Raw genomic sequence first — 57,671 nt, 5'->3', positions numbered from 1 at the left:
TTGTCGCTACAGAATTAGGTCTTGAATTGGCAAGACGTGGTCACGAAATCCATTTTATAACTATAGTCAACCAGTGTGTTTGGCTCTTTTAAATGCGGTGAGAATTCAGAGAATGAAGTTTTAAATTAAAATTTATTTAACGAAAGTTTCTTTGGAAAAGCAAAGCGTAATGCGGATTCATAGCACTATAAGTTTGAATTAACCGTTTGCCTTTTCCTTCATATAAACAGTTGTGCCAATTTTGATTACGTAACCTTCTCCCTGTTTTTCAATTTTTAACTTTGATGGAAGCTTCCCGTCTTTCCATTGAATGGCTAAGGTATTTGTTTTTTCATCCAGGGTAAAAACTCCTGTATTATGAAATTTTGGCTTCCCATTGATGGTAGTATGATAAATAATGGTTCGGTCATTGTTTATTTTCAGATAGATATCTTGTCCGGAAGTAAACTTGTTAACTATAGGATCATTGCTATAGATCTTATACGAACCATAAACTGAAGAAGGCTCCCTTTTATTGAAAAATAATACAACAGCAATAAGGGTAAGCAATATTAAGAAAGATGCTGCTGTAAAGATTTTTTTCCTCTTTAATGGAGCAGTTTCTTTGTTGAGGAGGGTACTAGAGGTGTTGTGGATAGTATTCATAAGTAAATTTGAGTTAAAAATAAAAGCTATTTGAGATATATGCAACAGGTTTAAGCAATTCAAAAAAGTCTCTGCATAAAAGCAGAGACTTTCTGTGTTTCTGATAATAATCCTTCTGATTTAGTTAGCAGGTTCAGGATCATTCCATACAGGCGTTCCAACACCAGGATAGAATCTTAGTTGAGCTATTTTCAAGCCTGAATTATCAAAGTACCAGTAGTAGGTGTCTAATGGATCGCTGAAGAGTTCTGTTCTGTCTAAATCTCCGTCACCATCAATATCTGCCCATACATACAGCAATTGGTTGGTAACGTTTTGGAATTTATTGTTATTTCCGTGTGCAGAAATATCTAAGATATATTCTCCTGAGCTGCAGTATTCCAACGCTAATTGTTGATCCCAATAGCAGGATTTCATCTGTGCACTGCCCCCTGGCTTGCCCAAGCCACGAACGTAAACAGAATAATCTGTTACTCCATCGTTTGTTGCATCGGGTTCAGGCAGTTGGAATGTGGCTTCACCATCGGTGCCGTTGGCATCCAATACCGCAAAGTCGCCTTTCGCTAACAAGATTTTTGTTCTGGCTACTCCTCCTGCAGATCCCAGTGGAACAAAGATTCTGTGCCCGTTACCACCACTGAAATCAGGATTTTTCCCTTTAGATACACCAATGATGTTCAGATTGTAATGTGCTCCACTTGGGGCGCCATTTCCTCCTCGTGCGGTTAAACTGCCCGGAGAATTGTTTTTTGCATTTGCAGTTTCGAATACACTATTTGCAGTTGCGACTTCATTTTCTGCTGCTGAAGATTGTAAATCCTCTTTAGAGCAACTTACTCCTAATAAAATTGTTAAAATTAACACCGACAATAATTTAAAATTTCTCATAATATTTAAAGATTTAGTTAATAAAAATTCAGATTAAAATTCTACACATAACTTTGATAAAAATACTACAGGGATACAGTCGCTCTAAAAATGAAAAATCCCTAAAAGAGGTAAAATAAACTAAATGATAGAAATGCAATAAAGGGTATTTTTTATTACATAATCATTGGATTTAAATTCTAGAACGAATCTACTTTTTTTAAATATATTGATAAAATATATTCGGCACAAAGCATAAAGATCTGTTAAATAACTCATTTTCATTAATTTAAAAGAAAAGTAAATGTTAAAAATGTTAAAAAAAAACCAATAAATCATTATTTACAAAAATGAAAATTTTTATAAAACTTGAATTCAGCAAACAAAAAAGATTAGAGTCATCTAGAATTTTAACCTTTCAATAATACTTTATATTTACAAATCCTGTGTGTTTACAATTAATTCTGCAATATCCATGATTTTTACTTTCACCTCTGCTGGCGAAAGCATCTTTTGGGCTAGCGTGAGTTTCTAACTATAAGAATTATTTATCTTAAATTTTTAAACAGTCTCTTAGTTAAATGCTCAGTAAGAATACAATGAATGAAATTTTATTTTTTTATAGTATTTAACTTAAATTTCCATAAAAGGCATTCCTATTTTTCTTAAATTCGTTTCATTAAAACACATAGATGAAAATTGCAATAGTTTGTTATCCTACCTTTGGAGGAAGTGGTGTTGTCGCTACAGAATTAGGTCTTGAATTGGCAAGACGTGGTCACGAAATTCATTTTATAACGTATAGCCAACCCGTTCGTTTGGCGCTTTTAAATGCAAATGTGCATTACCACGAAGTGAATGTTCCTGAATATCCATTGTTTCATTATCAACCTTACGAATTGGCCTTGTCAAGCAAATTAGTTGACATGGTAAAGTTATATAAAATCGAATTGCTTCATGTGCATTATGCTATTCCACATGCTTATGCGGGGTATATGGCAAAACAAATGCTGAAAGATGAAGGAATTAATATCCCAATGGTGACTACACTTCACGGAACTGATATTACATTAGTAGGGAATCATCCATTCTATAAACCAGCAGTGACTTTTAGCATTAACAAATCGGATTTTGTTACTTCGGTTTCCCAAAGTTTGAAAGATGATACCCATAAATTATTTAATATAAAAAACGAAATTGAGGTGATTCCTAATTTTATAGAATTAGATAAAAACGTCAATGATCCGACTATTGCTTGTCATCGTTCCGTAATGGCAAAGGAAAATGAGCGAATCATTACTCATATCAGTAACTTCAGAAAAGTAAAACGAATTCCGGATATAATTAAAATTTTCTATACTATTCAAAAAGAGATTCCTGCTAAATTGATGATGGTAGGGGATGGTCCTGAAAAAGAAAAAGCAGAATATTTATGTCAGGAATTAGGAATTCAGGACAAAGTCATCTTTTTTGGAAACAGTAATGAAATCGATAAAATTTTGAGTTATACTGATTTATTCCTGTTGCCATCTGAAACCGAAAGTTTTGGACTTGCCGCTCTAGAAGCCATGGCTTGGAGTGTTCCTGTAATTTCGAGTAATTCGGGAGGCTTACCAGAAGTGAATTTTGACGGTATTTCCGGATATTTGAGTGATGTGGGGAACACGGATGAAATGGCACAAAACGCTTTGAAAATTTTAAAAGACGATGCTACTCTTCAGAAATTTAAAGAAAATGCACTGTCAGTTGCAAAACAATTCGACATCAAAAACATCTTACCACTTTATGAAGAATTATATAAAAAAGCCATAAAAAAATACGCATAGATTTTACATTTTTCTATAATAGAAGCAAGTAACGTTTTTTTAATTTAATCTATTAATCAATAAAATTCTGCAATGAAAAAAATATTATTATCACTAGTGGCTGTAACTTTAGTTTCCTGTGGTGCAACATCTACAAAAAGTTCCGATAAAAATTCTTTATATGAAGTCTTGACCCAACAGACGAATGGCGGTGCAAGTATTCGTTTTTTTGAGATTCTTTCGGAGCCAAATGAAATTGCAATGCTACAGAATGATGAAAATTTAAAAAATAAAATTAGTCCGAATGATATTCAGACTTCTAATTTTATAGTTTTGAATATGGGTGAAAAAACTTCGGGAGGTTATAGTATAGGAATTGATACTGTAGTTGAAACCGATAAAAATATAGTTATCACCATAAAAGAAACGAGCCCTGAGCCCGGGAGCATGGTCACACAAGCTTTTACAAATCCTTTTTGTGTAGTCAAAATAAATTCTAAGAAAGAGATTATTTTTAAATAAAAAAACGCCACTATTTCTAGTGGCGTTTTTAATATGTTTTCTAAAAATATTAGAATTGGTATCTAAGTCCTAGTGCAATATCAGAACCGTAATTGTTTTCGTAATATCCATTTCCTCCAAACTCAGGTCTGAAATCTAATGAAATTAACAAAGGAATGTCAAAATTGTATTCAATACCAATATCTCCAGCAGCAAATACAAACGTTTCATTAAATGAATTGTTGTCTCTGTCATCATAGCTGTAGCTTCCTACACCACCACCTACACCAGCATACCAGTTGAAACCACCATCAATGTTCCATACCCATTGGTACAAAGCTGCTAATTTTACTGCATTGTCATCAAAACCATTATTGTTATAGTTACTTCTGTTTCTCCAACCTAAATCAAGTTCAAGTCTATTGTTGCTTCCTAATGCTCTTTGGTAAGAAAGTTCTCCACCAAAACCATTATTACCACCTAAACGTAATCCCAATGCGTTTTTCGAAATGTCTTGTGCTTGTGCGGTAAATGCTAAACTAATTAACATTATTGCCGCTAAAATAATTTTTTTCATAAGTAAGTTTTTATAGATACAAATGTATAATTTAGCAGGATATGAAGTTTATAAAATTTTATATAAAAGTTATATAATTTACGTTTTTTTAGAATTTTGATACTTTTTTATATTGGCATTACATTAGGATATTTTGTTTAGTGAAAAGCGCTGAAGCCACTATTTGATTGCTTAAAATATCTTCCATTTCAAAAAGATTTTCTTCTTCAACATAGTTTGTTTCGGAATAGCTGTATAATTTCCAACGTTTTTTATTATATTCCAATGCGGTCAAGTTCTCCACCCAATCTCCTGAATTCAAATATAAAGTTGATCCGTTTTTGTTTTCTTTATGAATCATTTTCGGCTCATGGATATGCCCACAAATAACATAGTCATAGTTGTTTTCGATAGCTAATTCGGTGGCTGTTTTCTCAAAATCAGAAATGTGTTTTACTGCTTTTTTGACGCTTGCTTTTATTTTTTTAGAAAAAGAATACGGTTCTCTCCCTAATTTGGATAAACACCAATTGACAAAACGGTTTGAAAGTATTAAATAATCATATCCTAAACCGCCAAGTTTGGCAATCCATTTTGAATGTTGTACAGAAGCATCAAAAACATCACCATGAAATATCCAAGCTTTTTTGTCATCGAGATCTAAAACTAACTTGTCAACCAATGCGAAATTACCCATATTCATGTCGCTAAATTTCCGGAGCATTTCGTCATGATTTCCTGTAATATAGTAAACCTTAGTTCCTTTGGATGCAAAACTTATAATTTTTTGTATGACTTTTAAATGTGCTTTTGGAAAATAGGATTTTCGGAATTGCCATACATCTATAATATCGCCATTTAAGACTAACGTTTTAGGTTTTATAGAAGATAAATAATTATAAAGTTCTTTAGCATGACTACCAAAAGTTCCAAGGTGCACATCTGAAATCACCACTAACTCGACTTTTCTTTTTTTCAATGTATTTGAATTTGAAGTTTACCAAATTAATAGAATTATTAGCAATAGAAATGAAATTAAAGGTTAAGAAATCTAAGACAAGATTAAATTAATATCAATAAATGTGAAATGTTTCTTAAAACTTTATCCCGAAATCTCGGGATAAGCTTTTAAACTTTAAACTAAAATGGTACTTTTGTTCAAAACTAATTATAATGGCAGGAAATAGCTACGGAACACTATTTAGAATAACAACTTTTGGAGAATCACATGGTGAAGCATTAGGCGGTATAATAGATGGTTGCCCTCCTGGAATAACTATAGATTTAGATGCGATTCAATTTGAAATGTCAAGAAGAAAGCCGGGTCAATCGGCTATAGTTACCCAACGTAAAGAGCCGGATGATGTACAATTTCTTTCCGGAATATTTGAAGGTAAAACAACTGGAACGCCCATAGGTTTCATTATCCCGAATACCAATCAAAAATCAGACGATTACTCTCATATAAAAGATAATTACAGACCCAGTCATGCCGATTATGTGTATGAAAAAAAATATGGTGTTCGTGATTACCGTGGTGGTGGACGAAGTTCTGCACGTGAAACCGCCAGCAGAGTGGTGGCTGGAGCGGTAGCCAAACAAATGTTGCCAGAAATAAAAATCAATGCTTACGTTTCTTCAGTAGGTCCTATTTTTTTAGAAAAACCATACCAAGAATTAGATTTTTCAAAAACTGAAAATAATCCTGTTCGTTGTCCTGATGAAGCATCAGCGGTAATTATGGAGGAATATATTCGTGATATTCGCAAACAAGGGGACACTGTTGGTGGAACCGTAACTTGTGTGATTCAAAATGTGCCTATTGGTTTAGGAGAACCGGTGTTTGACAAACTTCATGCTGAATTGGGCAAAGCCATGCTTTCAATCAATGCAGTAAAAGGATTTGAATTTGGAAGCGGTTTTTGCGGAGCTAAGATGAAAGGAAGCGAGCACAATGATTTATACAATCCTGACGGTACTACTAAGACAAATCTTTCGGGAGGAATCCAAGGCGGAATTAGTAATGGGATGGATATTTATTTCCGTGTGGCTTTCAAGCCTGTAGCTACAATTATGCAAAAACAAGAATCATTGGATAACAAAGGTAATATTACCGAGATGACTGGAAAAGGACGTCATGATCCTTGTGTAGTGCCACGCGCAGTGCCTATAGTTGAGGCAATGGCAGCCATTGTACTTGCTGATTTTTATTTGATAAACAAAACCTATTAATACTAATTTTTGAAGCTTTTCCTGCTTTAATCTTTCCCTTGCTTGGCAGCAAACAAGAAAAACATATTGTTGTAAAGAAAATTTACTCAACACTTATGAAAATAGAAGAAAAATAATCAGGGCTAAGACTAAAACCTAACAATCAATTTAATGAATACCAAAACAACTAAAAAACCATCTTTTTTTTCAGGATTAACGGGACAAATATTAATAGCTATGGTTTTGGGTGCCATTCTAGGTATTATAATTCATAATTCAATTTCTGCGGAAGCAGCCCAAGGATTTAGTGCAAAAATTAAAATCCTCGCAACAGTTTTCATTAGATTAGTCCAAATGATTATCTCACCATTAGTTTTTACAACACTTGTTGTAGGAATTGCAAAACTGGGTGATATTAAAGCAGTAGGAAGAATAGGCGGTAAAGCAATGGGTTGGTTTTTTACGGCTTCATTCGTATCGTTATTATTGGGAATGTTTTTTGTAAACATACTTGAACCAGGAGTTGGGCTTAATCTATCAAACGTTGATTTAGCTTCAGCATCAGAAGTTACAGCAAAAACACAAAGTTTATCTTTTGAAAATTTTATAGAGCATATTGTTCCAAAAAGTATTTTTGAAGCAATGGCTACCAATGAGATTTTACAAATTGTAATTTTTTCTATTTTCTTTGGTTTAGCGGCAGCAGCATTGGGAGATTATGTAAAGCCTGTTACAAATGCTTTAGATAAAACTTCTCATATTGTTCTTAAAATGGTAAACTACGTAATGAAGTTTGCTCCAATAGGTGTTTTTGGTGCGATTGCCGGAGTATTCGCCGTAAGAGATTTTCAGGAATTAGCAATTACATATTTCAAATTTTTTGGTTCATTCTTAGTGGGGATTTCATCACTTTGGCTGGTATTAATTGTGGTAGGTTATATTTTTCTAAAAAGCAGGATGACTGTTTTGCTTAAAAGAATTGTGAGTCCTTTGATTATTGCTTTTGGAACAACCAGTAGCGAAGCAGTTTTTCCAAAATTAACGGAAGAATTAGAACGTTTTGGAGTAAAAGACAGAATCGTTTCTTTCATGTTACCACTTGGGTATTCTTTCAACTTGGATGGAAGTATGATGTACATGACTTTTGCCAGTATTTTTATTGCTCAAGCCTACGGTATAGATTTAGATTTAGGAACACAAATGACCATGCTTTTAGTTTTAATGCTTACCAGCAAAGGTATTGCAGGTGTTCCAAGAGCAAGTTTAGTAGTAGTGGCTGCAACCTGCGGTATGTTTGATATTCCAATTGAAGGAATCGCATTAATTTTACCAATAGATCATTTTTGCGATATGTTTCGTAGTGCAACAAATGTTTTAGGGAATGCCTTGGCTACATCCGTTGTTGGGCAATGGGAAGGTGATGATGAAAATGAAAATGAAGCTGTAATTTCAGAATAGTTGTAATTTTAAGTTTTTCCTGTAAATATATATTTAACCTGCTCAATTAGTTGAGCAGGTTTTTTTATGTTTAAAAATTAAATTGAAAACATTTTTTAATTTTACGGCTAGCAATCCTCTTTTTTGAATATCTATTTATTCTGTTTATTTTAATATATAATGTGTGTGTATCACTCCTTTTTTTATTAAAAAATGTATATTTGATAAACTCTAATTGTTTATGTATCATTTACGGATTGTTTTATTACTATTGTTTGTATTAAATTATTTTGGTGGTAATTCAATTGCACAGACAAGAATATATTCAAAGAAAGAAATCACTAAATTAACGGATCAAGCGTCCCAATACTTAAAGGATGCTAATTTTGAAAAATCTTTGGATATTTCTAAAGTAGCACTTCGTTCCGCTATTGACGCTAATGATTTATATGCTATTGCTATTTCCAATATTACAATTGCAGCGAATTATGCTGAGATGGCTGAATTTGATAAAGCCATATTTTTCTATAACAAGAGTCTATCCTATGCTGATAAGACGAATAATGACATTTTAAGAAAAAGGATAAATAACAATTTAGGTAATATCTATTGTTTTGAGAAAAAACAATATGTAGAAGGAATAAAATTTTATGAAAACTCCCTTAAGTACAGTCAAAAATTAGCAGACACTAATCAGGTTTTTATGACCAAACTTAATATTGCCTGGGCTTATTTTGATATTGGTCGTTTTGAAAAAGGTTTACCAAGTTTGGAATTCATCAATAAATACAATAAAAAATATGGTGATGAAACAACCATTGTAGCTTTAAATATGCTAAATGGAATGTATTATGCATACAAAGAAAACCATAATAAAGCGACATCATTTTTTTTAAATGCTATAAAATTTGGAAAAGCAGGAAATGAAAAGTCAGATTTGTCCTTTGCGCATCTAGAATACTCTAAATATTTACTGAAAAAAGGAGATCATAAAAAAGCATATGAAAATCTCGAACGTTATAATGTAATTACTGATGAACTCTACAATAAAGAAAAACTTAATAAAGCAAATGTAGCAGGAATAAATTTAGAATTAGACGAGTATAAAAGGGAAATAGATAAAATTGAAATTGAAAAAAAGGCTCAACTTCAAAGTTTAGAAAAATCTAAAACTATAGTACTGCTATTTATTATTATATTTTTAGTATTGTTGCTATTGCTCTATTCTTTATTCAAAAATAATAATTATAAGAAGAAAACGAATGTTGAGCTTTCTGAAACAAATAGGGAATTAATAATTGCCAAAGAAAAAGCAGAAGAAGCATCAATACTAAAATCACAATTTGTCTCTACAATCAGTCATGAATTAAGGACTCCTTTATATGGAGTGGTAGGAATTACAAATATGTTGTTAGATGAGCATAAAGAATTAGCTGATAGTCCGCATTTGAGTTCTCTTAAATTTTCAGCCAGATATTTATTGTCACTCGTTAATGATGTTCTTCAAATTAATAAAATTGAAGAGAACAGAATTATTCTTGAAAATTCGACTTTTAATTTATCTGATGAAATTCACATGATAAAAAATTCATTATCATTTATTGCAAAAAATAATAATAATTTTGTCATCGTTAAGATAGACCCTACGATTCCGGAATATTTAATTGGAGATAAATTAAGACTTTCTCAAATAATTATTAATTTAGTGAGTAATGCCTTGAAATTCACTAAAAACGGAGAAGTATTTATTACTATAAATTTAGTAAAAGTTGTAAATAAATCACATTCTCTGGAGTTTAAAATAAAGGACAATGGGATTGGTATAGCAGTTGAAGACCAAGATAAGGTTTTTGAAAAATTTGTGCAAGTTGGAAGAAAAGAAGAAGATTATCAAGGTACAGGTTTAGGTTTGTCTATTGTAAAGCGTTTGTTAGAATTATTTGGAAGCGATATTTCATTGGAGAGTACTTTGGGTCTAGGAACTGAATTTACATTTACGATAGCATTTGAATGTAATACTGATAAAACAAATGATATAATAAATAATATTCAGGTTGATTTATCTTCAAATAAACTATTGAAGATATTAGTAGTGGAAGACAATAAGATTAACCAAATTGTTACTGAAAAAATTCTCCTAAAAAATAATTATTCTTGTACTCTCGCTGATGATGGATTCCAAGCTATAAAACTATTAGAAGAAAAGGATTTTGATATTATATTGATGGATATTAATATGCCTTTGATTAATGGTTTTGAAACCTCTAGAAGAATTCGTCTCAAAGGCATAGAAACCCCCATTGTTGCATTAACGGCTTTTCATAAAGAAGAGATTATAGAAGAAGCTCTTTCAGTAGGAATGAATGATATTATCGTAAAACCTTTCGACCCAACAAAATTATTTGAAATTATCAATATCCTTATTTCGGAAACTAAAAACACGATTGAAGTGTAGTGTTTTTTTAGTTTTGATTAGAGTCCTATCAGCGTTTTTTATGTTATTAACAACAAAAAGTGTTTTAGGAATAATGTTAAAATCGTTAAACCATAAAAAAAACCTTATATCAGGATCTAAATGGTTTAACGATTTTAATATAAATACATCAAAAGTTTTTTTTATTTAATGGCAATAGTTTTATGCGCTTTTTTCATGCTGCCCTCTTTTTTTGCAATGGTAACATGTAGAATACCATCTTTGTAACTTGCCTCTACTTTGTTTTCATCTATGTATTCAGGAAGACTGAAAGATCTGCAAAAAGATTGATAATTAAACTCTCTTCTATAATAATTATCTTTTTTTCTTGTTTCCTCTTTTTCCTCTTTTCTCTCTGAAGATATCATAAGCATGTTGTTGTCAATTTCAACTTTGAAATCTTCTTTTTTCATGCCTGGGGCAGCCAGATCAACTTCTAATTTATTATCTGTTTCTTTTAAGTTTACTGAAGGTAAGTTACTGCCTATAGTAGAAAAATTTTTATCAGACCAATCAAATACATCCTTTGAAAAAAAATCATCAAAAAGGGTATTCACTGTTGGAAATGAGCTGTTTCTTTTAACTAAAGTTCCCATGATTTTGTATTTTTAAATTATTTAGAATAATGATATCAAGTGATATAAAATAAATGATAACAAATTTAATAAAATCTTTATTTGCTTAAAAACAACTAACATATAATTAACTCAAAATAAGGCTTTTATGTATTAAAAATGCCTTTTGTTTTATTGACAAAAGGCATTTCTTACAGATAAAAATTAAAGAGTGGTACCTAATTAATACCAGCGTTTTTTATTTTGTTTGGAAACTTCTGATTTTCTCGATTTGTGAGCTCCACCACTACGGTTTGAATTTTTTTGTTGAGATCCAGGAGCCGTTTCCGGGCTTCCGGAATGCCAAGGATAAGGATGGTCATTTACGGTTTTTACATCCACTTTTATTAGTTTTTGGATGTCTTTCCAATAGGTATGTTCGTCTTTACTGCAAAAAGAAATTGCAATACCTCCATTTCCCGCACGACCGGTTCTACCAATACGGTGAACATAGGTTTCAGGAATATTGGGTAAATCAAAATTAATTACAAAAGGCAATTGGTCAATATCAATTCCTCTGGCTGCAATATCAGTAGCTACAAGAACACCAATTTCTTTGTTTTTGAAAGCGTCCAAAACGCGTTGTCTTGCATTTTGTGATTTGTCACCGTGAATGGCTTCTGCGGCAATATTATTTTTTCGTAATGCTTTTACAACATTATCAGCGCCGTGCTTGGTTCTTGAAAAAACCAAAACATCGGATAGATTTTCATTTTTAATTAAATGATAGAGTAAATTTCTTTTTTCTGTTTTTTCAACAAAATAAACACGTTGTTCTACATTTTCGGCTGTAGACGAAACTGGCGATACGGTTACTGTTGCTGGATCAGTTAGAAACATTTCGGCTAATTCCCGGATAGCCATTGGCATTGTAGCTGAGAAAAATAGTGTTTGTCTGTTTTTTGGCGTAAGCTTTACAATTTTCTTTACATCATTTACAAATCCCATATCAAGCATTTGATCTGCTTCGTCAAGAACCAAAGTGTGCAAGTGATCTAAATCAATAAAACCCTGTTTGTGTAAATCAAGCAATCTTCCCGGTGTCGCTACCAAAATATCCACACCATTTCTTAAGGTATCCACTTGCGGATTTTGTGAAACGCCTCCAAAAATAGTAAGTTGAGTCAGATTTGTGTACTTACCGTATGTATCAAAACTTTGCCCAATTTGGACTGCTAATTCTCGGGTTGGAGTAACTACTAAAGCACGAATTTGTTTGGCTTTTTTTGAAGAACCCACAATTCGGTGTAATTGATGTATGATTGGAATAGCAAACGCAGCTGTTTTTCCAGTTCCGGTTTGTGCGCAACCTATTAAATCTCTTCCCGCTAATACAATAGGGATAGATTGTTCTTGAATAGGAGTGGGGTTAAGGTAGCCTTGTTCAAATACGGCTTTTTGTATACTTTTTGAGAGCGATAAATCTTCGAATAACATATTTTTGGTATTAAATATCTTGTATTAAGTACATAGATAGTGTCGCAAAGATAGTATTATTATTTTTGATGAATGTTTATATGGTATTCTAGGATTAGAATTTGCGGAATTTAAATCCAGAAATTCATCAATAAAACAGGCTACATCGTATTAGATTTAATAAAATCAGTTACTAAATACCCAATAAGCTTTCCTACTAAATGGTTGTTTTTTTCTTCGCCTAAATCAGGTGCGCCTTCGCAAATATGTAAATACCCTGCATTTTTATTTTTTGCAAAAAAGGATATAAACTGGCGAAGTTGTTCGACTGAGAAACCACTCAATGTCATGGCACTGCTGGCAATGTTTGGAATTGAATCTAAATCAATCTCGATTCCGAAAAAATCATCATTTACAAACTCTAAGGCTAGATCCATTTCTTGATTAAACTCTTTTTCTTTTCTAATGTTTAAGCTATCATAGGTATTGTAGCGTACGCGATCTTCTATTTTTTTAATGATGTCCAAAACACTCTTGGAAGTGTAATTTTCGTGTAAACCAAAAATAAAATATTTTTTTAAAAAACCTTCCTCATAAGCATATGAAAAACCATTACCGCTGTGACGTCCTTCTAAAATTCTAAAATCAGAATGGGCATCAAAATTTATAGCATTAATAGGTTTGCCTTTTGCGAGTGCAGATCCTTTTATGTTTCCGTAAGAATTATTATGGCCACCACCTATAACTATAGGAATTTTGCCCAACTTTACAATGTTGAAGATTATATGGGAAACTTCTTTGTCAATTTTTTCTACTAACTGACTTAATTTGGATCGATCATCAATATCATTAAAATCCAAATGTTCTACTTCTCTCATTTCGGCACTAACATTCAACTGGCCTAATACAATAAGTTGGCTTCCTTTACAAAACCGATTATGCTGAATATTAGCGATACTTTTAATGGCGCTATCCCAAGCAGATGCGGCGCCAGGCCTGCCAAAATTAGCCCTTATACCTATGTCTTCCGGAATTCCAAACAAGACATATTTTGCCTCGCAAGTTTTTAGAAAATCAACAGGATCGGTCTCTTTTGGAACGGTTATCATTTTTTCTCCAAATTTTATTTCGCCACTTCTGTGGTTCGTAATTTTTGCAAGATCTTTAATAGTAAATGGGATGATTTTTTCCATCAAAAAAAATATTTTTTTCCCAAAAATAATATAATTACGTTAACTTACGTTATTACGTGGTTATATATTGTTAAATTTGTAAAATAAATTAAATTAAATTAGAAAGATGGAAAATCAAAAAAGCAGTTCAAGTCTTAAAGCGGTTGTAGCAGTATTAGCTATTTTATTAGTGGGAAGTTTAGTTTATATTTTTAAAATGACTTCTGACACAGAGATCGTAAAAACAGAATTGAAAACCACAATGACTGAAAAAGAATCAGTTATGAAAGACTTACAAGAATTAAAGTCAACGTATGATGCTGCAATTGCAGAAAACACATCAATGTCTGATGAATTGATTCAGGAAAGAGATAAAGTGGTAAACTTAATGTCTGATTTGAGTAAATCTAAAGGCGATGTAGCTTCATTGTCAAAATACAAAAACCAATTCAATGCTTTGCAAGGAAACATGAAGGTTTTAATGGCTGAAAATGATGGGTTGAAAAAGGCAAATACAACACTTACTACGCAACGTGATAGTACGGTTGTGGTATTAGGAGAGACTAAAAAGAATGTAGAAGCATTAACTGGTCAAAATGAAGAATTGGCAAAAGCGGTTGAAATTGGTTCAAAATTGACGGTTTTAAACACTAGAGGATCTGCTTTTAAATTAAGAAGTTCTGGTAAACAAATCGAAACTGATAAAGCGAGCAGAGCTGACGTTCTTAGAGTTAATTTTACAATTGCTGAAAATCAAATTGCTAAATCTGGTGATAAAACATATTATGTTCAAGTAATTGACAGTAAAAACAATGTTTTAGGCGATAAAAAAACGGAGACTTTTGGAGAAAATACTTTAACATACAGTTTTTTAACGAATGTTAAATATGAAAACAAAACAATTCAAGTTTCTGAGGATTTAAAAGGAAAAGATTTTGCTAAAGGAACGTATTTTATCAATATTTTTGATAGAGATATATTGGTTTCTAAAACAAGTTTTGTTTTAAGATAAGAGCAGGCAATAGTACAAAATAAAAAAGAGGAACGTAATGTTCCTCTTTTTTTATGCAAAAATTTCACCTTCGATCAATACAGTGTCAATTAGATTACTGCCAAAAGCATACGGTAATTGATAGTAGGATGGAATAGGTTTTGTTAGTATTAGATTTGCTTTTTTGCCAACAGTTATGCTTCCGTGGGTTTCTGAAATTCCCATTGCGTAGGCTCCGTTTATAGTGGCGGCATTTATGGCTTCTTCGGGAGTCATTTTCATTTTGATGCAAGCGGTTGCCACTACAAAATTCATGTTTCCCGATGGAGTAGAACCAGGATTGTAATCGGTTGCGAGAGCGAGAGGAAGTCCGGCCGCTATCATTTCTCGTGCTGGTGTATACGGAATACTTAAAAAATAGGAACACGAAGGCAAAGCGACAGGCATTGTTTCGGTGTTTTTTAAAGCTTCAATATCTTCCGGTTTCATAACTTCTAAATGGTCTACAGAAAGGGCATTGTATTTTACTCCAGCTTGAATTCCTCCAATGGAGTTGAACTGATTGACATGGATTTTTGGCTTTAAGCCAAATTTAATTCCAGCTTCCATGATTTGTTGGGTTTCATCAACAGTAAAATAACCGGTTTCACAAAATGCATCGATGAAGTCTGCCAGTTTATGTTTTGCAATTTCAGGAAGCATTTCGTTGATGATTAAATCTATATAACCTTTGTGGTTTGTTGCATATTCCAATGGAAAAGCATGAGCTCCAAGAAAGGTTGCTTTTATAGTTATTGGATAGTTTTGAGCTAATCGTTGAATCACGCGAAGCATTTTTAGTTCTCCTTCTATTGTCAATCCATATCCCGATTTGATTTCAACGGCTCCGGTTCCTAAACGCATGACTTCTTCGAGTCTAGCTTTGGATTGGTTGTAGATTTCTTCTTCAGTCGTTTCATTCAATTTTTTAGCTGAATTTAAGATTCCACCGCCACGATTGGCAATTTCTTCATAGGTCATGCCATTGATTCGATCTACAAATTCCTGTTCGCGATTACCGGCATATACAATATGCGTATGACTGTCGCACCAAGAGGGCAAAACCATTTTTCCGGTTGCATCAATCGTTTTGTCAGCATGTATTGGAGGTAAATTCTCCATAGAACCAAAATCAGCAATTATATTGTCTTTAATTACTAAATAGGCATTTTTGATCGTTGGAAGAATAGGCATTTCTGCGCCGGAAACTTTAGAAACTGATGTTTCCCGAACCTGAAGTAATTCTTTGATATTTATAATTAGCGTTGTCATTTATATAAAAATTATTCTGAAACTTTGATTTCAAACATTTTATCCCAGTTTTTACCGGTTACAAAAATGGTTTTTGTTTTAGGATTGTAGGCAATTCCGTTTAAAAAGTCGTCTTCGGTAACTTTTACTAATTTTCTTAAACTAGACAAATCTAATACCGCTTCTACTGCGCCATTTATAGGGTTTATGATAGCAATTGCATCTTTTTGCCAAATGTTACCATAGATTAGACCATTAATCCACTCCAGCTCGTTTACACTTTTTATTTTAGTACTAGTTGTATAAACATTGATATTGTCTACTATTTTAAGTGTTTTTGGATCCATTTTCCAAATTTTTTCGGTTCCATCTGATTGGTATAAGTATTTACCGTCATTTGTCAACCCCCAGCCTTGAATGTCTTTATCATAAGTAAAGGTTTTTTCAAGTTTTAAAGTGTTTGCATTATAGATAAAACCTGTTTTTTCGGTCCATGTCAATTGAAATATTTGATCATTCAGTATAGAAATTCCTTCTCCAAAATAAGCTTTATCTAAATCAACTTGTTTAAAGATTTTTCCTGTCTTATAATCGTATTTTCGGAAATGAGATGTTCCATTTTGTCCCGTACTCTCATATAAAGTGTCTTTGTAGAATTCTAAACCTTGGGTGAAAGAAGCCGTGTCGTGAGGATACGTATTGACAATCGTATATTTTAATAATTTTGGATGAATATTAGAAACTAATTCCACTCTTGTGGTAGCTTCTGAGTTTTGTCCCTCATAATAAACTAAAGCCTTTAGGTTTTGGTAGCCTAATTTTTGATTCTTTAATTCAAAAGTGAATGCACCAACTCCCTTTTTTGAACCAATTTTTTTATCATTTACATAGTAAATAATGCTGTCGATAGTTTTTGAATTGGAGTTCAAAATTTCCAAAGAAAGCGCTTCTTGAGGCTGGTATTGCTCCTTGAATTTAGAATTATCAAAGGTAAATAAAGAATTTTCACCTTTTTTTGTATCTCCACAATTAACCAGTAAGGTTTCTAATAAAATGATAGATAGTATGTTATAGTTTTTCATAGTGTAAAATTTGAATACCCCAATATACAACGTTATTTTAATAGGTGCAAAGCACTTGCAAAAATATAAAAAGTTTGTATATTTGCACCGGCAAGTCCTACACGACCAGCTCCTGCAGACTCCCCCAGGATGGGAACATAGCAAGGGTACGTGGTTGAGCGGTGCGATGTAGGTCGCTTGCCATTTTTTTATTTCTTACAAAAGTAGTCTTCCTTCGGGAGGATTTTTTTATTTTTGGACAATTCTAAGTAAGAGGTTAGGAGTTAAAGGTTAGGAGTTGGAGTCCATAACCCATTAATTCATAACCCATTAATTCATAACCCATAACTATAATAATGAGTAAAGTAGTTCTAATTACAGGAGGTTCATCGGGAATAGGAAAATCTATTGGCGAGTTTTTACATCAAAAAGGTTTTGTTGTTTATGGAACAAGCAGAAATCCGGAACGAGTTTTAAATTCGGTTTTTCCATTGGTCGCTTTAGATGTTCGGGATACGGATTCGATTCATACGGCTGTAGCCAAAGTAATTGCTATTTCAGGAAGATTGGATGTTGTAATCAATAATGCAGGTGTTGGAATTACTGGACCGCTGGAAGAAATTCCAATGCATGAAATCAAAAATAATTTTGAGACTAATTTCTTCGGTCCAATTGAAGTGATGAAAGCGGTGTTGCCACAAATGCGGACACAACAATCGGGATTGATTATTAATGTTACTTCTATTGCCGCATATATGGGTTTGCCATACCGAAGTGTTTATTCAGCTTCTAAAGGTGCTCTTGAACTTATAACGGAAGCGTTGCGCATGGAAGTGAAATCCTTTGGCATTCATATTACGAATGTTGCTCCGGGTGATTTTGCTACAAATATTGCTTCGGGACGTTTTCATGCTCCAGTCATAAAAGGTTCTGCTTACGAAAGCCCTTATGGAAATACATTAAAAACTATGGATGAACATGTGGACAGTGGCAGTAATCCTTATGAAATGGCAGAAGCGGTATATAAAATTATCCAAACTCCTGAACCTAAAATTCATTATAAAGTGGGTGCTTTTATGCAAAAATTATCAATTGTATTGAAGAGAATTTTACCGGATAAAGTATATGAAAAAATGCTTATGAATCATTATAAGTTGTAATTTTGCACCGAATTTAGAACAAATCCTTTCAGGGTTTTAAACCCTGAAAGGATCAAAATTATAAAACACACAATTAAATAGATATATTATGAAGTTTTTTATTGACACGGCTAATTTAGCTCAAATTAAGGAAGCACAGGCATTAGGCGTTTTGGATGGCGTTACTACAAATCCAACATTGATGGCAAAAGAGGGAATTACGGGTAAAAATAGCATTTTGAAGCATTATGTTGATATTTGTAATCTTGTTGATGGAGATGTAAGTGCCGAAGTTAATGCTTTGGATTACGACGGAATGATTAAAGAAGGTGAAGAATTAGCTGATTTACATGAGCAAATCGTGGTAAAATTGCCTATGACTAAAGAAGGAGTTATGGCAGCTAAATACTTTTCTGATAAAGGAATAAAAACGAACGTGACTTTAGTATTTTCTGCTGGTCAGGCTTTATTGGCTGCAAAAGCTGGAGCTACTTATGTTTCTCCATTCATTGGTCGTTTGGATGATGTATCTACAGACGGTTTGGCTTTGATTGAAGAAATCAGATTGATTTATGATAACTACGGTTATGAAACTCAAATTCTTGCTGCTTCAGTTCGTCACACGATGCACATTGTAAACTGTGCAAAAATTGGTGCTGACGTTATGACTGGACCACTTTCTGCAATTTACGGATTATTGAAACACCCTTTGACTGATATTGGATTGGCACAGTTTGTTGCTGATTTCGAGAAAGGAAATAAATAGATTTGAGATTGCAGATTGCTTCGCCTGTTCGCCTTTCAGGCTCGGGTAACGATTTCTGATTTTAGATTTCGGTATAAATAAAAACTCCCATTATGCTTAGCAAAATGGGAGTTTTTTTGTTTCGGTATTTAGTATTTAAGAATGCTTTGTAATTAGATAGTATAACAATCGTTAATCTAAAATCATTAATCAGCAATCAAAAATCTTAATGTCCTCCGGATATTTTTTTATCAAAACTGATTCCTTGTATTTTAAGAATTCCACTTACTTTCCAAGCGTAAAAAGCCAAATAAGCAAAACAAAGAACACCAATTATATAACTACTTTGGATTCCGATGCTTTCAGAAACAAATCCTTGTAACCAACTGATAACTCCTCCACCCATAATCATCATAATCAAGAAGCTACTTCCTTGGCTGGTATTTTTTCCTAATCCGCTAACCGCTAAAGTAAAGATACAAGGCCAAAGTGTACTACAAAATAAACCAACACTTGTAAATGCATACACACTTACCATCCCGTTTGTAGTCATTCCTATTAAAAGAGCAATAATTCCTAAGACTGAAAAGATAAGTAACATTCTTGCCGGATTTCCTTTACTGGCAATATCGGCTGCAATTAATACCAGAATAACTAATCCGTAGATATAGAAAGGAGTTAGATCGTGTTTTGCTATTGCATTAACTGCCAAGAAAACTCCAAATGCTAAATAAGGTGCAATAAAACGAAGTATTTTTTGTAAACTCATATCGCTTGTAAAGGCTTCAACAGCTCCAGTCCAACGACCAATCATTAAACTGGCCCAATATAAGGAGATATAAGGCGCAACATCTTGGGTCAAAAATCCTAGTTTACTTTCCATATAAGCAGGAAGGTTACTGGCAGTTGAAACTTCAACCCCTACATATAAAAATATAGCAATCATTCCCAGAACTAATTGTGGATATTGTAAAGCTGATTTTCTTGAAATTCCACTTTCGTTATTCTCATCTTCAACTACCAATGCTGGTTTGTCCGGTAAAGAAGAAAATTTTAATAATATGGCTACAAGTAAGAAAGCCAATCCTAATACTAAATAAGGGATTTTGACACTCTCTATACTCATTTCTGATGTACCACCTGTATTAGAACCAAATATAGCAAAACTCACGATTAATGGACCAATTGTAGTTCCAAGATTATTAATTCCACCAGCCATAGTCAAACGTTGAGAACCAGTTGTAACAGGTCCCAATGCAATAGCCAATGGATTGGCAACAGTTTGCTGTAAAGAAAACCCTAGTGCTACTATAAATAAGCCAGATAACATTAATGGAAAAGAACCTGTGTTTGCCGCTGGATAAAACAATAATGTACCCAAAGCAGAAATAGCCAGTCCTAATGATAAACCATTTTTATATCCTATTTTGTTTACTAAATCTTCTTTCATTAAATAGGAAATTCCCATATATATCAATGAACCTACAGTGTAAGCAATGTAAAAAGCAAGAGATACTAATTGGCTTTCTCCTTGTGATAAGTTAAAAGCAGTTTTGAAAACGGGGATTAAAATGTCGTTGCTTGCTGCAACAAATCCCCAAAAGAAGAATACGGTGGCTAAAGGAATAAATTGTCCCCATTTGGTTTGCAAATTTTCTGAATTCATAATTTTTTTTTGGTTTTTTTTTAATTTAATTATTTCTTTTTTTTGCTGCAAGACCGTAAATATATTTGTTACGTATTTTAGAAAAAAATAATTTATAACAAATATTGTTAAATTTAAACAAACAACACTATTTGTTCAACAATGTGTTTTATTTGGTTTCAAAAATTGAAGACACAAGTTATTCTAAAATTTTACTTTTTACCTCTTTACTGTAATTTCGCCCAATGGGTAAGGTATATGAAAGTATTTGAATTCGATTTCCCTCTATAGATTTTACTTTATCAATCGCTATAGTATAGGATTTATGAATTCTCATAAATCGATCCAAAGGCAATTCTTCGGATAATGAGGTTAATGATTTATGTGTTATATAGGTTTTGTCAGTAGTTACGACCTTTATGTATTCTTTCATTCCTTCGATAAACAGGATTTCATCGAGCGTGATTTTAATCATTTTTTTATCTACTTTGATAAAAATGTAAGGTTCGATTCGATGGCTTTCAATTTTGATGTTATTTTTTAAATTGAACTCGGCTTCAATTTTATGAATGCATTTAATAAATCGGGGTAATGGTATGGGTTTAACCAGATAGTCTAAAACGTCCAGTTCATAACTTTCGGCTGCAAACTCCCTAAAAGCGGTGGTAATGACGATTTTAGTTTTATATTCAATTAATTTAATCAATTCAAATCCAGTCATCACAGGCATATGTATATCTAAAAATACAACATCAATAGTGTTGTTATTTATAAATTCAAGTGCTTCTATAGGGTTGTAAAATGTTCCAATAATTTCAAAGTCCGAAAAATTAGTGAAATAATTTAGGAGGACTTTTGTAGCTAACGGTTCATCATCAATCAAAACACATTTAATCTTCATTTTCAATAGGTATTTGCAAACGGATGATATAATAATTGAACTTTACTTTTTGTTCCAGTTTGAAATTATTTTGAAAAATTAATTTCAATCTCTTTTTAGTATTTATTAAACCAATTCCTTTTTTGCTTTTTATAGTTGGTGAAAGTACAAAATTATTTAATATTTCGAATTGTAATATAGCGCCATCAATAACTTTATAATTGATTTTAATTTTAAGTTTTTTATTGTTTACCCCTCCGTGTTTAAAGGCATTTTCTATCAGTGAAATGAAAAGTAATGGCGGAACTTTGGCATCCTCAATGTTTGATTCCAGATTTATGGCCACTTCCACGTTTTCAAAACGAAGTTTTTCTATTTCTATATAATTTTGGATGTATTCAATTTCCTTCATCAATGGGACAAATTTGGTTCCTTTGACATCATACAATACGTACTCCATCAATTTTGAAAGCTTTATGATTACATCAGGAACTCTATCTGAAGATTCTAAGGATAAAGCATAAAGATTGTTTAAAGTATTGAAGAAAAAATGCGGCTGAATTTGGTTTTTCAGATATTTTAATTTCATTTTAGACTGATTATTTCGCATAACTAAATTTCGCTCTCTTTCTTTTAGCCAGGTCAAAGTAAAAAAGGCTGAGGACGCAATGGCTAAAACATAAATTTCGCCGATGACTACCGCAACAATATGATTGATTTCAAAGGGGCTGTATTCTCTGTTGGCTTCAGGAAAGACATTTTGTGTAATAAAATAGTATGTTAATTCGGTTCTTAAAAAATAAACGATAGCCAAACACAATAATAAGGCTAGGGTATATTTGTAATATTTGGAAGCCATGATGTAACGAGGTATCAGGACAAATGTATTGAAGTATACCAATGGGATATGAAGTGAAAATTCAAGCAAATTTGATTTTAAAGAATACATATAATCATTAAAATAAGCTCCCCAACGTAGAAAATTCACTAAAAAAAACACGCCCCAAAACCAAATATGATGTTGAAGTTTGATGTCGAATTTTATTTTTTTGATTGGATTCACTTTTTGAAAAGAATTAAATCACCTTTAATAAACCATAAATCAGGTGCCATTTATTCTGCAACTTTAAACAATTTGAAAATATAAATGAGTTTTTTTTGCAAAAAAATCCGGAATAATATGAATTTAACATATAAACGACTTTAAAAATACATATTGTTGAAGAAATCATGTCGTTGGTTTAAAATTTTGAATAAAATGGCACTGTTTTTTTCGAAAATAACGCATCATTGAAACAATTATGTTGATTGTATAAAATTTTTAGCTGTTTGTATAATTTTTTTTTTTAAGAATATCTTAACAAATAAGTTTACATCATAACTAACAAAAATAAATAAACATGAAACAAATTATCTTAATCTTTATGATTGTTTTCACTACGCAAGTTACCCTTGCCCAGGTGAAAACTGTCAAAGGCTCAGTAACCGATGCTGTCGGGGCACCAATGCCTGGAGCGTCTATTGCCGTAAAAGGGGAATCAAAAGGAACCATCACAGATTTTGACGGTAATTTTTCTATTGAAGCACAAAAGGGGAAAACTTTGGTAATCTCTTATATGGGATATGAAACCCAAAATGTAGTAGTTGGTGATGATAATAGTATCAAAGTACAATTGAAAGAAGCATCCTCGACCGCTCTTACTGAAGTAGTGGTTACTTCTCTTGGTATCAAGAAAACCAGAAAATCACTTACCTATTCTGCACAAGAATTAAAAGGAGAAGAATTAACCCGTGTGAAAGATGCTAACATTATCAACACTATTGCCGGTAAAATTGCGGGTGTTGCTGTTACAAAAAGCGCTGGAGGAACTGGAGGTTCTACTAAAGTTGTTATTCGTGGGAACTCTTCTGTAACGAATAACCAACCTCTTTATGTTATTGATGGAATACCTTTGTATAATGCTACTTCCGGACAACCGAATGATTCATTTGGAAGTTTAGTTGGTGGTAACCGTGACGGTGGAGATGTTGTTTCTCTTTTGAATTCAGATGACTATGAAGGTATGACTGTATTAAAAGGGGCTTCTGCTTCTGCTTTGTATGGTAGTCAGGGGGCTAATGGCGTAATTTTATTAACTTCTAAAAAAGCTAAAGAAGGAAAGTCTAATTTTAAAGCCTCATCAGTAACTACTTTTGAAACGGCTGCTTATTTGCCTAAATTTCAAAATGAATATGTAGCTGTAGCTAAATCTAATGAAACATGGGGAGCAAAAGGATCTTCTGTTGATCATGTAGAAGATTTTTTTAGAACTGGAAATACTCAAATTACATCTTTAGCATTTACTACAGGTTCTGCTGTAGCTTCTACTAGTATATCGTATGCAAATACAACTGCTTCAGGAATTATTGAAGGGAATAGTTTGAAGAAAAATAATTTTGGTATTCAACAAACTGGAAAGTTTTTTGGGGATAAATTGAGCGTAAGTGCTAGAGCAAACTATACGAGTCAATCGATAAATAATAAACCTGTTAATGGTTTGTATTTTAATCCTTTAACAGGTGTTTACACTATGCCAAGAGGAAATGATTTTGATTTTTACGCAACTAATTTTGAAAAGTTTGATCCAGTAAGAAATCTTATGGTTCAAAATTGGATGACTGATAACGATTATTTACAAAATCCATATTGGGCAATCAAAAGAAACGCTTCAGAAGATACTAACCAATTTTTTGATGGCGCTCTTGGATTAGACTATAAAGTTAATAATTGGTTGAGTATTGCTTCGAGATACAGTTACAATCGTATTGAAAGTGGTTTTGATAAAAAAATATATGCTTCTACTCAAGGTACACTTGCACCTTCAACGGGAAGATATATTAATATTAATAGCTTAAGCACTCAAAGATATGGCGATTTAATCGCTACTATTAATACTAAATTTAATGATGATTTTAGTTTTACTGCTAACATTGGAACAAGTATTACTAATACACAAGGTAATCTTGCTACCACTTTAGATTCATCAAATGGTGGTTTAGCGTATGCAAACTGGTTTACTCTGGGTAATTTTGTTAATAATGCTGGGAATACTCAAACATTAGGTTCCAGTAAAGAAGTACAATCTGTTTTTGCGGCTGCTACTTTTGGGTATAAAAATTACTTATATCTTGATGTTACAGGAAGAAACGACTGGTCTTCAACATTAGTTAATACTGATAATCTATCTTTCTTTTATCCATCTGTAGGTGTTACAGGGATTATTAGTGAGATGACTACATTACCGGAATTTATCTCTTTTGCTAAAGTACGTGCTTCTTATGCTCAAGTTGGTAATGATATCTCCTCTTTCGTGACTTCGCCTAGATCAACAATTGCAGGAGGTGTGATATCTCCACCATCAGTTGGACCAAGACCTGGAGAATCATTGAAACCAGAATTGATGTCAGAATTTGAAATTGGTACTGAATGGAAATTCTTTGGTAATCGATTAGGAATTGAAGCTTCTTACTATACTTCAGAAACTAAAAATCAATATATTCAGGTTCCTGCTCCTGCAACAAATCCTTTTGGTTATACTAATTATGGCTTCAATGCGGGTAGTATTCAAAATTCAGGAATTGAAATTGTTTTGTCTGGAAAAGTTGTTAAAACAGATAAATTTTCTTGGGATACTGCGATAAACTACTCTCAAAACAAAAATGAGGTAAAAGAAATTCCTGCTGAATTAGGAGGAAGAATTAATTTAACGGATCCTGGAGTAAATAACTACAGATACGCTTTAATTGAAGGAAGACCTTTTGGTGTAATTGAAGGGAAAAATATCGTTAAAGATGCTCAAGGCAGAATTGTATTGGATAAAGACGGTAAATTGCAAAAGACAGAATTTGTAGAGGTTGGTAATGCTAATCCAGACTTTATGTTAGGATTTTCTAACTCATTCAAATTTGGATCTTTCTTTGCAAATGTACTTATAGACGCTAGATTTGGTGGAGACGTAATGAGTTTAACTGAAGCTGTTAATGATCAATTAGGTGTTTCTAAAGCTACAGGAGATGCCAGAAATGCAGGCGGAGTAGCTATTAATGCTGTTAATTTTGACGGTTCTGCTTATACAGGATTATATGATGCTAAAAGTTATTACAAGCAAGTAGGAGGTAGAGACGGATTTACTGGTGAGTATGTTTACAATGCTACTAATGTAAATGTAAGAGAGGTTGCTATTGGGTATACATTTAATACTAAAAAAATGCATTTTATACAATCAGCCAGTATGTCATTAATCGCTAGAAACTTATTCTTTATATACAAAGATGCTCCTTTTGATCCAAACATTGCTTTAAGTACAGGTGAAGGTTTACAGGGTGTTGATATATTTGGAATGCCGTCAACTAAAAGTATCGGTCTTAATTTAAATGTAACTTTCTAATAAAAAAATCATGATATTAAATAAAATAAAAAGAACCGCTATCTGCGTTTCCTTACTCGCCGCAGTAAGTTGTACAGATAATTTTGAGGATATAAATGCAAACCCGGGAGGATATACAGATACAGAATTAGAGCAAGATATTAATCATGTGAAGACTTTGTTTACTCCAATGTTTAATAATGTGTTTATTCTTAATCCGGAATGGCAATACCAATTGCAACAAGGATTGCAAGGAGATATTTGGTCAGGATATATGGCAACTGGTACTGGTTTTGCTTCGGGATCAAATAATACGACCTATAATCTAATTGATGGTTGGAATGGATTTGCTTGGGGTGCTGGTTATAGTAGTATAATGGCAAATGCTTTAAAAATTGAAAAAAGAGCAAAAACCCAATTTCCTGAATTCTATTATGTTTCATTGATTCTAAAAGTAGAGGCAATGCATAGAGTTACTGATACGTATGGACCAATAGTTTATTCTAAATTTGGAACGACTGATGCTATAATTGGATATGACTCACAAGAAGAAGTTTACAATCAAATGTTCAATGAATTAGATTTAGCTGTAGCTGATTTAAAGGCAAGAGTTAAAGCGAATGAGAAATCAAGGTTTATTGGAACGGATATTACTTCTTACGGAGGGGATTATAAACAATGGATTAAGTTTGCAAATTCATTGCGTCTTAGAATGGCTATGCACATTGTGAAAGTAAACCCAACTTTGGCTAAAACACAAGCTGAGAAAGCTGTAAGCCATGAATTTGGTGTAATGACAACAAAAGAAGATGTTTGTAAAATAACTTCTCCAATATTTAAAAATCCTATAAATACTATTAGTGGTGCTTGGAAAGATATTCGTATGTCTGCTGATATGGAATCAATAATGGGTGGATATAACGACCCAAGAATTACAAAGTATTTCAATACATCTGTAGAGTTTCCCGGACAATACAAAGGAATTCGTACCGGTATTGAAATTGCCGCTAAAGCAGATCATGAAGATTTTTCTGCTATAGGTAAAATTGTAGATACTAAAGAATTGGTTTTCATGACTACTGCTGAAGTATATTTTTTAAGAGCAGAAGGAGCATTAAGAGGCTGGAACATGGGTGGAGCAGCTAAAGATTTGTATGAAGCAGGAATCACTAATTCATTCGAACAACATGGTTTTGGAGCTTCTTCGGTTGCTTATGTTGGGGATAATACAAGTATGGCTAAAGATTATGTAGATCCTAAATCGGCTGTAAACAATGGTATTGCTGTAAATAAAGTAACAATTGCTTGGGATGCAGCTGCTACAAATGAAGTAAAATTGCAAAAAATCATTACTCAAAAATGGATTGCAAATTTCCCGGAAGGGCAGGAAGCATGGACTGAATACAGAAGAACAGGTTATCCTAAATTGTTTCCAGTGCTTAAAAATACAAGTGGAGGAAAAATTACTACTGAGTTTGGTGTAAGAAGGGTAAACTTTCCTCAATCTGAAAAAGATGGCAATCCTGGAGGTTTAGCTACGGGTATTGCTAAACTTGGAGGGCCGGATAATGGAGGAACTAGACTTTGGTGGGATACTACCGGACCGAATTTCTAAAAAGACAACTGTAGATTGAAAATAAAAATGGTGTAAGTAATTCCTATTATTTACGCCATTTTTTATATCAAAATTCTTTTTTAAAGGATAAGTCTCTAATTTAAAGAATTTACAATTGAGATTATAAAAACAAGTTCTATTTTTCTAAAACGCATTATTGAATAAATCATGTCGTTTGTTTAAATCTTTTGACTGTTGGTATATTTTATTTTTTAAGAAAAAACGTTTTAGGTAGTTTTATATCGAGATTAAGTAAATAGAGTCAAAGGCAAGAGAGATTCAGACAATTGCCAATTAGAATAAGTAAATCGAATAAAAAAAATAAAAATGAAAAATGCTTTAGAAATTAAACCAGACATTAGCTATAAAAGTGTGGGTAAATTTGAGGACACTAGATTTGAAAAAATTCATAACGAAATTTTCAAAAATTCGGTAGAAGCTTCAAAAATTGTTGCTCAAGAAATAGCGCAATTAATCAAATCTAAGCAAGAAAAAAATAAACCATGTGTTCTTGGTTTGGCTACTGGTTCTTCCCCTATAAAAGTGTACGAAGAATTAGTACGTATGCATAAAGAGGAAGGACTTAGTTTCAGTAATGTAATCACTTTTAATTTGGATGAATATTATCCAATGACAAAAGAGAACAATCAGAGTTACCATTATTTCATGCATCAGCATCTGTTTAATCATATTGATATAAAACCTGAAAATGTAAACATTCCTGATGGAACGGTAGCTATCGAAGATTTGAATCAGTATTGTGTTGATTATGAAATGAATATTAGGAATTCTGGCGGTCTTGATTTTCAATTATTAGGGATAGGACGTACCGGACACGTAGGTTTCAATGAGCCAGGTTCTCACATCAATTCAGGAACGCGTATTATTACTTTGGACCATATCACCAGAGTCGATGCTTCGTCTGATTTTAATGGTATCGATAACGTACCAAAAAGAGCGATCACCATGGGTGTGTCTACAATTCTGCGATCTAAAAGAATTGTTTTGATGGCTTGGGGCCAAAATAAAGCAGATATTATAAAAAGAACGATTCAGGGAGATATCAGCTCTGAAGTCCCAGCTACTTTTTTACAAAATCACACGAATACCACTTTTGTTTTAGATCAATCGGCAGCTTCTGAATTGACACGATTTGAAACGCCTTGGCTGGTTGGTGAATGTATTTGGAATCAAGAATTAAAAAGTAAAGCGATTGTTTGGCTATGCCAAAAAACAAATCAGTCTATTTTAAAACTAACGGACAGGGATTACAATAATAACGGAATGTCAGATCTTTTGGCTTTAGAAGGTTCCGCTTATGATTTAAATATTAATATGTTCAATGTATTGCAGCATACCATTACGGGATGGCCGGGCGGAAAGCCTAATACTGACGATACTTATAGACCGGAACGCGCTAATCCATCTAAGAAAAGAGTGATCCTTTTTAGCCCTCATCCAGATGATGATGTAATTTCTATGGGAGGAACTTTTTCAAAATTGATAAAACAAGGACATGATGTTCATGTAGTGTATCAAACTTCAGGAAATATAGCGGTTACAGATGATGAAGCATTAAAGTTTGCCGAAGTGTGCAACGATTTTGTAGGCACCGATGCTACTAAAATAAATTTTAAAGCGGTTATCAATTTTCTAAATAACAAAACAGAAAACCAAATTGATTCTGTTGAAGTTAGAAAATTAAAAGGGCTTATCAGACGACGCGAATCCTATGCTGCAACAAGATATATTGGATTAAAAGATGAAAATACCCATTTTTTAGACATGCCTTTTTATGAAACAGGGCAAATAAAGAAAAATCCATTAGGCGCTGAAGATATAGCCATCGTAAAAGATATAATTGCAAAAATTAAGCCCCATCAAGTTTTTGCCGCTGGAGATCTTGCCGATCCTCACGGTACGCACGAAGTTTGTCTTAACGCCATTTTCGCTGCCATGAAAGAATTGAAACCGGAGCCTTACATGAATGATTGTTGGTTGTGGTTGTATAGAGGCGCTTGGCATGAGTGGGATATTCACGAAATTGATATGGCTGTGCCGTTAAGTCCAGATGAGGTTTTACTAAAAAGACATGCTATTTTATACCATCAATCCCAAAAAGACAGAGTGATGTTTCAAGGAAACGACTCCAGAGAATTCTGGGTAAGAGCCGAAGACCGTAATAAGAATACAGCAAAATTGTATGATAATTTAGGTCTTGCGGAGTACGAAGCTATCGAAGCTTTCAAGCGTTTCGACTACTAAATAAAATAATATGCAGATTTTTCTTTTAATAATTATTAAAAGAAAAATCTGCATATAAAATTTGTTCCTAACTGTGTTCAAATACTTTTCTCTACTTTGTAATTACCCAAAAAATATATGAAATACATTTTAATCCTATTATTCACTGGCATCATTGCGAACGCTCAAATAAAAAAAGAACAATTAGATCTTATGCCTTGGCCTCAAAACATAAACTTGACTCAAGGTACTTTTGCGCTAAGCAAAAACTTCAAAGTAAATATTACGGGTAATCCTAATTCAAGAATTTTTGTAGGTGCGACAAATTTTTTGCGAAGATTAGATGGTAGAACAGGATTGTTTTTGCAACAGGGTTTTGTGACAAAAATTAATGAAGTTCCTACGGCAGAATTACAAATAAATTGCGTTAAAAACGGAAAAATAGGTTTGTATGAAGATGAAAGTTATCAATTAGAGATTCAGTCTAATAAAATAATAATTAATGCCACAACAGATCTTGGAGCGCTTCATGCCTTAGAAACACTATTGCAAATGTTACAAAATAATAGCACTTCTTATTATTTTCCAACAGCCATGATTACGGATTTTCCAAGATTTACCTGGAGAGGAATAATGATTGATGTGGCAAGGCATTTTCAGCCAATAGATGTTATCAAAAGAAATCTTGATGCGATGGCTGCAGTAAAAATGAATGTTTTTCACTGGCATTTAGTAGATGATCAAGGTTGGAGAATTGAGCTTAAAAAGCATCCAAAATTAACAGAAATGGCTTCGGATGGGAATTATTATACCCAAGAAGAAATAAAAAATATTGTAAAATATGCTGATGAACGAGGGATTTTAGTAGTTCCTGAAATTGATGTTCCGGGTCATGGAACGGCAATACTTACGGCTTATCCGGAAATAGGCAGTAAAGTAGTGAATTTAAATTCAAACTCTATTGAAAGCAAAACGCAGGTATCTGGGATAACATCCTATTCTTTAGAAAGAAATGCCGGAATTTTTTCGCCAACATTGGATCCTTCAAACCCTAAAACGTATCAATTATTGAGTGAAATATTTGATGAGGTTTGTCCTTTATTTTCGGGGAGCTATTTTCATATTGGAGGGGATGAAAACGAAGGGAAAGATTGGGATTCTAATCCTAAAATTCAAGAATTTATGAAGAAAAATAAGTTGGCAAACAATCATGAATTGCAAACTTATTTTACCATGCAATTGATCCCGATGCTAAAAAAGCATCATAAAGAATTAATGGGTTGGGAAGAAATAATGACAAAAAACATGTCTAAAAGTGCCATTATCCATGCTTGGAAAGGACCAAATGAAAAAGTTCCTGGGGGTAAATCGTTAATTACAGCTGCACAGAATGGCTATAAAACGGTTTTGTCAAATGGGTATTATATTGATTTGATGCAAGGTGTTGAAGACCATTATTTGAATGATCCAATCCCAAAAAACACGATTCTTACTCAAGAAGAAAAAGCAAGAATATTAGGTGGTGAAGCAACGATGTGGAGCGAACTGGTAACACCTTTGACTTTAGATTCAAGGATTTGGCCAAGAACAGCTGCAATTGCTGAAAGATTATGGTCTGATGAAAATATCACCGATTTAAATAGCTTACGCAAAAGATTGAAAGAAGTTTCTTTTAGATTAGAAGAACTTGGAATTACACATTTAAGAAACAAAGAAGTAATTTTAAGAAACATCAGTAACAATCAAAAAACAGATGCGTTAAATGATTTTTCGAATGTTTGTGAGCCACTGAAAATATATTCCCGCAATAGTGGTGGAACAGAATATCAAATGTATTCCCCTTTTACTTTATTTGCTGATGCCTGTACCCCAGATGCAAATGATGCCATCGCTTTTGATGAAGTAGTGAACCGCTATTTAGGAAATAAAAGTTTAGAGAATCAAGTTTTAGTTACTGATTTTCTAAAAAAATGGGTGGATATGAATGCAAAATTGATTGATTTGAGTGCCAATGCACCATTGATTCAGCCGCTTTTACCACTTTCAAAAAGCTTAAGTGATATAGCACAACAACTTTTAGTAGGTATAGAAAAAAAACAATCTTTAAATTCATCGGTAATGAGTGATTTATTGGAACAATGTAATTCTAAAGCGCACGCCGATGTGGAATTGGCAGTGTATACTAGTTTGAAAAAATTAATCAAATAATGAAAGTTCAAAAATAGAATAAGTTTGTTAAAATTGAGTTTGGTTATTTATATTTTGATTTATTTTATTTTGAATAAATATTAGTTTCTTTTAAAGAAAATGATATTATAAACCTGGCATTTTGTGTCAGGTTTTTTTTTGATTACCCTATTAATAGTAAGTTAAATGCAATTCATAAAAATGTGTTTTTTTGGATAAAAAAAATTAGTATTTTTTTCGTATTTTTGCAAAAATTTTATAAAATAAATATTCATGTTAACAGTAAATAATTTATCAGTTCAGTTTGGCAAACGAATTTTGTTTGACGAAGTAAATACTACCTTCACACACGGTAATATCTATGGAGTTATCGGAGCCAATGGCGCTGGAAAATCTACTTTTCTTAAAATAATTGCAGGTGAAATGGATCCTACATCGGGGCATATTCATTTGGAACCGGGAAAACGTATGTCGGTTTTGAACCAAAACCACAATATGTTTGATGAGAGTACCGTTCTTGAGACCGTTATGATGGGGAATAAAACCTTGTATGCGATCAAAAAAGAAATGGATGCTTTGTACTTAGATTACAATGATTCAAATGCAGACAGAATAGGCGAGTTGCAAGTGCAATTTGAAGAAATGAATGGTTGGAATGCTGATTCTGATGCTGCATCAATGTTGTCCAATCTTGGGATTACAGAAGACAATCATTATACGTTGATGGGCGATCTTGAGGGTAAAATAAAAGTTCGTGTCCTTTTGGCGCAAGCGCTGTTTGGAAATCCTGATTTACTTATTATGGATGAGCCTACCAATGATCTGGATTTTGAAACCATCGCTTGGTTAGAAAATTTCTTGGCAAATTATGAAAATACAGTAATTGTAGTTTCTCACGATAGACACTTCTTGGATTCAGTTTGTACCCATATTTCAGATATTGATTTCAGTAAAATAAATCATTATTCAGGAAATTATACTTTTTGGTATGAATCAAGCCAATTAGCGGCGAAACAACGTGCACAACAAAATAAGAAAGCGGAAGAAAAGAAACAAGAATTAGAAGAATTTATCCGTCGTTTTAGTGCGAATGTAGCCAAATCAAAACAAGCTACTTCCCGTAAAAAAATGATTTCTAAATTGAATATATCGGAGATTAAACCATCAAGTCGTCGTTACCCAGCGATTATTTTTGATCAAGAGCGTGAAGCTGGAGATCAGATTTTGAATGTACAGGATTTAAGCGCTTCTGTAGATGGAGATTTACTTTTTAAAGGGGTAGATTTGAATATGGCCAAAGGCGATAAAATTGTGCTTTTTTCTAAAGATTCTCGTGCAACTACTGCTTTCTACGAAATTCTAAACGGAAACCAAAAAGCCGATTCAGGTACTTACGATTGGGGAGTTACGACCAACCAAGCCTATTTGCCTGGAGATAACCATTCGTTTTTCGAAAACGATTATTCTCTTGTAGATTGGTTGCGTCAATGGGTAAAAACCGAAGAAGAACGTGACGAAGTAAATATTCGTAGCTTTCTTGGGAAAATGATTTTTTCTGGAGAAGAAGCTTTGAAAACCTGTAACGTTTTGTCCGGTGGAGAAAAAGTACGTTGTATGTTGTCTCGAATGATGATGGAAAGAGCGAATGTTTTAATGCTTGATGAACCAACGAATCACTTGGATTTAGAGTCGATTACGGCTTTTAATAATTCATTAAAAAACTACAAAGGTTCTGTTATTTTTACCACTCATGATCATGAGTTTGCCCAAACGGTTGGTAATAGAGTGATCGAATTGACGCCAAATGGAGCGATTGACCGTTACATGACGTTTGATGATTATCTTGATGATGAAAAAGTGCAAGAATTAAGAGCTAAGATGTATACTGTTTAAAAGTAATACTGTTGAATACTAAAAAAAATCTCCCGTAATTGCGGGAGATTTTTTGTTTAATGGATATTCACTAAAATAATTAAAATTATTCTTATCTACTTTCTGCTGAAAATTTTACTCACAATAAATGCGATGATGGCTAATACTGCAACCACAATAAAAATACCAACACCAACTCCCGCTTTAAATATACCTTCTATAATTGAACAACTTGTAAATGATACTAATACTATTAAAAGCATTACTATTCTGGTTAGTTTTTTTTGCATGATTTCTTGTTTTTTAAATTGTATATTAGAATGTAAAATTACAGAATCAGAACAGTTATTTATTACATAATTTTTATTGTTTTTTGTAAAATTAATTTTAATAAAAATAATATATATTTGGATTTTATTATAAAGTATTGGTATTATCATTTTCTCGCTTTATAATTATAAAATGACAAATCGGAATTCGTATATTTGCAAAACCAAACAATATAATCTACTATGAGCCAAAAAGTATTACTTACTGCAAAAGAAGTTACTGTCATATTACATCGTTTGGCCTGTCAATTAATTGAAAAACACTTAGATTTTTCAGACACTATTTTGGTAGGAATTCAACCAAGAGGCGTTTATTTAGCGGAACGTTTGAAAGAAATATTAGAAAAAGAATACCAAACACCTGAAATTCAATTAGGCTATTTGGATATTACATTTTTCAGAGATGATTTTCGAAGAACTGATAAGCCATTAGAAGCAAATAAAACCAAGATTAATTTTATCGTTGAAAACAAAAAAGTCATTTTCATTGATGATGTTTTATTTACGGGACGAAGCATAAGGTCTGCGTTAACAGCAATTCAATCTTTCGGAAGACCGTCAGAAATAGAACTATTGGTTTTGATAGACAGACGTTTTAGCCGTAATTTACCAATACAACCCGATTATCGCGGAAGACAGGTAGATGCTATAAATAACGAAAAAGTTAAGGTGAGTTGGAAAGAAAATGAAGGTGAAGATGGAGTATATTTAATTACAAGTTAGATTATAATTTGTTTCAAAGTCTAACATTAAAAACTAATAATCGTAAAAAAAATGAAAGAATTAAGCGTAAATCATTTATTAGGAATAAAATACATCAACAAGAATGATATTGACCTAATTTTTGAAACAGCCGATCATTTTAAAGAAGTTATCAATCGACCAATTAAGAAAGTACCTTCCTTACGAGATATTACTATTGCCAATATTTTTTTCGAAAACAGTACCCGAACCAAACTCTCTTTTGAATTAGCACAGAAACGTTTATCGGCTGATGTAATTAGCTTTTCGGCGGCACAATCTTCAGTCAAAAAAGGAGAAACACTTATAGATACCGTTAATAATATACTTTCGATGAAAGTAGATATGGTGGTGATGCGGCATGCTAATCCCGGAGCTGCATATTTTCTATCTAAAAATGTAAAAGCCAGTATTGTAAACGCAGGAGATGGTGCCCACGAGCATCCTACACAAGCCTTATTAGACAGTTATTCAATTAGAGAAAAACTAGGCGAAGTAGCTGGGAAAAAAGTAGTGATTGTTGGCGATGTTTTGCATTCCAGAGTTGCCTTATCGAATATTTATGCGTTACAAATGCAGGGAGCAGAGGTGAAAGTCTGCGGACCTAAAACGCTTATTCCCAGACACATTGAATCCCTTGGTGTAACGGTAGAGCCTGATTTAAGAAAAGCCCTTGAATGGTGTGATGTGGCGAATATGTTACGCGTGCAAAATGAGAGAATGGATGTGAATTATTTCCCGTCAACAAGAGAATACGCTCAACAATATGGAGTCGATAAAACACTTTTGGATTCCCTAAATAAAGAAATTATAATTATGCATCCGGGACCGATCAACCGTGGTGTCGAAATTACCAGTGAGGTGGCTGATTCACATCAATCGGTAATTTTAAACCAAGTCGAAAATGGTGTTGCGATTAGAATGGCTGTTATTTATCTTTTGGCATCAAAAATTCAATAATTTAATATAAAACTTTGTAAATTAGTGATTTATAAACTTGTCTGCTTTGGTAGACTCAGAAATTAGAAAAATGAAAGTAGATCAAAAAGGACACACAATAAGTATTAGAGACACGCAAGGTGATTTTACCTCTTTTTTAATGAAGGTTACGCATCAATATAAAACATTTGAAAAACATAATTTAATTATTGATCTTTTGTTGTACAAAGATTTATCTGCGGGTAACATAAAACTATTTATGCCTTTATCCAAACTACATAAAAAAGCTAAAAAATCATTTGTTATAGTTACATCGGATTTTGATTATAATGCAGTTCCAGACAAATTAATTGTTGTTCCTTCTTTATTAGAAGCCCACGATATTATTGAAATGGAAGAAATTGAAAGAGATTTAGGGTTTTAGTAGTGCCTTATACGGTATAGGTTAAAAGTTATTCGTTTATCACAGAATTCATGACTGATGAATAGTTTTAATAGCGTTATTATGGATTTCTACAAAAATAAAAAAAGAATATTGGCTACCAGATATGTAGTTTTAGTAATGTCATTTTTACTTTTATTGGGTAATTGTTTCAATTCTTATTTTGATAAATCAATAAATTATTTTGGCATTATTTCTAATATTCTTTTAATTATGGCAATGATAATTGCTATTAAACAACAAAAAAAGATAGATGATAAAGTTATTGGTTAAGTATTACACGTTTAACGCATAACTCTTAACTTTTACAAAAAAAATGAAACTAACAATCCTTGGTTGCTATGCAGCAACACCCCGAACTTTTACGAATCCTACTTCCCAGATTTTAGAAATAAAAAATAGACTTTTCCTGATTGATTGCGCAGAAGGAACCCAAGTGCAATTGCGAAAAAATAAAATCCGATTTTCTAAGATAAATCATATCTTCATTTCTCATTTACATGGAGATCATTTTTTTGGATTAATAGGTTTAGTATCTACTTTTACTTTACTGAACAGAACAACTGATTTGCATATTTATGGTCCAAAGGGAATCCAAGAAATCATCAAGTTACAATTGAGATTATCTAATTCTTGGACCAATTATGGTTTGTTTTTTCATGAATTAGAATCCAACGATAGTGAAGTGATTTTTGAAGATGAAAAGGTTTTGGTAAAAACCATTCCTTTAAAACACCGTGTTTATACGAATGGGTTTTTATTCCAAGAAAAAACAGGAGAGCGAAAACTTAATCTGGATGCTGTTCAAAATTATGAAATCGATACCTGTTATTATCAAAAAATAAAAAACGGAAAAGACATTACTTTGGAAGACGGGCGAGTTATTGAAAATGATAAATTAACATTTGATCCAATTCCGGCAAAAAATTATGCTTTTTGCTCTGATACTGCATATAATGAAACGATGATTCCAATTATTGAAAATATTGATGTTTTATACCATGAATCAACTTTCCTGCAATCAGAAGAAAATCTAGCTAAAAAAACATTGCATTCCACGGCAAGAGAAGCGGCTACAATTGCTTTGAAATCTAATGCAAAGCAATTAATTTTAGGACATTATTCAACTCGATATGAGAATATTGAGCTTTTTAAAGAAGAAGCCGAAACTGTTTTTCCAGAAGTGCTCTTGGCCGATGATGGAAAAAGCTTTGAGCTTTAAAAATAGAGGATTAATTTATTTAGAATGTAAATGATACTTAGACTTTTAGATCGTTGGAAATCTGGCAATCGAAAAATCTGGCAATCGAAAAATTAAAATATGAAAGACTTAGGTGATTACAGAAAATCGTACGAAAAGAGTGAATTATTAGAATCAAATATTCCTGAAGATCCAATAAATCTTTTTAACAGATGGTTTCATGAAGTAGAGGATTTTGGTGGCGACAGCGAAGTTAATGCTATGACGGTATCTACAATAGGTTTAGATGGATTCCCAAAGGCCAGAGTTGTTTTGTTGAAAAAATTTAATGAGGAAGGATTTATTTTTTATACCAATTATAATTCAGAAAAGGGTAGGGCTATTGCCGAAAATCCTAAAATATGTCTTTCTTTTTTTTGGCACACTATGGAACGTCAGGTTATTATAAAAGGGATTGCCCATAAAACGACCGAAACCATTTCAGATAATTATTTTGAGTCCAGACCTGACGGAAGTAAATTAGGAGCGATAGTATCAAACCAAAGTGAAGTGGTACCTTCTCGAGAATATTTAGAAGAAAATCTAAAAGAGTTAGAAAAGGATTTTGATGGCATGGTAATTCCAAGACCGAAATATTGGGGAGGATTTTTGGTAACTCCTTTAGAGGTAGAGTTTTGGCAAGGAAGACCCAATAGATTGCATGACAGAATTCGATATAGCAGTCAAGATGATTTTTCTTGGAAAATTGAACGACTATCTCCGTAAAGTAAGAAATAGCTTTGTAAATAGTTAATAATGTGTATTTTAACGGTTTTTTGTGTTGTAGTTAAGTATTATATCATGTAAGTTTGCAGACGACATATTTTAAACTTAAACTACTATTATTTTGAAATTAAATTTTTTTAGAGCACAATTGTTCATTATTGTGCTATTCACAATGAATTCCTGTTCTACTGAAGCTGTTCCTGTAGAACCAACAACAGTTACTTCTCCAACACCGACACCACCAGTTTCAAATGTGGTACCGCCTACAACGGATGCTAGCACATATTCCTATAACGCTATCGAAACAGAAACTTTGAATTTGATAAATGCTTATAGAGTTCGTATTGGGTTAAAAACGTTATTAAAAACAGACTATATATCTAATAAAGCGCAAGAGCATGACAACTATATGATTGTCAATAATGTATTAAATCATGCTGGTTTTGATGCACGTTCCCAAGATATTATGAATGTTTTAAGAGCTAAAAGTGTAGGAGAGAATGTCGCTTTTAATTACAATACAGCTCAGGCTGTTTTTGATGGCTGGTTGGCTAGTTCTGGCCATAAGGCAAATATTGAAGGTGATTTTACTCATTTTGGAATTTCAATACGAGTGGATTCAGCCGGGAAAAAATATTATACAAATATCTTTGCAAGAATATAATTAGATTTTTTTAGAATTTCGATGCTACTTTGCCTAAAGTAAATTACTTGTATTTTTAGAATAGTTATTAAACTTTTAAAATAATTATCTATATAATGAAAAGCTTAGAGAAACAGCTATAAACGACTGTTTCTTTAAGCTTAAAACATTAATTAAAAAGCAATTGCTGTAAATTATCGAAATCTGTTGAGTTGATATTATTTTTATATTCTAGTCAAGAAAATTTCTCTTGGAAAATTGATCAATTATCGCATAGTGTAAGAAAAATACATATTTAATTATTTTTATAGTGTATTTCGTCGATTATTTTTGGTAGTTTAACGATAAAAAATGTATGTTTGAATAAGAAATAAGAACATTTTATTTATTTATTAAAGGAGTTTGCCCCACAATCTACTTTAAACTTAAACTACTATATTATGAAGATACAAATACTTCGTGCATTATTGCTCCTTACTGTGATTTGCACTATGAATTCCTGTTCATCCGATGATTCTGAAACTCAAGCTACAGAAGCTGCTGCACAAAAAGTAGTTAGTTATTCTTATAATTCGATCGAATTAGAAACAATGGATTTAATAAATAAACACAGAATTAGTGTTGGATTAAACCCTTTGGAAAAAATTAATCACATGTCTTACAAATCAGAAGAACATGACAATTACATGATCGCAAATAATGTAGTTAATCATAATGATTTTGTAGCTCGATCTGAAAATATCATTAAAATTTTAGGTGCTAAAACTGTAAGTGAAAATATTGCTTACAACTTCAATACCCCTCAGTCAGTTTTGGACGCTTGGTTAGCAAGTCCTAGTCACAAAGCAAACATCGAAGGTGATCACACTCATTTTGGAATTGCAATAAAAGAGAATCCTACAACTGGTAAAAAGTATTACACAAATATTTTCGCAAAAATATAAGTTGAGTTTGTTTTTAAAACTAAAAGGCTGTCTTCTCCCCAAGAGACAGCCTTTTATATTTATACGTATCAGTAGTTTATAAATGTTTTGAATAATCTTAAGCGATTGTTTATAGAGAAGTCCAATGAAAATCATTTCATTGGACTTCTTTTATTGCGTAAGTTATACCCTTTTGCTTTTGTAATTACTGTAATAAACAACTGTACAGTTTGTCATTTCTGTAAAGGTTACTTAATTCGGTAACGGATTTATCATTTCAATTGGTTTTTTACCCTCAATTCCTTGATGTGGTCTTTCGTTGTTATAATAGTAAAATATTGTAATAATTCTTCTCTTAATTCTTCTTGCGAATCAAAATGCGTATCTCTTAATAAATCATCTTCCAACGTTCTCCAAAAGCGTTCTACCTTTCCGTTTGTTTGTGGTCTGTACGGACGGGTATATCGATGTTTGATGCCTAATTCCATTAACATTCTTTCAAATGGATGTTGATGTTTTACTTTGCTGGTCTTGATTCCAAATTCTGATCCGTTATCAGATAATATTTCTTCAAATTTTATCTGATAGTGATCGCTTAAGATGTTTAAGCATTTTAATGTTGCAAACATCACTGTTAAACTGGTTATATCAGAGACAAGTTCTGCCCAAGCAATTCGACTGTAATCATCAATAACGCATACTAAATAAAGTTTTTTGTTTTCTCCTTTTATTATACTCTTGCTTAAGTAATGGCAATCAATATGACCAAGTTGTCCCATTCTTTCCTTAATTATTTTTTGATGATTCTTTCTGATTTTTGGAGTTAATATATTTATATCATTACGCTTTAATATATTATAAACTCCTGAAAATGATGGTGTGAATTTACCTAATTTGGGTTTTAAAATATTTACGATTTCATATTTATTGTTTCCTTTTTCTCGAAGTTCGATTACCTTCTGTTCTATAAATGGTAATGGTCTTCGAGTTTTATATCTTGGACCTCGCTTTTGAGGCAATAAATCTATTGATTCTCCGCTTTGTTTGAAACGATTATAATACTTTAAAAACTCTTTCTACAAGTGTTATTAGCTTTATAAAAATCCATAGCACCAGAATACAAGGGATGGGTTTTGTTCTTTACCTGTTCATACTCTTTTATTAGAAATCTATATTTCTCTAAATAGTTTCTTTCTAATGTTAAATCTTGGCTGTTGTTTCTCATTGTAACAAAATTTATCAAAGTTAATTTTGTTACCGAATTAAGTAACCTTTACAGAAATGACAAAACAGCTAAATTTTATTCATAAGATGTAGCTTGGTACAAGTAACGGACAGTCATAATACTTTACATTTAAAAGTAAAAAACCTCGAAAGTTTTATTTCCGAGGTTTAGTTTTAAGTTAACTACTTTTTATATTGAAGGTATGTTTATAGTTCAGTAATGAGAAACTCACTACGTCTGTTGAGTTGATGTTCTTCTTCGGTACATTCGACTCCATCGGAGCATTTATTTACGAGTTGATTTTCGCCATAACCTTTACCGATTAATCTGTTTTTGTTAACCCCGTTTTCAACTAACCATTTTATGGTAGATTTAGCTCTTCTATCGGATAATGCTTCGTTATATTTGAAAGTTCCACGACTATCAGTATGGGAACGAATATCGAGCTTCATCGTTGGATATTGATTAAGAAAATCTAGTATTTTTTCTAAATCTAAAGCCGCTTCTACTCTAATATCCGATTTATCAAAATCAAAGTAAATCATTTTTATACCAAAGCATTTCCCTAAATCATCGCCAACGGCTACTTTACATATTTCTTTCTCCAATGCGATTGGTAAATGTGTTTTTCCATCTGTTTTAGCGATAGTTATTTTTTGTTCTTTGGTGTAGTATTCTGGTTTTTCAGCTCTTACATTATAAGTTTTTCCACACTCGACAGCAAAGCTATAATTTCCTTTTTCATCTGAAGTAGTTGTACTGATACTGTTAAATTGACTGTCGTATAAGGTAACTTTTGTATTTGGCAGTAATTCTGCAGTAGCCATATCAGTGATTTCACCATAAAGAAGTTGTTCACAGATAAGCCTTTTGGTTTCCAAAAATTTATAAATATCATCATAGCCTTGACCTCCGTCTCTATTGGAGGTAAAAAATCCTCTTCTAGATTTGGTATCGATTAAATACGCAAAATCATCTTTAGGAGAATTAACGTCAGCCCCTACATTTTGAACCTCACTGAAAGCGCCGTCAGTATTTATTTTAGACATGAAAACATCCAATCCTCCAAGTCCGGGATGTCCATCTGAGGCAAAATAGATTTCATTTTGATCATTTACAAACGGAAAAGTCTCTCTTCCTTCGGTATTGATTGTATTTCCTAAGTTTTCTGGGTTGCCAAAACTGCCATCATCATTTATTTTTACTTTGAACAAATCAGACTGGCCTAATGTTCCCGGCATATCAGATGCAAAATATAATGTTTTTCCATCAGGACTTAAAGCTGGATGTGCCGTGCTGTAATTGTCACTGTCAAAAGGCAGTTCGCTTATATTTGCCCATTTATCATTTTCTAAAGTGGCTTTGTATATTTTTATCAAAGTAATTTTATTTCCATCTTTTCCTTTTTTACCATCCAGATAGTTGTTTCGGGTAAAATACATGGTTTTTCCATCACTCGTAAAAGCAGGAGTAGATTCATGAAACTTTGAATTTACATTTTTGTCAAACTTTTTAGCGGCACTTGGAGTCATGTTATCACCTAAATCAGCCGTGTATAAATTGGTGAAATATTGATTGGTCCATTTGTGTTTTCGCTGTCCAAGACTTCCTGTATCTCTTGCTGAAGCAAATACGATTTTGTTTGAATACAGGGCTGTTCCATAATCGGAATATTTCGAATTAACACCTGCATCTTCCACCTGGTATCGTCCAGAATTAGCTTTTATGGCTTCTAAATAATTGGTATTTTTTTTGAAAAGTTTCCCTCTACTGTCGTTACCTGATTTTTGGTTGAATATTTCCAGCATTTCATTGGCTTTATCATTTTGACCTATGGATCTCAAAGACTGAGCATAACGGTAATAGTATTCAGGCTCTAAATCAGTGGTATCCATGGCAAATAATTCTCCATACCATTTAGCGGCTTTGTCCAATTCGGAGTTAAAGTAATAGGCATTCCCCAATTTTTTAAACATATCAGCTGATTTATATCCTTTTTCAGCAACTCTTTCATATGTTTTTATGGCATCTACATAGGCATAGCTGTCATACTTTTTATCAGCTGTAGCCAATTTTGTTTTTTGTGAATAAATGTTAAAAGAAAAAACACTTACTATTGTTATGTAAAGGAGTATATTGTTTTTCATAATAATTGTTTTTAGAAGAATTTTTGGAGTTGTAATTTTATCGTAGGTTTCGATTTTTTTTCTCTAATATTGCCCCCGATTTTTGTTTTAATTTTTCTAGTATTTCATTGGCTTTGTTATTTTGACCAATAAATATCAAACACTTAGCATATTGATAATAATATTCAGGTTCTAAATCAATGCTTATGGCAAATAATTCACAATACCATTTAGCAGCTTTACCAAAATCCGCATTGAAATAATAGGAGTCCCCGAGTTTTTTAAAAATATCTATTGATTTATATCCTTTTGCAGCAATCCTTTCATAGGTTTTTATGACATCTACATAAGCATATTTATCACTTACTTTATCGGTTACATAAAATTTTGAATTTTGAGCATTCCCTTTAAAAGAAAATACACTTACTATTGTTATACAAAGGAATATGCAGTTTTTCATAATACTTGTTTTAGAAGAATCTTGGGGTTGTGATTTTATTTTTGTTGCTGAATAATTCATATCGTAGGAAAATTTCATGCGAACCGGAATTATAGTTGTCTAAATTAGTAGTTTCAAGATCATATCCGTATCCTATATACAAACCTTCAGTAGCCTGAAAACCGACCATTGCACTCATCGCAGCACTCCATCTGTAAGCAATTCCGACCATAAACTTCTCGTTGAACATAAAATTTCCGGATATATCTACCTGAAGCGGAGCACCTTCAACCATTTTGGTGAGCAAGGCAGGTTTGAATTTTGCAAAATTACTTAAATCAAACACATAACCAGCAATTAGGTAGTAATTAATTTTTTCTTTAAAAATAGCCACTTCATTATCATCATATCGGTTGGTTTCTATAAAATTAGGAACGGAAAAACCGACATAGGCTTTATCAGAATGATAATAAATACCCGCACCGATATTTGGAGTAAACTTATTGTTGAAATTATGCAAACTAGGATCGTCATCAACAGGATTTAATCGGTTGACATTCAGATCGAAAAGATTCGCAGTGGCTTTAACTCCAAATGAAAGTTTGAAAGTCTCAGAAGTAAGAACAGTATATGATAAATCAGCTGAAATCGTATTTTCAGTCGTAGGCCCAATTCTATCATTTATAACCGACACTCCCAAACCTAAATTACTTCCGTTGAGTGGAGTATTCATAGAAACTGCGTTAGTCACAGGAGCTCCATCGAGTCCTACCCATTGGGTACGATGCAAAGCAAATATACTCAAAGCTCCTCTCGATCCTGCATAAGCAGGATTGACATTGATTGTGTTGTACATGTATTGTGAAAATTGTGCGTCTTGTTGCGCATAACTTACAACTCCAGTAAACAGCAAAGCGAATAATAGTATTCTTGTCTTCATTTGGTTTATTGTTTTAAACCTGAGGGTTGTTAGCTCTCAGGAGTTAGATTTGAGTTAAATTTATCTGGTAAGGTATAGATACCCGTCTTTTTTATTGGTCTGAATTATATCGTTTTCATCCAAAGAGTTGTAACTCAAGATATAAAAGTAGGTTCCGGTAGGCAAACCAGAGGACTGACTAATGGTTGTTCTGCCCTCAGAAATGCCTCTAAAAACTTTAGTTACATTATCATAGCCTCTAGTTTCAAAAACCAATACGCCCCAACGGTTATAGATTTCAACCGTATTATCCGGATAACATAATATATCTTCAATATTATCAATAATAAATAGTTCATTTATTCCATCTCCATTAGGAGAGAAAGCGTTATGAACAGTTACAGTTCCACATCCTAAAACAATTTGAGCTTCAACAACTGCCTCATCTGAGGCAGGAGGAGTAGAAGTTCCATTTGGGGTGAGTCCAACTGCGGTAGCGGTATTGGTTACGGAACCATTTACTCTGTCACTTTGAGTTACCGTATAACTTTGATTGAATACCTGAGAACTACCTGAAGCTAAGCTTTGAATAGTAGTATTCAATCCAGTTAATGGATCTGTTACAACGATTTGATGTAATGTGACATTACCCGTATTTTTTACTTGAATAGTGTAATTGATTATATCTCCTATGGAACTATAATAGGGTGTAATAGCCGTTTTAATGACTTCTAAACCTGGATTTTGAGGAAGCGTCGTAACGGTATCGGTGTCATTATCGACCGTTGTACCTGAAATGTCTTTTACATCACCACCATTAGGATTTTGACCAGTTGCCAAAGCGGAGTTGGTTACTTTTCCCATATCGATATCAGTTTGGGTAATTGTATAAACTCCAGTCACGGAGCTAGTAGCCCCAGGCGCTAAAGAAGCAATAGGATTACCAGTTATAGTCAAACCTACTAATGGAATTAATGGACTATCAGTGATAACGATATTGGTTACGGTCGCATTACCAGTATTGGTCACTGCGAAAGTATAATTGATTTTTTCACCCACTTGAGCAAAACCATCATTATTGGTGTCACTAAAGACACCCGTTTTCACTAAAGCAATACCAGGTGTCTGAGTTAGTGGTGTAACCGTAGGTGTATCATTGTCAGCGGTTGTGCCCGAAGTATCTTTTACATCGCCTCCATTAGGATCTTGACCTACAGCCAAAGCGGAGTTGGTCACTTTACCCAAATCGATATCAGTTTGGGTAATTGTATAAACTCCGGTCACTGAACTAGTAGCTCCAGGCGCTAGAGAAGCAATAGGATTACCAGTTATAATCAAATCTTTTAATGTCATCGATGGATCCGTAATAACGATATTGGTTACGGTCACATTACCCGTATTGGTTACTGCAAAAGTATAATTGATTTTTTCACCCACTTGAGCGAAACCATCATTGTTGGTGTCGCTAAAGACACCAGTTTTCACTAAAGCAATTTTAGGATTTTGAGGAAGTGGTGTAACCGTAGGTGTATCGTTGTCAGCGGTTGTACCCGAAGTATCCATTACATCACCACCATTAGGATTTTGACCAGTTGCCAAAGCGGAGTTGGTTACTTTTCCCATATCGATATCAGTTTGAGAAATTGTATAAACTACGGTCACGGAACCAGTAGCCCCAGGCGCTAAAGAAGCAATAGGATTACCAGTTATAATCAAATCTTTTAATGTCATCGATGGATCCGTGATAACGATATTGGTTACGGTCACATTACCAGTATTGGTCACCGCGAAAGTATAATTGATTTTTTCACCAACTTGAGCGAAGCTATCATTATTCATATCATCAAATACTCCTGTTTTTACTAAAGCGATTTTAGGTGTTTGAGTTAACGGAGTGATCGTACAATTAAGACATTGAGGGTCAAGAGGACAAGAGGTACAAGGCGTAGGATCCGTAGAAAGACTCTTTACATTCTCTCCAGTAGGAGGAGTTCCTGTAACCTCAGCCGAGTTATATACAAAACCAGTATCGATATCAGCTTGTATAATGGCATAAGTAGCAATGAACGCAGTACTATTTGAAGCATCAACATCCAATGTTATAGGTCCACCGGTGGTCGTTACATCACCAAATAGGTCAGCAATAGTCACATTAGTTAATGGTACATTACCCTTATTGGTTACCACAAAAGCATAAGTAATAGTATCACCAATATTCGTTATGCCATCTCCATTATTATCTACATAAGTACCATCTTTAGTAACCACAATCGAACACGTGTTTATTGTTAAAGAAACAGCAGTTCTGGTTAAGCTCGAACAAGAAATAGTGTTGTTTACAGCCTGGGCATAATAGGTTACGGTGCCAACAGTATTTAAAGTCGGATCAGCAACAATATTTCCATCCGTTGCAGCATCATACCAAACAATGGATTGACCCTCAGGAACAGTTGCCGTAGCGGTTAAGGTTTGAATAGGTGAAGCTTCACACATTATTTGATTACCTCCAGTAGTCGGAACGATAGGCGCAGGGTTTATTGTTAAAGAAACGGCAGTTCTGGTTAAGCTCGAACAAGAAGTAGTATTGTTTACAGCCTGAGCATAATAGGTTACGGTGTCAACAGCACTTAAAGTTGGATCAGCAACAATATTCCCATCCGTTGCAGCATCGTACCAAACAATGGCATGACCCTCAGGAACTGTTGCCGTAGCGGTTAAAGTTTGAATAGGCGAAGTTTCACATTCCACTTGATAGTTTCCAGTAATTGGAGCGATAGGCGCCGGGTTTATTGTTAAAGAAACGGCAGTTCTGGTTAAGCTCGGACAAGAAGTAGTATTGTTTGAAGCCTGAGCATAATAAGTAACCGTTCCAACAGCACTTAAAGTCGGATCAGCAATAATATTCCCACCTATTGGAGCATCGTACCAAACAATGGATTGACCCTCAGGAACAGTTGCCGTAGCGGTTAATGTTTGAATAGGCGAAGTTTCACATTCCACTTGATCGTTTCCAGTAATTGGAGCTATAGGCGCCGGGTTTATGGTTAAAGAAACGGCAGTTCTGGTTAAGCTCGGACAAGAAGTAGTGTTGTTTACAGCCTGAGCATAATAAGTAACCGTTCCAAGAGCACTTAAAGTCGGAGTAACAACAATATTTCCACCCGTTGCAGCATCGTACCAAACAATGGATTGACCAGCCGGGACGGTTGCCATAGCGGTTAAGGTTTGAATAGGTGAAGCCTGACACACCGTTTGATTACTGCCAGTAATTGGAGCGATAGGCACCGGGTTTATTGTTAAAGTAATGGCAGTTCTGGTTAAGCTTGAACAAGAATTAGTATTGTTTGAAGCCTGAGCATAATAAGTAACCGTTCCAACAGCACTTAAAGTTGGTTCAGCAATGATATTCCCACCTGTTGGAGCATCGTACCAAACAATGGAATGACCAGCCGGGACGGTTGCCATAGCGGTTAAGGTTTGAATAGGTGAAGTTTCACATTCCACTTGATCGTTTCCAGTAATTGGAGCTATAGGCGCCGGGTTTATGGTTAAAGAAACGGCAGTTCTGGTTAAGCTCGGACAAGAAGTAGTGTTGTTTACAGCCTGAGCATAATAAGTAACCGTTCCAACGGCACTTAAAGTTGGCACAGCAACAATATTTCCACCTGTTACAGCATCGTACCAAACAATGGATTGACCAGCCGGGACAGTTGCCGTAGCGGTTAAGGTTTGAATAGGTGAAGCCTGACAAACTGTTTGATTACCACCGGTAATTGGAGCGATAGGCGCAGGGGTTATGGTTAAAGAAACGGAAGTTCTAGTTAAGCTCGAACAAGAAGTCGTATTGTTTACAGCCTGAGCATAATAAGTAACCGTTCCAACCGTATTTAAAGTTGGATCAGCAACAATATTTCCACCCGTTGGAGCATCGTACCAAACAATGGATTGACCAGCTGGGACAGTCGCCATAGCGGTTAAATTTTGGATAGGTGAAGCCTGACACACCGTTTGATTACCACCGGTAATTGGAGCGATAGGCGCCGGGTTTATGGTTAAAGAAACGGCAGTTCTGGTTAAGCTCGAGCAAGAAGTAGTATTGTTTGATGCCTGAGCATAATAAGTAACCGTTCCAACGGCACTTAAAGTTGGAGTAACAACAATATTTCCACCCGTTGCTGCATCATACCAAACAATGGATTGACCAGCCGGGACGGTTGCCATAGCGGTTAATGTTTGAATAGGTGAAGCCTGACACACCGTTTGATTACTGCCAGTAATTGGAGCGATAGGCGTCGGGTTTATTGTTAAAGAAACGGCAGTTCTAGTTAAGCTCGAACAAGAAGTCGTATTGTTTACAGCCTGAGCATAATAAGTAACCGTTCCAACCGTATTTAAAGTTGGATCAGCAACAATATTCCCACCCGTTGCAGCATCGTACCAAACAATGGATTGACCAGCCGGGACGGTTGCCATAGCGGTTAAATTTTGGATAGGTGAAGCCTGACACACCGTTTGATTACCACCGGTAATTGGAGCGATAGGCGCCGAGTTTATTGTTAAAGAAACGGTAGTTCTGGTTAAGCTCGAGCAAGAAGTAGTATTGTTTGATGCCTGAGCATAATAAGTAACCGTTCCAACGGCACTTAAAGTTGGCGCAGCAACAATATTTCCACCTGTTACAGCATCGTACCAAACAATGGATTGACCAGCTGGGACAGTCGCCGTAGCGGTTAACGTTTGAATAGGTGAAGTTTCACATTCCACTTGATCGTTTCCAGTAATTGGAGCGGTAGGCGCCGGGTTTATTGTTAAAGTTACGGCAGTTCTGGTTAAACTCGGACAAGTGGAAGTGTTGTTCACAGCCTGAGCATAATAGGTTACCGTTCCAACCGTATTTAAAGTTGGAGCAGCAACAATATTTCCACCCGTTGGAGCATCGTACCAAACAATGGAATGACCAGCTGGGACAGTCGCCGTAGCGGTTAATGTTTGAATAGGTGAAGCCTGACACACTGTTTGATTACCACCGGTAGTTGGAGCGATAGGCGCTGGGTTTATTGTTAAAGTAACGGCAGTTCTGGTTAAGCTCGGACAAGAAGAAGAAGTATTGTCTATAGCCTGAGCATAATAAGTAACCGTTCCAACTGTGTTTAAAGTTGGTGCAGCAACAATATTTCCTCCCGTTGTAGCATCATACCAAACAATGGATTGCCCAGCCGGGACAGTTGCCGTAGCGGTTAACGTTTGAATAGGTGAAGCCTGACATACTGTTTGATTACCACCGGTAATTGGTGCGGCAGTTACAGGCGTAACAGTCAAAACCACATCATCAGTAACTGAACAACCTTTTTGAGTAATAACTGTTAGACGTATTGTGGCTGATGAACTGGTGACATGTGCAATTGCGGTTGTTAATGAATTTGGATTAGTGATTGTTGCACTACCTGAAACTACACTCCATGTCGTAGACACGATTGCATCACCTGGGCTTGGGGTTGTAATTCCATTAAGAGGGAAGTCTGTAGATGCCCCTGCTGAGCACTTGGTTTGATCTAATCCTGCATCAGTAACTCCTAGTTTTAGGATGACCTGCAATGGAGTTATAAAGTCAGCGATACCTGCTGAAGAAGATGCAGATACTTTAGTCTTGATAAAAATTGTTTTGATACCCAGTGATGTGCAGGGATCAATCGCACCCAACAGGGCGGTTAAATCAATTGCAGCTTCTGCAAATGTATTTTTGACATAGGTTGAATTTCCAAATGCGCCAAAAGGTACAGGAGTGCCGTCTGCTGTGTTTACACTGGCGTAAACTGAACCTAGGGGAGTAGATGATGTTCTGTCAATATAATCATAACCGCCAGGTACGCTTTCCCATCGACTGATAAAGAAACCAGAGGTTGATCCCCCATTTGTTAACAAAAGGGTTAGGATAAAATCATTGACTGTTCGACCACCATCCGGGCCACTTGAACTAAAGCCACCACTGGTGGGACCTCCAGTAATATTCAAAGTGTTTTGCAAAAATTCAAAATCAATGTATGCAGTACCATTATTGCTTAAGCGATCGGCCGCAACAATCACCCATTGATGCCCATTTGCATCCTTGGAAAAATGCATCAATCCGTTATTCATATCTGTTTTATCGCTTGTGGTATTTGTGACCCATGTCTCCATGTTTGGGTTATCGTTAACCTTTAGACCACCCGAAAAGTTATTTTCAGCTTCATTAAACTTGTCTGTCAAATGAAATGTAGTTCCAGAAACCAAAGGAATGCCTGCATTATCAAGTACAAAGCCTCCGGACCCGGTTGGTCCTGCAACCCAGTCACCCTCACCTAGTATTGGTGTGTTTGCCTGAAGGTTACCATCAATACTGAATCCTCCTGTTGGCGGATTAACAGGCGCAACTCCAGGACCATAAGAATCTGTAAAAAAAGTCTGGGCGCTATAACCAGAGGTAAGTCCTGTTGCGGTAAGTGTAAATGATTGCCCAACGTCGTGAAGCTGAATTATATATTCATTATTATATATATTCCCAGCGCCATCAGCAGTGGCGTATAGATATTCCTCTGGATGAATCAAAGGTGTTTCAATAAGTGTAAGTTTTACGGTTTCACCAGGTTGCCAATTGGTCCCTGTAATAATTACAGTTTGGCCTGGTGAGTAATCTAATTTATCGGTTGTTACCGTTGATTGGGCGAGTGTTACCGTTGGAAAACTCAAGAAACTTACTAAAAAAAGCGCAAATAATTTTGTCGAATAAGTAAAAATTGATTTCATATTGATTTGTTTTAAATCGTTAGAAAGTGAGACGGTTGTAAATAGCAAAATTCACAAGAGTAGTTGTAGGAGTTGAAGGTCGAATTGCTTTTACAAGATTTTCAACGTTCAAAGGAATGAAATCAATACTTCCGGAAGGTTTTTTCAGGAAGCTGATTAATAGATCAAAAGGCATGATTTTTTTGGATTGCAACAGTATAGTTTGAACTAAGTCAGTCCAAGGCTTTGGGGCATCAAATGGAGAATATTTATTACTAACCAACATGAAGAAGGTCAGTAAAAGGAAGGTAATTTCTGTTTTCATACAATCAAGTTTTAATTTATTATTTATAGATTGATTTTGTGGTATTAATTTTTATGTTTAATTATAATGTTTAGAAATAGGTAATACTGTAGATTATAAAGGGCGGTTTCTATTTTAAAATTTGAATAAAACCAAGAAGAATCACCTTTTTGTCGATTTTTAGTAACACATTTTGAATTAATTACAAGTTTATTCTTTTAAAATAAAGTTTAAAAATTTAGGTGTAGCCCTAAATTTTTTCAGGGACGAAAGCTTTCTTTTTTGGGGTGAAAGAATCTTTTCCTCGTATGGTAATTATCTGTTTTTGTTCTTAAACTATTTAAAATGAAGTTTAATCTGTAAAATCTTAATTCACACTTTTTTGAATCAATAATAAATCTATTATTTCAAAATTTAAAATCTAAAATTTAGGTGTAGCACTAAATTTTTTCAAGAATTAAAGCTTTCTTTTTTGGGGTTAAAGAATCTTTTTCTTGTATGGCAATTGTCAGTTTTTTAAACTATTTAAAATGAAGTTTAATCTGTATAATTTTAATTAACACTTTTTCGAATCAGTTGCAAATTTATATTCCAAAATTAGAGTCTTAAAATTTAGCTGTGTTTCTAAATTTTTTCAGGGAAGAAAGTTTTTTTTTGGGGTTAAAAAATCTTTTCCTCGTAAAATAATTATCTGTTTTTAAAAATATTTAACAGGCTATTTATATATACAATCAAAGTTACAAAGAATTAGTACTATTGATTTATTTTTTCTACCAGTGACCTAAATACTCGTTGAAATGTAATTTTTTATATTAAAATTTTAACATTTGTTACGTTTTAAGTAAGTTGTGCCCTAGTAATTTAAAATTTGTTTTAAAGAAAAGTTAAGAGAAAGAAGAATTACTATTAAAAAGGAGTTAATAAAAATAGAAAAAAATTATAGATGTGATTTTTTATTTTTTTAGAATAGTAGATAAAAAATAAATACTTCTGGGTGTGAACTTTCAATTCATTTAAACTTTCAATTACTTTCTTAAATACTTTATATTTAAAAGTAAAAAACCTCGAAAGTTTTATTTCCGAGGTTTAGTTTTAAGTTAACTACTTTTTATATTGAAAATATATTTATAGTTCAGTAATGAGAAACTCGCTACGTCTATTTAGTTGATGTTCTTCTTCAGTACATTCGACTCCATCGGAGCATTTGTTTACGAGTTGATTTTCGCCATAACCTTTACCGATTAATCTGTTTTTGTTAACCCCTTTTTTAACTAACCATTTTATGGTAGATTTAGCTCTTCTATCTGATAATGCTTCGTTGTATTTGAAAGTTCCACGACTATCAGTGTGGGAACGAATATCGAGCTTCATCGTTGGATATTGATTAAGAACATCTAATATTTTTTCTAAATCTAAAGCCGCTTCTACTCTAATATCCGATTTGTCAAAATCAAAGTAAATCATTTTTATGCCAAAGCATTTCCCTAAATCATCGCCAACAGCTACTTTACATATTTCTTTTTCCAATGCGATTGGTAAATATGTTTTTCCATCTGTTTTAGCGATAGTTATTTTTTGTTCTTTGGTGTAGTATTCCGGTTTTTCAGCTCTTACATTATAAGTTTTTCCACACTCAACAGCAAAGCTATAATTTCCTTTTTCATCTGAAGTAGTTGTACTGATACTGTTAAATTGACTGTCGTATAAGGTAACTTTTGTATTTGGCAGTAACTCTGCAGTAGCTATATCAGTGATTTCACCATAAAGAAGTTGTTCGCAAATAAGTCTTTTGGTTTCCAAAAATTTATAAATATCATCATAGCCCTGACCTCCGTCTCTATTGGAGGTAAAAAATCCTCTTCTAGATTTGGTATCGATTAAATACGCAAAATCATCTTTAGGAGAATTAACGTCAGCCCCTACATTTTGAACCTCACTGAAAGCGCCGTCAGTATTTATTTTAGACATGAAAATATCCAATCCTCCAAGTCCGGGATGTCCATCTGAGGCAAAATAGATTTCATTTTGATCATTTACAAACGGAAAAGTCTCTCTTCCTTCGGTATTGATTGTATTTCCTAAATTTTCTGGGTTGCCAAAACTGCCATCATCATTTATTTTTACTTTGAACAAATCAGACTGGCCTAATGTTCCCGGCATATCAGATGCAAAATATAATGTTTTTCCATCAGGACTTAAAGCTGGATGTGCCGTGCTGTAATTGTCACTGTCAAAAGGCAGTTCGGTTATATTTGCCCATTTATCATTTTCTAAAGTGGCTTTGTATATTTTTATTAAAGTAATTTTATTTCCATCTTTTCCTTTTTTACCATCCAGATAGTTGTTTCGGGTAAAATACATGGTTTTTCCATCACTCGTAAAAGCAGGAGTAGATTCATGAAACTTTGAATTTACATTTTTGTCAAACTTTTTAGCGGCACTTGGAGTCATGTTATCACCTAAATCAGCCGTGTATAAATTGGTGAAATATTGATTGGTCCATTTGTGTTTTCTCTGTCCAAGACTTCCTGTATCTCTTGCTGAAGTAAATACGATTTTGTTTGAATACAGGGCTGTTCCATAATCGGAATATTTCGAATTAACACCCGCATCTTCCACCTGGTATCGTCCAGAATTAGCTTTTATGGCTTCTAAATAATTGGTATTTTTTTTGAAAAGTTTCCCTCTGCTGTCGTTACCTGATTTTTGATTGAATATTTCCAGCATTTCATTGGCTTTATCATTTTGACCTATGGATCTCAAAGACTGAGCATAACGGTAATAATATTCAGGCTCTAAATCAGTGGTATCCATGGCAAATAATTCCCCATACCATTTAGCGGCTTTGTCCAATTCCGAGTTAAAGTAATAGGCATTCCCCAATTTTTTAAACATATCAGCTGATTTATACCCTTTTTCAGCAACTCTTTCATATGTTTTTATGGCATCTACATAGGCATAGCTGTCATACTTTTTATCAGCTGTAGCCAATTTTGTTTTTTGTGAATAAATGTTAAAAGAAAAAACACTTACTATTGTTATGTAAAGGAGTATATTGTTTTTCATGATAATTGTTTTTAGAAGAATCTTGGGGTTGTAATTTTATCATTATTTTTAAATATTTCATAGCGCAAGAATATTTCATGGGAGCCGGAATTATAGTTGTTTAATCTAGTAGTTTCAAGGTCATATCCGTACCCTATATACAAACCTTCAGTAGCTTGAAAACCAACCATTGCACTCATCGCAGCACTCCATCTATAAGCAATTCCTACCATAAACTTATCATTGAACATAAAATTACCTGATAAATCTGCTTGAATAGGAGCACCTTCAACCATTTTAGTTAATAGGGCTGGCTTAAATTTTATGGTACTATTTATATCAAATACATATCCGGCAATCAAATAATAGTTTATTTTTTCTTTGAATATAGCCACTTCATTATCATCATAGCGATTTGATTCGATGAAATTAGGAACGGAAAAACCGACATAGGCTTTATCAGAATGATAATAAATACCCGCACCAATATTTGCAGTAAATTTATTGTTGAAACCATGTAGACTAGGGTCGTCGTCAACAGGATTTAATCGGTTCACATTCAAATCGAAAAGATTCGCAGTGGCTTTAACTCCAAATGAAAGTTTGAAAGTCTCAGAGGTAGGAACAGTATAGGATAAATCAGCTGAAATCGTATTTTCAGTCGTAGGACCAATTTTATCATTTATGATTGACACCCCTAAACCTAAATTGCTTCCGCTGAATGGAGTATTCACAGATACAGCGTTAGTCACTGGAGCCCCATCGAGTCCTACCCATTGTGTACGATGTAAAGCAAAAATACTTAAGGCACCTCTAGATCCTGCGTAAGCTGGATTAATATTAATTGTGTTGTACATATATTGAGTAAATTGAGCATCTTGTTGCGCAAAACTTACAATGGCTGTAAACATCAAAACGAAAGAAAATAATTTTGTTTTCATAGTAGATATTTATTATTTTAAATTATCTATCGAACTCATTTATAAGAATCCGGCAGGTCAGTTGATAAATTTGATTACTGTTTATCATTCAAGAAATAGGGCTATTCATATTATCTTTATTAAACCTGAGGACAAAAAAGCCCTCAGGTATTTTATTTAATTATTTAGTAAGGTATAAATACCCGTCTTTTTTATTAGTTATGATCTTTCCATCATTATCAACAGAAGTATAATTCAAGATGTAAAAGTAAGTTCCAGTTGGTAAACCAGAAGATTGACTAATAGTTGATCTGCCTTCAGATACTCCTTTAAATGCTTTACTGTTATTATTATAACCACTAGTTTCAAAGACTAATACACCCCAGCGATTATAAATTTCGACAGTGTTATCCGGATAACATACTGTATCGTCAATATTATCAATTACAAATACCTCATTAATTCCATCACCATTTGGCGAGAAGGCATTATGAACTAATATCGTTCCACAAGCCAATACAACACCACCACAATCATCTTTAACAGTCATTACGATTCTTATAGTTCTAGGGCAAGTTGGATCATTGATTTTATATTCAAAAATATAATCTTTAACTGAAAGACCAGAAGCATTAAGAATACTTCCTTGTAAACCACCAGAATTATTTACATCTGTCCAAGTTCCGTTTGTAGGAGTACCCACAGGTAATAGATCGGTAAAGTTGGTAGTTGTTGCATCGCCATTATTACAAATTGAACTGGCAATTGTAGTAATGCTATTTGTGATTGTAACGTTAATGATTTGAGTAAATTCAGATTTATTTTCACAAGCATCAGTTACAGACCATTTTCTAACAATTGAATAGGAATTTTCGGTTCTATTAATAATTGTCTCAGTGAATACTGCTGGAGATACTGCAGAGCAATTGTCTACAAATACCAGTTCAGGTCTTACAGGAATAACATTACAGCTAACATCTATAGTTGAACTAAATTGAGTTGTCGTTGTAGGACCAGCTGTATCTTCAACAGTCACAGTTTGTGTATGAGTTGTAGTAAGGCCGCAAGCATCTTTCGCTATCCAAGTACGATTTAGTGTGTAAGCACCAGCACATAATCCAGGAGTTGTTGTTTGTTCGAAAGTCACCACAGCATCACCACAATTATCAGTAGCCGTTAGAGTAGCAGCAGTAGGAATATCAGAACATTGTACCGATACATTTGCAGGCAATGCTTCTACAAATACAGGAGCCGTTGTATCTTCAACAGTCACAGTTTGTGTGTGAGTTGTAGTAAGGCCGCAAGCATCTTTCGCTGTCCAAGTGCGATTTAGAGTGTAAGCACCAGCACATAATCCAGGAGTGGTTGTTTGTTCGAAAGTCACCACAGCATCACCACAATTATCAGTAGCCGTTAGAGTAGCAGCAGTAGGAATATCAGAACATTGTACCGATACATTTGCAGGTAAAGCTTCTACAAATACAGGAGCCGTTGTATCTTCAACAGTCACAGTTTGTATATGAGTTGTAGTAAGGCCACAAGCATCTTTCGCTGTCCAAGTACGATTTAGTGTGTAAGCACCAGCACATAATCCAGGAGTGGTTGTTTGTTCGAAAATCACCACAGCATCACCACAATTATCAGTAGCCGTTAGAGTAGCAGCAGTAGGAATATCAGAACATTGTACCGATACATTTGCAGGCAATGCTTCTACAAATACAGGAGCCGTTGTATCTTCAACAGTCACAGTTTGTATATGAGTTGTAGTAAGGCCGCAAGCATCTTTCGCTATCCAAGTACGATTTAGTGTGTAAGCACCAGCACATAATCCAGGAGTTGTTGTTTGTTCGAAAGTCACCACAGCATCACCACAATTATCAGTAGCCGTTAGAGTAGCAGCAGTAGGAATATCAGAACATTGTACCGATACATTTGCAGGCAAAGCTTCTACAAATACAGGAGCCGTTGTATCTTGAACAGTCACAGTTTGTGTATGAGTTTTAGTAAGGCCGCAAGCATCTTTCGCTATCCAAGTACGATTTAGTATGTAAGCACCAGCACATAATCCAGGAGTTGTTGTTTGTTCGAAAGTCACCACAGCATCACCACAATTATCAGTAGCCGTTAGAGTAGCAGCAGTAGGAATATCAGAACATTGTACCGATACATTTGCAGG

Annotated in this window: 43 protein-coding genes, 1 other RNA gene and 1 pseudogene (1 of these 45 running past the window's edge); 23 read left to right on the top strand and 22 right to left on the bottom strand. The window is 33.8% G+C overall.

Translation table 11 applies throughout. The annotated features are described in order from the left end of the window. Nucleotides 1–94, top strand: a pseudogene (locus ACNQGX_RS08585) (N-acetyl-alpha-D-glucosaminyl L-malate synthase BshA); its annotated part reaches 47 nt to the left of the window's first position; the annotation flags it as partial. Nucleotides 95–198: 104 nt separating this feature from the next. On the opposite strand, the gene ACNQGX_RS08580 reads toward ACNQGX_RS08585, so the two are convergent. Continuing rightward, entirely contained in the window at nucleotides 199–645 is a 447-nt protein-coding gene (locus ACNQGX_RS08580; protein ID WP_417975491.1) for a hypothetical protein, read from the bottom strand. 120 nt (nucleotides 646–765) lie between these two features. Beyond that, nucleotides 766–1,533: a hypothetical protein gene (locus tag ACNQGX_RS08575; RefSeq protein ID WP_417975490.1), complete on the bottom strand. Its 768-nt coding sequence runs from the start codon at nucleotides 1,531–1,533 to the stop codon at nucleotides 766–768. A 671-nt stretch (nucleotides 1,534–2,204) separates the two neighbouring features. Here ACNQGX_RS08575 and bshA point away from each other — a divergent pair. After that, nucleotides 2,205–3,338, top strand: a complete 1,134-nt coding sequence (gene bshA, locus ACNQGX_RS08570; protein WP_131915914.1) for an N-acetyl-alpha-D-glucosaminyl L-malate synthase BshA — start codon at nucleotides 2,205–2,207, stop codon at nucleotides 3,336–3,338. A 72-nt stretch (nucleotides 3,339–3,410) separates the two neighbouring features. After that, nucleotides 3,411–3,839: a protease complex subunit PrcB family protein gene (locus ACNQGX_RS08565; RefSeq protein WP_417975489.1), complete on the top strand. Its 429-nt coding sequence runs from the start codon at nucleotides 3,411–3,413 to the stop codon at nucleotides 3,837–3,839. A 49-nt stretch (nucleotides 3,840–3,888) separates the two neighbouring features. Here the strand turns inward: ACNQGX_RS08565 and ACNQGX_RS08560 are convergent, their stop codons facing one another. Together ACNQGX_RS08560 and ACNQGX_RS08555 are read right to left on the bottom strand one after the other, a co-directional pair. Beyond that, entirely contained in the window at nucleotides 3,889–4,395 is a 507-nt protein-coding gene (locus tag ACNQGX_RS08560; protein WP_417975488.1) for a hypothetical protein, read from the bottom strand. Nucleotides 4,396–4,513: 118 nt separating this feature from the next. After that, entirely contained in the window at nucleotides 4,514–5,353 is an 840-nt protein-coding gene (locus tag ACNQGX_RS08555; protein ID WP_417975487.1) for a UDP-2,3-diacylglucosamine diphosphatase, read from the bottom strand. 194 nt (nucleotides 5,354–5,547) lie between these two features. Between ACNQGX_RS08555 and aroC the strand changes: the two genes are divergently transcribed. The 3 genes from aroC to ACNQGX_RS08540 all read left to right on the top strand — a co-directional run bounded on the left by aroC (nucleotide 5,548) and on the right by ACNQGX_RS08540 (nucleotide 10,477). Then, entirely contained in the window at nucleotides 5,548–6,606 is a 1,059-nt protein-coding gene (aroC, locus tag ACNQGX_RS08550) for a chorismate synthase (RefSeq protein ID WP_131915918.1), read from the top strand. A 150-nt stretch (nucleotides 6,607–6,756) separates the two neighbouring features. Further along, nucleotides 6,757–8,043 (top strand): dicarboxylate/amino acid:cation symporter, encoded by a 1,287-nt coding sequence (locus ACNQGX_RS08545; RefSeq protein ID WP_417975486.1) that lies wholly within the window; start codon nucleotides 6,757–6,759, stop codon nucleotides 8,041–8,043. Between the two features lie 250 nt (nucleotides 8,044–8,293). Beyond that, on the top strand, nucleotides 8,294–10,477 hold the full coding sequence (locus ACNQGX_RS08540; RefSeq protein WP_417975485.1) for a tetratricopeptide repeat-containing hybrid sensor histidine kinase/response regulator: 2,184 nt from the start codon (nucleotides 8,294–8,296) through the stop codon (nucleotides 10,475–10,477). Between the two features lie 161 nt (nucleotides 10,478–10,638). Here the strand turns inward: ACNQGX_RS08540 and ACNQGX_RS08535 are convergent, their stop codons facing one another. From ACNQGX_RS08535 to ACNQGX_RS08525, 3 genes are all read right to left on the bottom strand, one after another. Then, nucleotides 10,639–11,091 carry an Hsp20/alpha crystallin family protein gene (locus tag ACNQGX_RS08535; RefSeq protein WP_417975484.1) on the bottom strand — a complete coding sequence of 151 codons (453 nt, stop codon included), beginning with the start codon at nucleotides 11,089–11,091 and terminating at the stop codon, nucleotides 10,639–10,641. A gap of 201 nt (nucleotides 11,092–11,292) precedes the next feature. After that, nucleotides 11,293–12,546, bottom strand: coding sequence for a DEAD/DEAH box helicase (locus ACNQGX_RS08530; protein ID WP_417975483.1), 1,254 nt, complete (start codon nucleotides 12,544–12,546; stop codon nucleotides 11,293–11,295). A 140-nt stretch (nucleotides 12,547–12,686) separates the two neighbouring features. Continuing rightward, nucleotides 12,687–13,718: a formimidoylglutamase gene (locus ACNQGX_RS08525; RefSeq protein WP_417975482.1), complete on the bottom strand. Its 1,032-nt coding sequence runs from the start codon at nucleotides 13,716–13,718 to the stop codon at nucleotides 12,687–12,689. 106 nt (nucleotides 13,719–13,824) lie between these two features. Between ACNQGX_RS08525 and ACNQGX_RS08520 the strand changes: the two genes are divergently transcribed. Beyond that, nucleotides 13,825–14,709, top strand: a complete 885-nt coding sequence (locus ACNQGX_RS08520; RefSeq protein WP_131915924.1) for a hypothetical protein — start codon at nucleotides 13,825–13,827, stop codon at nucleotides 14,707–14,709. A gap of 51 nt (nucleotides 14,710–14,760) precedes the next feature. Here ACNQGX_RS08520 and hutI read toward each other — a convergent pair whose 3' ends face one another. Both hutI and ACNQGX_RS08510 read right to left on the bottom strand, forming a co-directional pair. Next, nucleotides 14,761–15,999: an imidazolonepropionase gene (gene hutI / locus ACNQGX_RS08515; protein WP_417975481.1), complete on the bottom strand. Its 1,239-nt coding sequence runs from the start codon at nucleotides 15,997–15,999 to the stop codon at nucleotides 14,761–14,763. An 11-nt stretch (nucleotides 16,000–16,010) separates the two neighbouring features. Beyond that, nucleotides 16,011–17,060 carry a glutaminyl-peptide cyclotransferase gene (locus ACNQGX_RS08510; protein ID WP_417975480.1) on the bottom strand — a complete coding sequence of 350 codons (1,050 nt, stop codon included), beginning with the start codon at nucleotides 17,058–17,060 and terminating at the stop codon, nucleotides 16,011–16,013. An 88-nt stretch (nucleotides 17,061–17,148) separates the two neighbouring features. Here ACNQGX_RS08510 and ffs point away from each other — a divergent pair. From ffs to fsa, 3 genes are all read left to right on the top strand, one after another. Further along, nucleotides 17,149–17,246, top strand: an RNA gene (gene ffs / locus ACNQGX_RS08505) — signal recognition particle sRNA small type. Between the two features lie 149 nt (nucleotides 17,247–17,395). After that, a complete protein-coding gene (locus ACNQGX_RS08500; protein WP_417975479.1) occupies nucleotides 17,396–18,199 on the top strand; it encodes an SDR family oxidoreductase in 804 nt (267 codons plus the stop codon). A gap of 88 nt (nucleotides 18,200–18,287) precedes the next feature. Beyond that, nucleotides 18,288–18,944 (top strand): fructose-6-phosphate aldolase, encoded by a 657-nt coding sequence (gene fsa / locus ACNQGX_RS08495; RefSeq protein WP_131915931.1) that lies wholly within the window; start codon nucleotides 18,288–18,290, stop codon nucleotides 18,942–18,944. 205 nt (nucleotides 18,945–19,149) lie between these two features. Here fsa and ACNQGX_RS08490 read toward each other — a convergent pair whose 3' ends face one another. The 3 genes from ACNQGX_RS08490 to ACNQGX_RS08480 all read right to left on the bottom strand — a co-directional run bounded on the left by ACNQGX_RS08490 (nucleotide 19,150) and on the right by ACNQGX_RS08480 (nucleotide 22,511). After that, complete coding sequence (locus tag ACNQGX_RS08490; protein ID WP_417975478.1) at nucleotides 19,150–20,589, bottom strand: MFS transporter; 1,440 nt, start codon at nucleotides 20,587–20,589, stop codon at nucleotides 19,150–19,152. Nucleotides 20,590–20,767: 178 nt separating this feature from the next. After that, nucleotides 20,768–21,469 carry a LytR/AlgR family response regulator transcription factor gene (locus ACNQGX_RS08485; RefSeq protein WP_417975477.1) on the bottom strand — a complete coding sequence of 234 codons (702 nt, stop codon included), beginning with the start codon at nucleotides 21,467–21,469 and terminating at the stop codon, nucleotides 20,768–20,770. After that, on the bottom strand, nucleotides 21,459–22,511 hold the full coding sequence (locus tag ACNQGX_RS08480) for a sensor histidine kinase (protein WP_417975476.1): 1,053 nt from the start codon (nucleotides 22,509–22,511) through the stop codon (nucleotides 21,459–21,461). Before ACNQGX_RS08480 ends, ACNQGX_RS08485 begins: the two co-directional genes overlap by 11 nt. Nucleotides 22,512–22,848: 337 nt before the next feature. Here ACNQGX_RS08480 and ACNQGX_RS08475 point away from each other — a divergent pair, with 337 nt between their 5' ends. From ACNQGX_RS08475 to ACNQGX_RS08455, 5 genes are all read left to right on the top strand, one after another. After that, on the top strand, nucleotides 22,849–25,875 hold the full coding sequence (locus ACNQGX_RS08475) for a SusC/RagA family TonB-linked outer membrane protein (RefSeq protein WP_417975475.1): 3,027 nt from the start codon (nucleotides 22,849–22,851) through the stop codon (nucleotides 25,873–25,875). 10 nt (nucleotides 25,876–25,885) lie between these two features. After that, entirely contained in the window at nucleotides 25,886–27,469 is a 1,584-nt protein-coding gene (locus tag ACNQGX_RS08470; RefSeq protein WP_417975474.1) for a RagB/SusD family nutrient uptake outer membrane protein, read from the top strand. A 327-nt stretch (nucleotides 27,470–27,796) separates the two neighbouring features. Then, a complete protein-coding gene (gene nagB, locus ACNQGX_RS08465; RefSeq protein WP_417975473.1) occupies nucleotides 27,797–29,734 on the top strand; it encodes a glucosamine-6-phosphate deaminase in 1,938 nt (645 codons plus the stop codon). Nucleotides 29,735–29,851: 117 nt separating this feature from the next. Then, nucleotides 29,852–31,921 carry a beta-N-acetylhexosaminidase gene (locus tag ACNQGX_RS08460; RefSeq protein WP_417975472.1) on the top strand — a complete coding sequence of 690 codons (2,070 nt, stop codon included), beginning with the start codon at nucleotides 29,852–29,854 and terminating at the stop codon, nucleotides 31,919–31,921. A 252-nt stretch (nucleotides 31,922–32,173) separates the two neighbouring features. Further along, the gene (locus ACNQGX_RS08455; RefSeq protein WP_417975471.1) at nucleotides 32,174–33,793 is read left to right on the top strand and encodes an ABC-F family ATP-binding cassette domain-containing protein; all 1,620 of its coding nucleotides are present in this window, start codon (nucleotides 32,174–32,176) and stop codon (nucleotides 33,791–33,793) included. Nucleotides 33,794–33,888: 95 nt separating this feature from the next. Here ACNQGX_RS08455 and ACNQGX_RS08450 read toward each other — a convergent pair whose 3' ends face one another. Continuing rightward, entirely contained in the window at nucleotides 33,889–34,212 is a 324-nt protein-coding gene (locus ACNQGX_RS08450; RefSeq protein WP_417975470.1) for a hypothetical protein, read from the bottom strand. Between the two features lie 72 nt (nucleotides 34,213–34,284). Between ACNQGX_RS08450 and pyrR the strand changes: the two genes are divergently transcribed. The 8 genes from pyrR to ACNQGX_RS08410 all read left to right on the top strand — a co-directional run bounded on the left by pyrR (nucleotide 34,285) and on the right by ACNQGX_RS08410 (nucleotide 39,776). Further along, complete coding sequence (gene pyrR, locus ACNQGX_RS08445) at nucleotides 34,285–34,824, top strand: bifunctional pyr operon transcriptional regulator/uracil phosphoribosyltransferase PyrR (RefSeq protein WP_417975469.1); 540 nt, start codon at nucleotides 34,285–34,287, stop codon at nucleotides 34,822–34,824. 51 nt (nucleotides 34,825–34,875) lie between these two features. Continuing rightward, nucleotides 34,876–35,802, top strand: a complete 927-nt coding sequence (locus tag ACNQGX_RS08440) for an aspartate carbamoyltransferase catalytic subunit (protein ID WP_417975468.1) — start codon at nucleotides 34,876–34,878, stop codon at nucleotides 35,800–35,802. A gap of 70 nt (nucleotides 35,803–35,872) precedes the next feature. After that, nucleotides 35,873–36,205 (top strand): ribonuclease Z, encoded by a 333-nt coding sequence (locus ACNQGX_RS08435; RefSeq protein WP_131915944.1) that lies wholly within the window; start codon nucleotides 35,873–35,875, stop codon nucleotides 36,203–36,205. A gap of 81 nt (nucleotides 36,206–36,286) precedes the next feature. Further along, nucleotides 36,287–36,496, top strand: a complete 210-nt coding sequence (locus tag ACNQGX_RS08430) for a hypothetical protein (RefSeq protein ID WP_417975467.1) — start codon at nucleotides 36,287–36,289, stop codon at nucleotides 36,494–36,496. Nucleotides 36,497–36,539: 43 nt separating this feature from the next. After that, on the top strand, nucleotides 36,540–37,445 hold the full coding sequence (locus tag ACNQGX_RS08425) for a ribonuclease Z (protein WP_417975466.1): 906 nt from the start codon (nucleotides 36,540–36,542) through the stop codon (nucleotides 37,443–37,445). A gap of 99 nt (nucleotides 37,446–37,544) precedes the next feature. Continuing rightward, on the top strand, nucleotides 37,545–38,189 hold the full coding sequence (gene pdxH, locus ACNQGX_RS08420; RefSeq protein WP_417975465.1) for a pyridoxamine 5'-phosphate oxidase: 645 nt from the start codon (nucleotides 37,545–37,547) through the stop codon (nucleotides 38,187–38,189). Between the two features lie 172 nt (nucleotides 38,190–38,361). After that, nucleotides 38,362–38,853: a CAP domain-containing protein gene (locus tag ACNQGX_RS08415; RefSeq protein ID WP_417975464.1), complete on the top strand. Its 492-nt coding sequence runs from the start codon at nucleotides 38,362–38,364 to the stop codon at nucleotides 38,851–38,853. A gap of 419 nt (nucleotides 38,854–39,272) precedes the next feature. Further along, nucleotides 39,273–39,776: a CAP domain-containing protein gene (locus ACNQGX_RS08410; RefSeq protein WP_417975463.1), complete on the top strand. Its 504-nt coding sequence runs from the start codon at nucleotides 39,273–39,275 to the stop codon at nucleotides 39,774–39,776. Between the two features lie 251 nt (nucleotides 39,777–40,027). Here the strand turns inward: ACNQGX_RS08410 and ACNQGX_RS08405 are convergent, their stop codons facing one another. The 9 genes from ACNQGX_RS08405 to ACNQGX_RS08365 all read right to left on the bottom strand — a co-directional run. Continuing rightward, entirely contained in the window at nucleotides 40,028–40,774 is a 747-nt protein-coding gene (locus ACNQGX_RS08405) for a DDE-type integrase/transposase/recombinase (RefSeq protein WP_417975462.1), read from the bottom strand. Nucleotides 40,775–41,186: 412 nt separating this feature from the next. After that, nucleotides 41,187–43,127 (bottom strand): OmpA family protein, encoded by a 1,941-nt coding sequence (locus ACNQGX_RS08400; RefSeq protein WP_417975461.1) that lies wholly within the window; start codon nucleotides 43,125–43,127, stop codon nucleotides 41,187–41,189. 37 nt (nucleotides 43,128–43,164) lie between these two features. Beyond that, nucleotides 43,165–43,566 (bottom strand): tetratricopeptide repeat protein, encoded by a 402-nt coding sequence (locus tag ACNQGX_RS08395; RefSeq protein ID WP_417975460.1) that lies wholly within the window; start codon nucleotides 43,564–43,566, stop codon nucleotides 43,165–43,167. Nucleotides 43,567–43,576: 10 nt separating this feature from the next. Then, nucleotides 43,577–44,485, bottom strand: a complete 909-nt coding sequence (locus ACNQGX_RS08390; protein ID WP_417975459.1) for a PorP/SprF family type IX secretion system membrane protein — start codon at nucleotides 44,483–44,485, stop codon at nucleotides 43,577–43,579. A 60-nt stretch (nucleotides 44,486–44,545) separates the two neighbouring features. Next, nucleotides 44,546–51,247, bottom strand: coding sequence for an Ig-like domain-containing protein (locus ACNQGX_RS08385; protein ID WP_417975458.1), 6,702 nt, complete (start codon nucleotides 51,245–51,247; stop codon nucleotides 44,546–44,548). Nucleotides 51,248–51,266: 19 nt separating this feature from the next. Beyond that, nucleotides 51,267–51,551 carry a hypothetical protein gene (locus ACNQGX_RS08380; protein ID WP_417975457.1) on the bottom strand — a complete coding sequence of 95 codons (285 nt, stop codon included), beginning with the start codon at nucleotides 51,549–51,551 and terminating at the stop codon, nucleotides 51,267–51,269. Between the two features lie 1,104 nt (nucleotides 51,552–52,655). Further along, nucleotides 52,656–54,596, bottom strand: a complete 1,941-nt coding sequence (locus tag ACNQGX_RS08375; RefSeq protein WP_417975456.1) for an OmpA family protein — start codon at nucleotides 54,594–54,596, stop codon at nucleotides 52,656–52,658. A gap of 11 nt (nucleotides 54,597–54,607) precedes the next feature. Then, nucleotides 54,608–55,516, bottom strand: a complete 909-nt coding sequence (locus ACNQGX_RS08370; protein WP_417975455.1) for a PorP/SprF family type IX secretion system membrane protein — start codon at nucleotides 55,514–55,516, stop codon at nucleotides 54,608–54,610. 160 nt (nucleotides 55,517–55,676) lie between these two features. Further along, a partial coding sequence (locus ACNQGX_RS08365) for a gliding motility-associated C-terminal domain-containing protein (protein WP_417975454.1) occupies nucleotides 55,677–57,671 on the bottom strand: 1,995 nt, incomplete at its 5' end.

Source organism: Flavobacterium glycogeni, assembly GCF_048286775.1.
Taxonomy (GTDB): Bacteria; Bacteroidota; Bacteroidia; order Flavobacteriales; family Flavobacteriaceae; genus Flavobacterium.
Note: the sequence above shows the minus strand (reverse complement) of the source record. Positions and strands in the feature narration are given on the sequence as shown.

What these genes read in the sequence shown, in the direction of transcription:
- ACNQGX_RS08385 (WP_417975458.1), bottom strand. Translation starts at nt 51,247, where the DNA reads ATGAAATCAATTTTTACTTATTCGACAAAATTATTTGCGCTTTTTTTA.
- ACNQGX_RS08530 (WP_417975483.1), bottom strand. Translation starts at nt 12,546, where the DNA reads ATGTTATTCGAAGATTTATCGCTCTCAAAAAGTATACAAAAAGCCGTA.
- pyrR (WP_417975469.1), top strand. Translation starts at nt 34,285, where the DNA reads ATGAGCCAAAAAGTATTACTTACTGCAAAAGAAGTTACTGTCATATTA.
- ACNQGX_RS08370 (WP_417975455.1), bottom strand. Translation starts at nt 55,516, where the DNA reads ATGAAAACAAAATTATTTTCTTTCGTTTTGATGTTTACAGCCATTGTA.
- ACNQGX_RS08435 (WP_131915944.1), top strand. Translation starts at nt 35,873, where the DNA reads ATGAAAGTAGATCAAAAAGGACACACAATAAGTATTAGAGACACGCAA.
- nagB (WP_417975473.1), top strand. Translation starts at nt 27,797, where the DNA reads ATGAAAAATGCTTTAGAAATTAAACCAGACATTAGCTATAAAAGTGTG.
- ACNQGX_RS08425 (WP_417975466.1), top strand. Translation starts at nt 36,540, where the DNA reads ATGAAACTAACAATCCTTGGTTGCTATGCAGCAACACCCCGAACTTTT.
- ACNQGX_RS08450 (WP_417975470.1), bottom strand. Translation starts at nt 34,212, where the DNA reads ATGATAATACCAATACTTTATAATAAAATCCAAATATATATTATTTTT.
- ACNQGX_RS08400 (WP_417975461.1), bottom strand. Translation starts at nt 43,127, where the DNA reads ATGAAAAACAATATACTCCTTTACATAACAATAGTAAGTGTTTTTTCT.
- ACNQGX_RS08545 (WP_417975486.1), top strand. Translation starts at nt 6,757, where the DNA reads ATGAATACCAAAACAACTAAAAAACCATCTTTTTTTTCAGGATTAACG.
- ACNQGX_RS08580 (WP_417975491.1), bottom strand. Translation starts at nt 645, where the DNA reads ATGAATACTATCCACAACACCTCTAGTACCCTCCTCAACAAAGAAACT.
- ACNQGX_RS08520 (WP_131915924.1), top strand. Translation starts at nt 13,825, where the DNA reads ATGGAAAATCAAAAAAGCAGTTCAAGTCTTAAAGCGGTTGTAGCAGTA.
- ACNQGX_RS08510 (WP_417975480.1), bottom strand. Translation starts at nt 17,060, where the DNA reads ATGAAAAACTATAACATACTATCTATCATTTTATTAGAAACCTTACTG.
- ACNQGX_RS08415 (WP_417975464.1), top strand. Translation starts at nt 38,362, where the DNA reads ATGAATTCCTGTTCTACTGAAGCTGTTCCTGTAGAACCAACAACAGTT.
- ACNQGX_RS08380 (WP_417975457.1), bottom strand. Translation starts at nt 51,551, where the DNA reads ATGAAAACAGAAATTACCTTCCTTTTACTGACCTTCTTCATGTTGGTT.
- ACNQGX_RS08490 (WP_417975478.1), bottom strand. Translation starts at nt 20,589, where the DNA reads ATGAATTCAGAAAATTTGCAAACCAAATGGGGACAATTTATTCCTTTA.
- ACNQGX_RS08565 (WP_417975489.1), top strand. Translation starts at nt 3,411, where the DNA reads ATGAAAAAAATATTATTATCACTAGTGGCTGTAACTTTAGTTTCCTGT.
- ACNQGX_RS08575 (WP_417975490.1), bottom strand. Translation starts at nt 1,533, where the DNA reads ATGAGAAATTTTAAATTATTGTCGGTGTTAATTTTAACAATTTTATTA.
- bshA (WP_131915914.1), top strand. Translation starts at nt 2,205, where the DNA reads ATGAAAATTGCAATAGTTTGTTATCCTACCTTTGGAGGAAGTGGTGTT.
- ACNQGX_RS08560 (WP_417975488.1), bottom strand. Translation starts at nt 4,395, where the DNA reads ATGAAAAAAATTATTTTAGCGGCAATAATGTTAATTAGTTTAGCATTT.
- ACNQGX_RS08440 (WP_417975468.1), top strand. Translation starts at nt 34,876, where the DNA reads ATGAAAGAATTAAGCGTAAATCATTTATTAGGAATAAAATACATCAAC.
- ACNQGX_RS08470 (WP_417975474.1), top strand. Translation starts at nt 25,886, where the DNA reads ATGATATTAAATAAAATAAAAAGAACCGCTATCTGCGTTTCCTTACTC.
- ACNQGX_RS08410 (WP_417975463.1), top strand. Translation starts at nt 39,273, where the DNA reads ATGAAGATACAAATACTTCGTGCATTATTGCTCCTTACTGTGATTTGC.
- ACNQGX_RS08390 (WP_417975459.1), bottom strand. Translation starts at nt 44,485, where the DNA reads ATGAAGACAAGAATACTATTATTCGCTTTGCTGTTTACTGGAGTTGTA.
- pdxH (WP_417975465.1), top strand. Translation starts at nt 37,545, where the DNA reads ATGAAAGACTTAGGTGATTACAGAAAATCGTACGAAAAGAGTGAATTA.
- ACNQGX_RS08430 (WP_417975467.1), top strand. Translation starts at nt 36,287, where the DNA reads ATGGATTTCTACAAAAATAAAAAAAGAATATTGGCTACCAGATATGTA.
- aroC (WP_131915918.1), top strand. Translation starts at nt 5,548, where the DNA reads ATGGCAGGAAATAGCTACGGAACACTATTTAGAATAACAACTTTTGGA.
- ACNQGX_RS08395 (WP_417975460.1), bottom strand. Translation starts at nt 43,566, where the DNA reads ATGAAAAACTGCATATTCCTTTGTATAACAATAGTAAGTGTATTTTCT.
- ACNQGX_RS08500 (WP_417975479.1), top strand. Translation starts at nt 17,396, where the DNA reads ATGAGTAAAGTAGTTCTAATTACAGGAGGTTCATCGGGAATAGGAAAA.
- ACNQGX_RS08375 (WP_417975456.1), bottom strand. Translation starts at nt 54,596, where the DNA reads ATGAAAAACAATATACTCCTTTACATAACAATAGTAAGTGTTTTTTCT.
- ACNQGX_RS08485 (WP_417975477.1), bottom strand. Translation starts at nt 21,469, where the DNA reads ATGAAGATTAAATGTGTTTTGATTGATGATGAACCGTTAGCTACAAAA.
- ACNQGX_RS08455 (WP_417975471.1), top strand. Translation starts at nt 32,174, where the DNA reads ATGTTAACAGTAAATAATTTATCAGTTCAGTTTGGCAAACGAATTTTG.
- ACNQGX_RS08475 (WP_417975475.1), top strand. Translation starts at nt 22,849, where the DNA reads ATGAAACAAATTATCTTAATCTTTATGATTGTTTTCACTACGCAAGTT.
- ACNQGX_RS08525 (WP_417975482.1), bottom strand. Translation starts at nt 13,718, where the DNA reads ATGGAAAAAATCATCCCATTTACTATTAAAGATCTTGCAAAAATTACG.
- hutI (WP_417975481.1), bottom strand. Translation starts at nt 15,999, where the DNA reads ATGACAACGCTAATTATAAATATCAAAGAATTACTTCAGGTTCGGGAA.
- fsa (WP_131915931.1), top strand. Translation starts at nt 18,288, where the DNA reads ATGAAGTTTTTTATTGACACGGCTAATTTAGCTCAAATTAAGGAAGCA.
- ACNQGX_RS08535 (WP_417975484.1), bottom strand. Translation starts at nt 11,091, where the DNA reads ATGGGAACTTTAGTTAAAAGAAACAGCTCATTTCCAACAGTGAATACC.
- ACNQGX_RS08460 (WP_417975472.1), top strand. Translation starts at nt 29,852, where the DNA reads ATGAAATACATTTTAATCCTATTATTCACTGGCATCATTGCGAACGCT.